This window comes from Flavobacterium sp. J27, from assembly GCF_004303025.1.
Taxonomy (GTDB): Bacteria; Bacteroidota; Bacteroidia; order Flavobacteriales; family Flavobacteriaceae; genus Flavobacterium.
Genome location: NZ_PJQW01000008.1, coordinates 112,910 through 170,580, shown reverse-complemented (window position 1 = coordinate 170,580; position 57,671 = coordinate 112,910). Strand labels below are relative to the sequence as shown.

Genomic DNA, 57,671 nt, shown 5'->3' with positions numbered 1-57,671 from the left:
GAATATTCTCATTTAAAATATAATTAGGGTGTACTCGAGTAACCAACACGTTTTCGTAATGGGTTCTATTAAAAACAGAAAATTTTCCTTTTTCTGGCAAAGCCAAATAATGTCTCCATAAATAATCATGTTCTAATTCAGTACTATTAGGTGTTTTAAAACTATGCACCACTACTCCACGCGCATTGAACTCTTTAAAAACTTCTCTTATCAAACTATCTTTTCCCGCTGTATCCATTCCTTGCAAACAAATCAAGACTCCATATTTATTGTGTGCATACATCTTATCTTGCAGTTTGCTAAGTTTTTCCCTCACTTTTTGAAGTTCCTTTTCTTTCTTTTTTTCAGAAGTGGCTACATCTATAAAGGTGGGTATTTTATGTAATTGTATGGTTTGTGTTACTTTTAATGATGACGTATCAATATGTTTCATTTTGTAAATTTTATTTATAAAGATAATTGTATTTTCGCAACCGCAAAAATTTGAAATCCAATTAAAGCAATTAAATTAAATATATGAATCCAATTTTATCCAAGAATGTATTTCTTGTTAAAGAGCATGTTGGCATGTTCAAAGCATCAAACAATTATGATATTTTCAATCCTGAAACAGGTACGTTGATGATGACTTGTAGAGAGCCTAATTTAGGTTTCTTTACTAAAATATTCCGTTTTACTGATTATAAACGAATGACTTCTTTCCATATTGTGATTAGTGACGATCAAGGTAAAAAAATGCTAAGCATTAAAAGAGGCGTTACTGTATTTAGATCAGATGTTGAAGTTTTTGATGAAAATGATAAGAGAATTGGTGTATTCAAACAAAAATTCTTTTCTTTTGGAGGGAAATTCGAATTACATGATAATCAAGATAAACATTTATGTACCTTACAAGGAAAATGGACAGGTTGGGACTTTAAATTTTTACAACATGGTAAAGAAGTAGCTACTGTTTCTAAAAAATGGGCAGGAATAGGTAAAGAACTTTTTACTAGTGCTGATAATTATGTTATCAATATAAATGAAACCGTAGCTCCTGAAGATAATTTAAGACCTTTGATTGTATCGGCAGTAATGTGCATTGATATGGTATTTAAAGAATAAGTTGAAAACAATAAAAATAAATAGGCATATGTAATTCAAATACGTATGCCTTTTTTTATTTTTAAAAAAAATTTCAAGGGTTCCCAACCTTTACTATCAATTTCTGCTCTATATAGGAAAACAAACCAATGGTGATGGATGAAAAAATAATACATGCCTGTAGGAAACAACATCGTGATGCACAACGAAAACTGTATGAATATATGGCTCCCAAGCTATATCATTTATGTAAACGTTACCTAAAAAAAGAGGAAGAAATAGAAGAAGTTTTAGCCGATGGATTCTTCATCATTTTTACTAAAATAGATCAACTAAAAGAAAATTACGCTTTTGAAGCCTGGGCACGTAAAATTGTAGTAAACCAGTGCTTATTACAACTGAAAAAGAATCTTAATTTCAATCTCTATTTAGAAGATGTGAATTACAAATCTCAACCCTTAGCCGAAGGCGTAACTCAATTAGAAGAAGCCGATTTATTGAATTTATTAAATTATATTCCAGAAGGTTGCAGAACTATTTTTACTCTTTTTGTAATTGAAGGTTTTTCGCACAAGGAAATTGCAACACAATTAGGTATTTCAGAAGGTACTTCAAAATCGCAATTGAATGCGTCGAAAACGAAGTTAAAAGAATTGGTAAACACTTTTTACTATCAAAAAGCAAAATAATCATGGGAACAGAAGATAAATTATATAAAAAAATACAACAAGCTGCTGAAAATACACCTTCAGACTCCTTTCCTAGTATGGAAAAAATATGGAGTCGTGTTGAAGAAAAGCTAGAAACCAATGTTCTTAAAAAAGAAAAAAATAATTGGAAGAAAATAAGTGTTGCTGCTTCCATCATAATTGTTCTTTCTATTCTCTATAATTTTAATAAAAATGAATCAAAAAATTCGATTGAACAAAATACATTCATTACTACAGCAGACTCTTTAAAAAACGAAGAATGGATACAAAAAGAGGAAGTTGTGGCCTTTTTTACGGATACTATTAATAAATCTAAAAAAGATACATTAGTAGCACTTGAAAAAGAGATAATTCCCCTGACTGCTTTACCACAAATAAGTTTACAAAATGAAAATGTATCTCTTCCTGAAAAGAATGTAGAAATTGCTACCAATAGTACTCCCTTAAATATCCATCCAATTGCTGATTCGGTTTTGGTAGTACCAAAAAAACAAAACAACTCTTTTTTTGCAACTCAAGGCAATAGGAAAATGGAATATTCCAGTTTTTTTGCCAATAGTACAACATCGCAAAACCCTGTTCAAACGAAAAACAAACCAAACCCTCTCGTAGTAATTAATGGAGAAGTAGATAGTCTAAATACGTTAAAAACATTAAACAGTGAAGAAATTGACTCTATTTACATTTTGTCTAATCCATTGTATATTATAAATGGTGTAGAATATACAGAAGAATCTTTATTTGGAAAAAATCCTACCAGTCCTTATTATCCATTGGATCAACAAAAAATTATTGCTACCACAATCTTATATAAAGAAGAAGGAGAAAAAGAATATGGCAAGAAAGGAAAAGAAGGTGTGGTAATTATTAAAACAAAAAATGGTAAACCTAATCAAAATTAATATGAAACATTTTATAACTATCCTAGTACTTTTACTAATGGGAAAATCTTGGGCACAAGATAGTATTGCCAAGCCAACAGTGGTAAAAATTAGAGATCAAAGAACAATCAATTCGATTCCTTCTCCTTTATATATCATAAATGGACATGTAGTTGATTCAACGCTATTAGAAAAAATTGAGCCAGAAAACATAAAAGAAATTAATATTTTAAAAGGAGATAAAGCCACTTCACTGTATGGAATTAGAGGTAAAAAAGGTGTAATTATCATTACCACAAAAAACATTTCTGATAAAGAATTGGAAAAACTCAATAAATTAAACACAGCTGAATATGCACAAAATAAAGGAAAAGAATTTATACTCTCTGGTAGCATTTTAGATTGTGAAAAACTAGCAATTTCAAAAGCAACTGTTACTAATTTAAATACTCAAGAGAACGTTTTTTCTGATTCTAATGGAAAGTTTAAAATAAAAGTTCGCAAAAAAGATGTTTTATTATTTGAAAGTGAGTCTTGTATTTCACAAGAGGTTCTTGTAGGAAAACAAAAAGACATAACGGTTTCATTGAAAGCAAAACAAAAAAATGAAGTTATTTTATTAAAAAAACCAATCCTTTATCTTTATCCTACTCAAAAGACTGAAGTAACCTTACAATTTCATTTTAATGGCAAACTAAAAACTACTTTTCCTAAATATGACGAAAACTGGAACGTAATAGCTTTTCCAGACGGAAAATTGTATGATACCAAAACCCAAAGAACGTATACCTCTTTGTTTTGGGATGGAGAAATAGAATTACCAAAAACACATTATCAATACAATAATGGATTTGTTGTTGCAAAAGAGAACTTGACTTCTTTTTTAATTGAAAAACTGGAGCATATCGGTTTAAACCATCAGGAAACCAACGATTTTATTCAATTTTGGTTACCTATATTGGAACAAAATAAATTTAATTTTATTCATTTTTTAGTAAATGAGGCGTGTAATGAAATTGCAGTAAATACAGTGCATCCAAAACCAGAAACCAGCATTAGAGTGTATATGGAATTTTTTGGTATAAACCAATTTCAATCTGTCTCAGAACAACAGCTACCTAAAACAAAACGCAAAGGATTTACCCTTGTTGAATGGGGCGGAACGGATGTTTCTCAAAAAATAAAGAAAAATGAATTGTAAAATTATAGTCTTTCTTCTTTTCTGTTGTTGGCAAACTTTTGCACAAGAAAAAAACGCAGAACGGGAAACAAAAACCATTTATATTTTAGGTGGTATTGTTTCTTCGATTACCAAAGAAGACATAGCCTTTTCTAAAAAATACAATATTCAATATTATGATTTTGGATGTGTTGCGCCTCTAGATTTTGACAAATATGAAAAAGCAAATGCACAGGTTTTTGAAAATCTTACAGCAAGCTTTGGGAAACAGTGGGAAAAAGAAATAAAAAATTCAGCTATGGGTTTTTTAGAATGGAAAAAAGTAAAAAAATAGCTACGAAACTTAAAAATTTGTATTTTTAAACTAAATTTTACAAAATGAAAAAAATACTTTTATTATTGCTTGTAGCATTTATTGTGATTCAGTTCTTTCAAATCGATAAAAACAATCCGCCTGTAGATCAAAATCAAGATTTTATAACGATGTACAAACCTACTGACGAAATAGCTTCTAAAATTAAGGCTTCTTGTTATGACTGTCACTCAAATGAAAGTAAATATCCTTGGTATTCCAATATTCAACCAGTGGGTTGGTTTTTAAAAAATCATATTGAAGATGGGAAAAGACATTTAAATTTTTCTGAATTTGAAACTTATTCTCCAAAAAAACAAGCACATAAACTTGAAGAATCGTATGAACTTATTGAAAAAGGAGAAATGCCACTTTCGAGTTATACCCTGATTCATAAAGACGCTGTTTTAACAGAAGCAGAACAGACAACGCTTATTGCGTATTTTAAAGAAATAGAAAAGAAGATACAAGCGCAAGAATAAGATAAGAAAACAAAAAATATTTTTCCAAATTAATTAAAAAAACATCAAGAATTCTTGATGTTTTTTTAATTAAAGTTATTTATAGTTCAAACATTGTCTATTTCCAAAAATAACTTTCACTAGTTTTAGATTTCATAAAATAAAACTAGTGAAAAAATAAACAGTGGTATAATTATTGAGCCTTTTTAAAAAACTATATTTATGAGAATTTTCCTGTATTTTGTTTTCATTTCAATTTTTCATTCATGTGAACATAAAGGACATCAATTCAATATCAAAAAAGAAAAAGAAGATTATTCAATTCCAGCAATAGATACATTAAAAATCAATAAAAAAACGCACGCATTACATGATGACTGGAACGATAGTATTTTAAAACTACCCTACGCATTACAAAAAGATGAAATATCTATTATTATTGGAATTTCCTATGGTTGGTTGGCTTATAATGAATTACAACATTTTGTATATTCAAATAATCGTTTAATAAAAGTCTTCAAAGAAAAAATACCAAAATCATATCTCAAAAAAAATAAAGAAAAATATCATTTAGAAGAAATTGAGAAAAACACTTTCACAAATAAAAACTGTAACTACAACAATTTAAACACTTTAGAAATTGATTCTTTTTTAAACTACCATCAAAATGACTTTCATATAAAATCAAATAGAGTTTATCCTCCATGTGTCATTGATGCCAATGCCTATTCTATCTATTTTATCCAAAATAAAAAATACGCTTCTTATTGGTTTTATGCTCCAAAATATACTCTTCAAAAGTGTCCTACTGAAAACATAAATGTAAAAATGCTACAAGATTTTGTTAAACTTTTGGAACACTGGGATATTGAAATATGATTTAATATAAAAAAGAAATAAGTAAATAACTAAACATTTATTCCTTAATTTTTTTAGTTCCTAAAACCTAATTCCTAATTACAAACAACTAAACTACTTCTCAATTTCCTTTAAAGAATCCATTTTCTTAATTTCTAAGAAACCTTTCAAGTCTTCAAAATGTTCTTTAACTCTTTTGTTTCCAAACTCAAATACTTTAGTCGCTAAACCATCTAAGAAATCACGATCGTGCGACACTAAAATTAAAGTTCCATCAAAATCACGTAACGCATCTTTGATAATATCTTTGGTTTTCATATCCAAATGGTTTGAAGGCTCATCCAAGATTAATAAGTTTACCGGTTCTAACAACAATTTAATCATAGCCAAACGTGTTTTTTCACCACCAGAAAGCACTTTTACTTTCTTTTGAATATCATCACCTTGGAACATAAAAGCACCTAAAATATTTTTAATTTGGGTACGAATGTCGCCCACTGCAATGCGATCAATAGTTTCAAAAATAGTAGCTTCTCCATCTAATAAAGCCGCCTGATTTTGAGCAAAATAACCAATTTGAGCATTATGACCAATTTCCACGCTACCACTATCAATCCCAATTTCTTTCATAATAGCCTTAATCATGGTCGATTTTCCTTCTCCATTTTTACCTACAAAAGCTACTTTTTCTCCTCTTTCGATAACTATATTGGCATCTTTAAAAATGACTTTATCGCCATAACTTTTATGCAAATCTTTCACTACTACAGGATATTGACCCGAGCGTACAGAAGGTGGAAACTTCAATTTTAAAGCCGAATTATCCACTTCGTCTACTTCTACTAAAACCAGTTTTTCTAACATACGCACCCGCGATTGTACTTGCTCAGTTTTAGAAAAAGTACCTCTAAAACGCTCAATAAAAGCCTGATTTTCAGCAATAAATTTTTGTTGTTCTTCATACGCTTTTTGTTGGTGCGCTCGTCGATCTTTTCGTAACTCTAAATAATGCGAATATTTAGCTTTATAATCGTAAATACGCCCCATAGTAACTTCAATAGTACGATTCGTAATATTATCTACAAAAGCTCTATCGTGTGAAATTACCATTACAGCTTTGGCTTGGTTTACCAAAAAATCTTCCAACCATTGAATACTATCCATGTCTAAATGGTTTGTAGGCTCATCCAATAAAATTAAATCGGGTTTTCTTAACAGTATTTTCGCTAATTCAATGCGCATTCTCCAACCTCCAGAAAATTCACTCGTAGGTCTGTCAAAATCTTCTCTAGCAAAACCTAACCCTTTTAAAACTTTTTCAACCTCAGCTTCATAATTCACTTCTTCAATAGCATAAAATTTCTCAGAAAGTTCCGAAACCTTTTCAATTAACTTCATATACGCATCACTTTCGTAATCCGTACGAATGGTTAACTGCTCATTGATGTCATCGATTTCTGCCTTCATTTTAAAAATTTCAGCAAAAGCTTTGGACGTTTCTTCTCTAACCGTACATTGATCATCTGTTAATAAATGCTGTGGCAAATATGCAATAACCGTTTCTTTGGGAGCAGAAATAGCTCCTCTAGTGGGTTTATTTTCACCTGCAACAATTTTTAACAAAGTGGATTTACCGGCTCCATTTTTACCCATTAAAGCTATTTTATCTGTTTCATTAATGGCAAAAGTTACTTCACTAAAAAGTGTGGTTCCTCCAAATTCTACGGCTATGTCATTTACTGTAATCATTATGATAAAGTTAAAAGTTAAAAAGTTAAAAGTGATACATTAGTAGGCAATTAACTTCTTTTTTTGAAGGTGCAAATATAGGGTATAAAACGAATAAGCCAATTTAGAAAAATAAAAAAACAGGATAAAAAACAACTTCTTAATTTGATTCTTAATTTTTTATCTATTATTCAATTTCAAACATAAAAATGCTTTGGTAAAAACCTTAGAACACAAAATAGTTTAATTTTGTATCGCAAAAATATAAGGTATGCCATTAATCGATTATAGTTTTCTATCAAAAATTTTACCAAAAGTAAAAATTAAAAAATCCTATACTAAGGCAAAAAAAGATTATTTGTTTCGTATTCGCATAGCCATGGCATTATTTTTCTTTGGTAAAGGCTTTTGTTTTGCGACTTGGGCGAGTAGAATTCCTGATTTAAAAAACACCTTACAACTCAATGAAGCTGAACTAGGAACTATTCTTTTCTTTCTTCCTATTGGACAATTAGTAGCGATGCCTTTTTCTGGTAAAATTGTGAGCAAATTTGGGAGTAATGCCGTTACCATTTACGGAACGCTTTTATATGCTTTTTTCTTAATCTTTTTGGGATTAGCACATACGAGTTGGCAACTTGCTATTGGTTTATTCTTATTTGGTGTTTCTGGTAATATATGTAATATTGCAAGTAATACACAAGGAGTGGTTACCCAGCAACTATTTGAGAAACCTGTGATGGGCTTTTTTCATGGTTCTTGGAGTTTGGCTGGTTTTTGTGGTGCATTGGTTTCTTTAGGTATTATTTATTTTAATATTTCCCCTTTTATACATTTCATTTTGGCCTTTGTTTTTGTTATAATATTGGTTTTACTAAATGCGAACTATTTGGTAAAAACCAAAATAAAGAAAACGAAAGTTACCGAGAAAAAGCGATTTATTCAATTTCCACAAAAGATATTGGTTTGGCTAGGAGTAATTAGTTTCTGTTGTATGGCAAGTGAAGGTATTATGTTTGATTGGAGTGGTGTCTATTTCAAAGATATTGTCAATGCTCCAGGCGCTTTGGTTACATTAGGCTATACCAGTTTTATGATTACAATGGCAACAGGTCGCTTTTTAAGTGATGTTTTAGTAAGTAAATACGGTCCGAGAAAAGTTATTCTTTCCAGTGGAATAGTTATTACAACAGGTTTATATCTTGCGGTTTTATTCCCCTATTTAATACCTTGTACCATAGCCTTTATGCTAGTAGGTTTTGGTGTATCCAATGTAGTTCCCATCGTTTTTAATGAAACTGGAAAAATTAAATCGGTAGCTACAGAAACAGCTTTAACCATTATTTCTAGCATTAGTTTCCTCGGTTTCTTAATTGGTCCACCGTTAATAGGGTATATTGCTGAAGCTACTTCGCTACAATATTCCTTTGCTACGGTAGGTATTTTAGGCATTTTCATTACTATTCTAACCTATAGACAAGAGCTCTTTAAATAAGTAACATTTTTAATGTAGGTTTAACAAGAGTAGCTTGCGGTAGGATAATTTTCTTCCTATCTTTGATATAGAATTTTAACAAAATCAATCTTATGAAAACGAAGATTTACAAAAACAATTTTACCATGATGAATAAAAAAATAGCTATCCTTACTCTTTCTTTAGCTTTGGCATTTACAAGTTGTAAAAAAGAAGAAAAACAAGAAGAAACTCCTACAGAAGAAGTAAAAACGGAAGAAGTAAGTGGTTTAAAAATCATTTCAGATTCTACAAAAGTGAGTTGGACTGCATACAAAACTACAGATAAAGTAGCAGTAGGCGGAAGTTTTAAACAAATTGAATTAAAAGGCACTCAAAATGGAACTACTCCTGAAACTGTTTTAGAAGGTGCTTTATTTTCTATTCCTGTAAGTAGTTTATTTACTAATAATGAAGACCGAGATAGCAAATTAAAAACGATTTTCTTTGCAGCTTTGAAAAATACAGAGATAATTGGTGGTGCATTTAATTTTAGAGATGGAAAATGCTTACTGACTTTAACATTAAATGATGTGACTAAGCAAATGGAAGTTCCTTATACTTTTGAAAATAATAAATTTGCTATTAATTCAACGATCAACTTAGATGATTTTGGTGGTCAAGCTGCTATTGAAGCCATCAACAAAGCCTGTTATGATTTACATAAAGGTGCTGATGGTGTGAGCAAAACTTGGAGTGAAGTAGCTATTACTGGTTCTGTTCAATTTGAATAATAAAAATATTTAATAAAAAAAGCCAAGCAATTGCTAATTGCTTGGCTTTTTTTATTAGTTATCATGATATACATCTATCTTATTAATAAAAGAACGTTATTCCATCTCCAAGAAAATAGGTTCACGTTCTTCATCGTTTAAAGCAACGGCTTCTACTCTTTCCGTAATTTGAGAACAAAAATACAAACGTTGTCCTTTTTCAATACTTCCAAGCAAACGTAAAATTTTATTTTCATAACGATTTCTAAGCAATACATCTACATCATCAAAAGCAATAACTTGTAATTTATTTACATTAAATCCAGCACCAGAGAACATTTCATTTAAACGATTGGGTGTCCCAATTAATACATCAATCCCCAATGAAATTTGATTTTTATCATCGTCAAAATCGGTCTTATCGTGTGTAAAATATAAGCGTAGCTTATTATATTTATTAAGCTGTTGAAACAATTCGTATAATGCTAACACTTGCGGTTTGTCTTCCACCATAATCAAAGCCCTTGGTGATTCTTCAAAAGGTTCTTTTAGTTTTTGAATTATATTTAAAATTAAAGCTGTAGTTTTTCCTGAATTCTTTTCACCTTGTATCACAACATCAGTTCCGCTTTTTATAAATGAAAAAGTTTCTTGTTGTAGTTCGGTAGCTTCTTCAAATCCATTTTCTACTAAGGCTTTTTGAAGGTTTGCATTTATTTTTTTTAAATTCATTGATTCTTTTATTTGGGTAAAAAGTTGTTGCTTTTAACCAAAATTATTTACTAGCAAATAGTTTGACATCTTGTTCCGAAATTTCGCTCCCACCCAAAATGATTAATCGCTCCACTACATTTCTTAATTCTCTAATGTTTCCAGTCCAATCATATTCTTGCAATAATTTTACCGCTGTTTTTGAAAATTTCTTTACACTATTTCCTTGTTCTTGCGCAATTTTATTAGCAAAATGCTCCAATAATTCTGGAATATCATCTCTTCTATCATTTAATGCTGGTACTTTAATTAAAATAACTGCCAAACGATGGTATAAATCTTCTCTAAAACGTCCTTCTTCAATTTCTTTTTTCAGATCTTTATTAGTTGCTGCCACAACGCGTACATCAACTTTAATATCTTTATCTGCACCTACTCTTTGAATTAAATTCTCTTGTAAAGCTCTTAAAACTTTAGCTTGAGCTGGCAAACTCATATCTCCTATTTCATCTAAAAAGATAGTTCCTCCATTAGCTGCTTCAAATTTACCCGCTCTATCTTTTACTGCTGATGTAAAAGCACCTTTAACGTGACCAAACAATTCACTTTCAATCAATTCTGCAGGTATTGCAGCACAATTAACTTCTATTATAGGTTGATTAGAGCGTTCACTCTTTTCATGAAGTTGATGCGCTACTAACTCTTTTCCCGTTCCATTTGGACCTGTAATTAAAACACGAGCATCAGTAGGTGCCACTTTATCAATCATGGTACGAATGTGGTTTATAGCCTCACTTTGTCCAATCATTTCGTAGTTCTTACTAACTTTTTTCTTTAGAATTTTATTCTCAACGACTAATTTCTTTTTGTCTAAAGCATTTCGAACTGTGTTTAACAATCTATTTAAATCAGGTGGTTTAGAAATATAATCGAAAGCTCCTAATCGCATGGTATTTACAGCAGTTTCTAAATCTCCATGACCCGAAATCATGACCATCGGAATTTCAGGTTTTATTTTTTTTACTGCTTCCAATACTTCTACACCATCCATTTTTGGCATTTTAATATCGCAAAGCACTAAATCATAATCGTCATTTTTTATTTTTTCAGTTCCTTGTACTCCATCTTCAGCTTCCTCAACCTGATAACTATCATTCTCTTCGGAAAGGATTTTCACCAATACTCTTCTGATAGCAGCTTCGTCTTCAATAACTAATATTTTTGGCATATTGTTCTTGTAATTTGTAACTTATTTACTTGTGTTGGCATCAAAGTTAATGAAAAATACATACATTTCTAGGAATGCAAATCTAGTTATTGTTTTATTATATGTATGTCTCTTTGTGGAAAAGGTATTGAAATATTATTTTGTCTAAAAATAGCATCAATTCTAAATCGCAAATCGCTTTTTATTTTAGGGCTTTGCATACCATCAGAAACATAAAAATAGAGCGAAAAATTTAAAGATGAATCCGCAAAATCTTCAAACAAAACAAGTGGTTCAGGGTCATTCAGAACGTTTTCTGCATTTCTGGCACATTGTAAAAGCAATTCGCGTACTAACTCCACATTGCTTCCATAGGCTACACCAACGTTAACTTGTTCTCTATTGGTAAAACTATTTTGTGTCCAATTAAACAGTGTATCCATCATAAATTTATGATTAGGAATTACCATTACCCTATCGTTTCTTGTGACTACTCTAGTAGTTCTTAGCTTGATTTCCAACACCTTACCCACTTTATCGTCTACTTCAACAATATCGCCTACATGTAACGATTGATCTAAAATTATCAATACTCCAGAAATAATATCTTGAAATAATTGTTGCAAAGCAAAACCTAAACCTACTAATAAGGCTGCTGAAGCGGTTAAAAGCACACTCATGTTTACCCCAGAAACATCTAAAGCAAAAATAATAGCGAAAATAAAAACAATATATCGAATGAATTGAAAAAAACTAATGAATCTATTTTTATCTTCTAAAGGTAATTTTCTGGTAACTACAATTCTAACAACCTTTAACAAAAAACTAGTTAAAATCAAAACAACTAACAATAAAGCTACTGTTCCTACTGTAATATCAATAGAATCTGTATCAATTAATTTAAAATTGATGATTTTTTTTAAGGTTTCAAAAATATTATTTTCGTCTAATACTGATTCCATAGTCAGAAATAGATTTAGCAACCACTTTTAATTCTTATATCTTAATATTTAATCCATTTGAACAACTCTTTCCAAGTAGGTTTTTTTCCATACATTAAAATACCTACTCTGTAAATTTTGGCTGCAAACCATACTACAAATGCAAAAGTACCAAAAAGTAGGAAGAGTGATAACACTAATTGCCACCAAGGCACACCAAAAGGAAGTCGCATTAACATAACTATAGGTGATGTAAATGGAATAAAAGAAAATAAGGTCGCAACTGTTCCGTGTGGATCGTTTACCACTGTAAAAAAGCCTATATAAACTCCTAAAATTAAAGGTAGAATAATTGGCAATAAAAATTGTTGAGAATCGGTTTCAGAATCTACTGCAGCACCAATTGCAGCATATAATGAACTGTATAAGAAATAGCCTCCGATAAAATAAAGAATAAAACTACAAATCATTAAAGCTATGGGTAAATTAGCTAATTCAGTAAGATAAGACTGAAATTTCATCATTCCGGCAGATTGTTCAGCTGCTTGCATCATTTCTGGAGAAAGCGTTGGGCTAGACCCTAGTTGTAATCCAAAAATAGTTTGTGCTACAAAAGCTAACAATAAGCCAACTACTATCCAAATTAAAAATTGTAAAATTCCTGCTAAGGAATTTCCAATAATTTTTCCCATCATCAATTGAAAAGGTTTCACTGATGAAATGATAATTTCAATAATACGATTGGTCTTTTCTTCAATAACGCTTCGCATGACAAAATTCCCGTAAATAATAATAAACATCATTATTAAATACCCCATTAAACCCCCAATGGCAATTTTAATTTCATTTAATCCTTTCAAACTTTCTTCTCCTGAAAACTTAGATAATTTTAAAGTAGAATTTACCTTAGCATTGTCAATTTTTTCTTGATCAAAACCTAGAATTCTCAATTGATCCGCTGTTAAAACAGAGTCGACTACTTTTTCTATATTTTGAATAAAATTGATACTTGCACTGCTTTCAGAAATGTATTCAACTTTATCTTTTATCAGTTGTAAAGAATCTACCTTAGGTACATAAATTAAGCCTTCATAATTAATAGAAGCTGAATCTTTTGCGATTTCAAAAGGCATGTCTGAAATATCAGAATAATGAAAGTTTTTATTATTTTTAAAGTTTGATTTTATAAAACCACTTTCATCATGAATGGCTATTTCAGTTGCTTTGTCTTTATTCATCGTGGATAAATACGCTACTAAAGAAGCAATCCCTCCAAATAACAAGGGACTTAAAAAAGTCATTACAATGAAAGATTTATTTCTAACTTTTGCAATGAATTCTCTTTTTATAATTAAGAATAATTTGTTCATTTTTTTAATAGTATTTGGTAACTTTAGTTAGCTAATTATTGCGAAACGGTTTGAATAAAAATATCGTTAACACTTGGAATTTTTTCAACGAAGTGAGTCACTTGTCCAAAACTTGTTAATACAGACAACAATTCATTTGATGAATGATTTCCAATTTTAATTTCTAATTTTATATCGTCATTTAGAGATTTAAAATGAGTTTGAGCGACTTCAAATTTTTGTGTTAATTGATACATTAAGCCTTCAATATTATTCGTTAAAATACCTATTTGAAATGTGTTGCTTCTATATTGTTGCTTTACATCATTTAATTTCCCTTCAATTAATTTATTAGATTTATGAATTAAAGCAATATGGTTACACATTTCTTCTACACTTTCCATTCGGTGTGTTGAAAAAATAATGGAAGTTCCTTTTTTATTTAATTCTATAATTTCGTCTTTAATTAAATTAGCATTTACAGGGTCGAAACCAGAAAAGGGTTCGTCTAAAATTAATAATTTAGGTTGGTGCAAAACGGTTACTACAAATTGGATTTTTTGAGCCATTCCTTTAGACAATTCTTGGATTTTTTTATTCCACCAATCTTCTATGCCAAATTTTTCAAACCAAAATTTTAATTGTTTTTTTGCTTCTTGATGCGATAATCCTTTCAATTGAGCTAGGTATAAGCATTGTTCTCCTACTTTCATAGTTTTATAAAGTCCACGTTCTTCAGGCAAATAACCTATGTATTGAATGTGCTTCGGTTGCAATATTTCGCCATCTAAAAGTACGCGACCTGCATCGGGCATGGTAATTTGATTGATAATTCGAATAAGGGTTGTTTTACCGGCACCGTTTGGACCTAATAATCCATAAATACTTCCAGAAGGAACGGCTAATGACACATTATTTAAAGCTGTATAATTGCCATATTGTTTTACGACATTAGTAACTTCAAGGATATTACTCATAATTAGTTTTGTGTTATGCTGCAGCCGCAGCTGCTCTATTTTTTAAAATAATGATACAGTGTATTGCAGAAAGGTATACTATTTCTTTATAATCGTGATGAAACGATACATTTTCTGTGAGTGTATAATTTGTTTTCCATGTTTTCCAATTATATTTTGATGAAATAGTAACTATCTCTTTCCCAGATTCATCTAATAAACCATACTTGGATTTCCAAAAATGAGTGAGCTTTAAAATTATGGTTTCAACAACATTATCACGATATACTTTTATTTCGATTTTTCCATTCCATTTGAAAAGAAATTCAAATAAAACTTGATTAGCAATACTAATTTTAAAATTAGATTTCCAAATACTTGGCTTTTCTACTTTAAAGGATTTTTCATTTTGTCTTGTAAAACTTGGACTTTGTGTATTTAGCCAGCCTTTGTAAGTCATTGTTCCTAAAATAGAATTGTTGCATACTAGATTGTATTTTTTAAAACTTTCAGCGATAACAAGATATTTCATTTTTTATAATTAACTCCTATTATTAGTCTATAAAAACAGGTTATGTTACAAAAAACCCATCCCTTTTTTACGAAGGATGGGAAAAATTGCTATGAAAAAGAAAAATTCACTTCCTATAAGAAAGTGAATTTCAAATGTATATATTTTTATTTAATTATGAAAACATATCTTTTACTTTTTCAAAAAAAGATTTATCTGTTTTTTGAGGGGATGGCTTGAAGTTATCATCGCTTAACATATTCTCAAAAAAGGTTTTTTGATCTTTATTTAGTGATTTTGGTGTCCAAACATTAACATGCACTAACAAGTCTCCATTTCCATATCCATTTAAACTTGGTATACCTTTTCCTTTTAGACGTAGAATTTTTCCCGATTGAATTCCGTCTTCTAGTTTTATTCTAACTTTTCCGCCTACAGCTTCTATCTCTTTTGAAACTCCTAAAGCTGCTTCTGGGAAACTAATGTATAAATCATAATGAAGGTTTTCTCCTTCTCTTTTTAGAAATTCATGCTCTAATTCTTCAATAGCAACAATTAAATCTCCTGGAATGCTATTATTTCCTGGTGCTTCATTTCCTTTATTAGAAACTTTTAGTTGCATCCCATCAACTACTCCGGCTGGTATTTTGATAGATACAGTATCGTCTTCCATAATCATTCCATACGCATCTGCACCAGCAGGCTTTGAATCTAGAATTTGTCCAGAACCGCCACATGTAGAACAAGTAGAAGCAGTTTGCATTCTTCCTAAAATAGTATTTGTAACACGCATAATTTGCCCACTTCCATTACAAGTAGAACATGTTTTATAGGTTACACCTTTAGCTTGAACTTTTCTTTTAACTTTAACTTTTTTCTCAACTCCATTAACAATATCTTCTAAAGTCAATTTAACTTTTATTCGCAAGTTACTACCTTTTACTCTTCTTTGACCTCCTCCACTGAAGCCACCTCCAAAACCACCTCCAAAAGCACTTCCGAAAATATCTCCAAATTGACTAAAAATATCATCCATATTCATGTGGCCACCACCGAAGCCTCCAGCTCCATCAAATGCAGCATGTCCATATTGATCGTAACGTGCTTTTTTGTCAGGATCACTTAAAATTTCATAAGCTTCTGCAGCCAATTTAAAATTCTCTTCTGCTGTTTTGTCACCTGGATTTTTATCCGGATGGTATTGTATTGCTTTTTTTCGGTACGCTTTTTTAATCTCTTCAGCCGAAGCTCCTTTACTGATACCTAATATTTCGTAAAAATCTTTTTTCATATATCTTCAAAATTCCAATTGATAAACCCTAAAATTCAATAAAAAATTACTATCCAAATAATGGTATTAATTTCCTATAACAACCTTTGGAAAACGTATAATTTTATCTCCTAGCTTATACCCTTTTTCTATAACATCTACAATTTTTCCTTTCAAATCTTCTGAAGGTGCAGGGATTTGTGTAATTGCTTCCGCAAAATCGGCATTAAATGTATCGCCTGCTTTTATTTCAACTAGCTCTAATCCTTTAGATACTAAAGTAGATTTCAATTTTTCATGAATTAATTCCACTCCTTTTACTAAGGCTTCGTCATCTGATTTAGAAATTTGTTCCCAAGCTCTATCAAAATCATCTAAAACAGGGAGCATTGATTGCAATACTTCTTGATTTGCTGTTTTAAATAAATCTATTCGTTCTTTTGAAGTTCTCTTTTTGTAATTTTCAAATTCGGCAAACAAACGTAAAAATTTATCTTTCTCTTTGGCTAATTCTTCTTGAAGTTGTTCTTCAACAGTTAACTCAACAGATTGATTTTCAGAAACCGTTCCTTCTTGAATATTTTCGTTTTCAATGTTTTCTTTTTCAATATTTTCAGTATTTTCCTGACTCATATTCTATTTTATTTTTAGATAAATTTTATTTTCAATAATTAGCAAATGTATTGCCAAAAAATTAAAAATGCCAAATTGTCATTGTTTTATTATTTTGTTACTTCATTTTGAGTCATTTTTTATTTTATTTTTTTATACCTATATTTGATTCGTTCATTAAAAATAAAAAGTTAATTATCATGAAAAAAAGCATTTTAAGTCTAGCTTTAATTGGAATTCTATCTTTAAATAGTTGCAAAAAAGAAGCTTCAACTGAAAATACTGAAAACAAAACAGAGGAAACCGTAACTGAAAACAAGTATTCTGGAAATTATGTTTTAGACACTACTTTTTCAATCATAGATTGGACAGGTTCTAAACCTGCTGGAACTCACACAGGAACTATTGCTTTAAAAGAAGGTAGTTTTGAATTAACTGAGGGAAAAATAACAAATGGTTCATTTGTTATTGACATGACTTCGATAACTGTTACTGATCTAAAAGAAGATGAAGGAAAAGGTAATTTAGAGAATCACTTGAAAGGTTTAGGGGAAAAAGAATCTGAGGACCATTTCTTTAATACGTCTAAATTTCCAACTAGTAATTTTAAAATTAATTCTGTTATAGAAAATGGTGATAAATATACAGTGAATGGTACTTTAACAATGAAAGATATTACTAAAGAAGTAAGTTTCCCTGCTACTATAGCTATAGCTGAACATGAAATATCTTTAATTTCTGATACATTTAAGATAGATAGAACATTATGGGGTGTTAATTACGCCTCTAAATCTATATTTGATGATTTAAAAGATAAATTTGTAAATGATGAAATTGAATTAACCGTTAAAGTTAAAGCAACTAAAAAATAATTCGATTTAAAACAATACCACATAAAAAAGTCTCTACCATTAAATAGAGACTTTTTTTATGTATTATAATAAATTCTGTAATGCTTTATCCAGAGAGGCATACTGAAATTGAAATCCTTTTCCTAAAATTTTCCTTGCACTCACATTTTGACTGGAAAGTAAAATTTCATGCATTTCTCCTAGCATCAACTTTAAGATAAACTTAGGTATGTTAGGCATAAAATAAGGCGCTTTTACTTTTTTTGCAATAGCTACAGTAAAATCATTATTGGTTACAGGATAAGGCGATACTGCATTGTAAATACCTTCTAATTTATGTAATAATATAAAATAATATAATGAAGCTAAATCATGATTATGAATCCAAGACTGATATTGTTTTCCTGTTCCAAAGGCTGCTCCTAATCCAAATTTAATTGGTTGTACCATTTTTTGAAGTGCTCCACCTTCCTTTGCTAAAACAATTCCAGTTCTTACTTTGGTAACTAATAATGAAAGTCTTTTAAATTGTGCTACTTCTTCTTCCCATTTCAACACCACATCACCTAAAAAAGAATCATCTACTTCTTTATTTTCTTCATTATAAACCTTGTCATAACTACTTGGATAAATTCCAATAGCAGAAGCGGCAATTATATGCCTTACTTGGTTTTGATTTTTAGATAACGTTTGAAACAATAAACGAGTAGACAATACTCTACTATTAATGATTTCTTCTTTGTAAGATTTAGTCCATCTTTCAGATACAGAAGCACCAGCTAAATGAATAATAACCTCAACTTCTTCAAAAGCATTTTTATCTATTTCACCAGTATTTGGATTCCAATAAAACCCCTTGTAATTTTTTTCTGTTCTTAATTTAGACTTTGATGTAGAAAGATAATTTATACCTACACCATTTTGTAATAATAGTTCCGATAATTCTCTTCCTATTAGACCCGTTGCTCCTGTAATTAAAACTTTCATACACAACACTTTTATACAAAAATACAAAGTATCTTATCGGATACCTATTTAATTAACTAACGTTAACATGTGTATAAAGTTTACTTTCTGGTCTTAATTGTCCACTCAAATGCCATTTCAGACACTTGCTCTCCCTTTTCATTCAGACCTATAGAAGTAAGCCAGATGGTTTGTCCTTCCTTCGTATCAATAGCTTTTTGAATGGTTTCTTTAACAAGATTTCCTTCAACGCATTTAAAAGTAATTTTCCCTGTAGCTTTCTTTGTAAAAGTTGCTTTATTGTTTGCTACTAACATAGAAATATTAGCTCCACTTTCTTTTATTTGATACATTACCAAAGCTCCAGTTGTAAATTCAGCTGCCATGGCTTGAACTGCAAAATACATCGATTTAAATGGATTTTGATTAAACCATTTGTGCTTTACTGTTACAGAACATTCTTCTTGGCTAATGTTTTTAACTCGCACTCCACTCCAATAAGCTGAAGGTAGTTTAAAAAACATAAAAGTATTTAATTTTGAAGGTGTAAATTGCATAATTCTTTATTTTTTGTAAAAATACAAAAAATACTATGCGTTCATACTATTTTTTTTGTAAATGTTAATTTTTTGTTAAAAATAAGTACTATGCGTAACATAATACTAGTTTTTAGACTTATCTTTGTATAAGAAATTAATAGCTATAAAATAGTTCTTTTACAATCATCAATCAAAAAACAAAAATAATTATGGAAACATCAAACGAAAAAAGTATAGGTTCATTAATACATCTTAGTACATTGAGCCAATATATTATACCTTTTGGAAATTATATTTTCCCTTTATTATTATGGTCCTCTAAAAAAGATAAATCAGCATTTGTAGATCATAATGGTAAACAAGCTTTAAATTTTCAATTAAGCATGTTATTGTATTCTTTAATTGCATTAGCAATTGCAATACCAACCTGTCTTTTTTGGATTATTAGTATAGCAGAAAAGCTAGACATTAATGAGCATCATGTTACTTTTAGAGAAGTTATTACCACACAGAATATAACAGGAATGGTTATACTTGGATTAGTAGCATTAATACTAACAGTATGTTTAAAATTAAGTGAATTTTTCTTAATTATCTATGCTTCTTTTAAAAGTGCGAATGGGGAATATTACAAATACCCCTTAACCATAAATTTTATAAAATAGTTTCAATCATCACATCAATCAATCAATCAATCAATTGAATTTTAAAAATTCGAAAAAATCAAAAAATGAACAGTTTAATTAAAAAACAAAAGAATTATGAATATTGAAAACACAAAAGCTCAAATGAGAAAAGGTGTTTTAGAGTTCTGCATCCTTTCAGTATTAAAAAAGAATGATGCCTACACTTCTGAAATTCTAGAGACTCTAAAAAATGCGAAATTACTAGTTGTGGAAGGTACTGTATATCCTTTATTAACTAGATTGAAAAACGATGGTTTATTAAGCTATCGCTGGGAAGAATCTACTTCAGGACCACCAAGAAAATATTATGGATTAACTGAGTTAGGTCAGGAATTTTTAAATGAATTAAACAACACTTGGACAGAACTGTCTGATGCCGTGAATATAATAACACAAACTAGCCAAAAATAATAGTCATGAACAAAACAATAAGTATAAATTTAGGAGGTTTCTTTTTTCATATAGATGAAGATGCGTATCAAAAATTAACTCGTTATTTTGATGCTGTGAAACGCTCTCTTTCTCCAGAGGGAAGAGATGAAATCATAAAAGATATTGAGAGTAGAATAGCCGAATTGTTTCAAGAAAGAATTAAAAGTGAAAAACAAGTTATCGGTTTAACAGAATTAGATGAAATTATTGCTATAATGGGGCAACCTGAAGATTATAAAATCGATGAGGAAACTTCTTATTCTAGCCAATCTTCTAGTTCTAGTACAATAAAAGGAAAATCAAAACGCTTATATCGAGACAAAGAGAACGCTATTTTAGGTGGTGTTGCTGCAGGATTTGGTCATTATTTCAATATTGATCCACTTTGGATTCGTTTAGGAATTGTATTAATTGTTGTTGCTGGTGTAGGTAGTCCTATTTTAATTTATCTATTATTATGGATTATTGTTCCTGAAGCCATTACTACTTCTCAAAAATTAGAAATGACGGGTGAACCTATAAACATTTCCAATATTGAAAAAAAAGTAAAGGAAGGAATTCATGAAATTAGTGATAAGATAAACAACATTGATCATCAGAAAATTGCTAATTCAGCAAGATCCGGAGCAAGCCAAATTGGTTCTACACTTAGTGATTTATTCCTAAGCTTTTTTAAAATCATCTCGAAGGTAGTAGGAATTTTCATTATTTTCTTCTCCGCTATGGCTTTATTAGGTGTATTAATAGGTTCTTTATTTATGATTTTTTCATCATCATTACCTAATTCATATGTTTTAAATAATTTGCATACGCCTTTAGATTTTGATGTTCCTATGTGGATTCAAGGCTTATTACTCCTATTTAGTGTAGGTATTCCATTGTTTTTCATTTTGGTTTTAGGATTAAAATTATTAGTTAGCAATATGAAATCTATTGGTACCAATTTTAAATATTCATTATTAGCTATTTGGATTGTAGCAATCATTGGGGTAACCTATTTAGGTGTTCAACAAGCTACTGCAGTAGGTTTTGAAGGTAAAACTGTAAAAAAAGAACAACTATTTGTACAGCCAAACGATACCATTTTTGTAAGAATGCAGTATAATAATTATTACGCAAAAAGTATACATCAAAGAGCAAACAACAAGTATACTCACGATGAAAATAACAAAGAAATCATTTACTCAACAAAGGTTCGTTTACATTTCTTAAAAACAGAGGAAAATCAACCATTTATCCAAGTAGAACGCTCTGCAACTGGAAAATCACACAAAGAAGCGACTAGTCGATCTGAAAAAATTAGATATAATTTTGATATTCAAGGTAATAGAATTAATTTAGACAATTATTTTACTACTGCATTTGGAAACAAGTTTAGAAATCAGGAAGTAAATATCTATATCTATTTACCAAATGGTATACATGTAAAAGCAGATGAAAGTATTCAGGACTATGACTGGACTGACAATGATTTTTTCAATTTACATTATAGTTCTGATGATTATATCTATAAAATGGAAGATCATAAAGTGATTTGTACTAATTGTCCTAAAGAAGAAAATGATGACGACGATACTGATGATGACAATCACGACGACGACTCAATAGAAAAAATGTCTATCCGAATCAATGATAAAGAAGTAAAAATAAACGTATCAAATGACGAAGTTCATTTTGAAACTAATAAATAAAAACAATAACTAATAAACAACATGTCATGACTAAATTAATTTTTCAAATAACAAAAATGATTGTGACCATCATAGCCATCTTGTTATTACAATCTTGTGTAAACTCAAACTGGAATAGAGAAACCGTTACAGGTAACGGAAAAATTGTAGAACTAAATAGAAGTGTTACCGAATCCTTTAATGCCATTTCAGCTAAAAACGGACTTGATGTTATAATCAATCAAAATGATACTCCAAGTATTAAAGTGGAAGCTGATGAAAATTTACAAGATCATATTTTTACAGAAATTAAAGAAGGTACACTAGTTATTTATTCTGATGTGAACATTTTTGATAGTAATGCTAAAAAAGTATATGTTTCAACACCAACATTAAATAAAGTTTCTTCTTCAAGTGGGGCTAATGTAACAGGAGGAAATGAATTGCATCTTGAAAATTTAGAACTAGAATCTAGCAGTGGAAGTTTAATTGATTTAGATCTGGTTACCAACACCTTACAATGCGAAAGCAGTAGCGGAAGTTCTATTACTGCTAAAGGAAGTGCAAAATCATTGAGCACAGAATCTTCAAGTGGAAGTTCTATAAATTTGGAAAAATTAACTGCCCAAAACGGACAATCTAATTCTTCAAGCGGAAGTACTACCCAAGTTAATGTTACTAACGAATTAAAAGCAGAAGCTTCTAGTGGGAGTAGCATTAAATATGTATCCAAACCAAATTCTTTAGTAAAAGAGGAAAGTTCGGGAGGAAGTATTTATTCAAAATAATAACTAAAAACATCGGTTAACAGCTGATGTTTTTTTTTATATTTGCCTGTAGTTGTTCCTTAAAATAAAAATGATTTGGAATGATTATTGAGGTATTACACACATCCAATTATAATTTAAAAAAATGAAGAAAATAGCTTTTTTACTTTTAGTATTTTTCGCATCTGTAACTAGTTTTTCACAAAAAAAAGATAAGATTAAAGGTTCGAAAATTATTACGCACACGATAAAAGAAGTTGAAAATTTTGAAAACATTGAAGTTGAAGATAATGTAGAAATTTATTTAGTAAAAGCAGACACACCATCCATCGAAGTAGAAGCAGATGACAATTTACATGATGTGGTAAACTTTGTCGTAACAGGCAATACACTTCGTATAAGCACTTTGAAAACGGTTAGTAGTGCCAAAAAATTTGATTTACGCATTAATTATGCTGCCGATTTAAAACTAATCACAGTTAAAAATGAAGCAAAATTACATGCCTTAAATGCCTTACAATTAGACAGTATTACCATTCAAAATTTTGATAATTCTAAATCTTTTTTAAATGTAAATTCCAATGCTTTCACGCTTATTCTAAATGACAAATCGGAAGCTGAACTAAATGTAAAAGCTCAAAATACAGTATTACAATTAAGTAAAAGTGCAGAACTAAAAGCTTTAGTAGCTTCTCCAGAAGTGAAGGTAGACTTATATGAAAAAGCAGAAGCAAAAATAGAAGGAGATGCAGCAAATGCCAAAATAAGATTAGACAATGGAGCTTATTTAGTAGCTAATAAATTTAGTGTAGGCACTATGGATTTAACTGTAGAAAACTATGCCAAATGTGAAGTTAATGCTGTAAATGAAATTGCGCTATCAGCATCAGGAAAAACACAAGTTGAACTATATGGTGAACCTAAAATAGAAATTAGAAAGTTTACCAATTCTACTACTTTATATAAGAAAGAAAAATAATGAAAGAAAAGCTAATAAGTAATTTGATATTGTGATATGCCTAAACAATATCACAACAAAGAACTTTTAGAAAAAATAATACTCAATATCAAAGAGTTGAGAAAGATAAACCATATCAGTCTGGAAACTTTTTATTTTGACACAGGGATTCACTTAGCAAGAATAGAACAAGGTAAAACAAATATTACTGTTTCCACTTTATCCAAAATTTGTAGCTATTTCAATATAACTCTTTCCGATTTCTTTAGGAAAATAGAATAAAAAAAGGTCATTCGTTTGAATGACCTTTTTTTTATTCTATTACTCTATTTTTTTAATGTTTTGCTGCCAAATAACGCTCTGCATCTAAAGCAGCCATACAACCTGTTCCCGCTGCTGTAATAGCTTGCCTATACACATGATCTGCTGCATCACCACCTACAAAAACACCCGCAACATTCGTTTTAGCTGTACCTGGAATGTTTTTAATATAACCCGTTTCATCTAAATCTAAATAGTCGGCAAAAATATCGGTGTTAGGTTTGTGACCAATGGCTACGAAGAAACCAGTAGCTGGAATATCGATAAGTTCTCCAGTAGTCCTGTTTTTAGCTTTCACACCAGTAACTACTTGCCCATCTCCTACAACCTCTTCAGTTTCAGTATGCATTAAAATTTCAATATTCGGTGTATTTCTTACACGGGCTTCCATAATTTTAGAAGCTCTAAATTGATCACTTCTAACTAACATGGTTACTTTTTTACAAATGTTAGACAAATAATGCGCCTCTTCACAAGCGCTATCTCCTGCTCCAACAATTACTACTTCTTGATTTCTGTAGAAAAACCCATCACAAACAGCACAAGCAGAAACACCACCACCTAATTGTAAATATTTTTGTTCTGAAGGCAATCCTAAATATTTTGCTGTAGCTCCTGTTGAAATAATAACCGTTTCTGCATGAATTTCAATCGTATCATTAATCCATACTTTATGAATAACTCCTGAAAAATCTACTTTAGTTGCCCAACCGTCTCTAATATCGGTTCCAAAACGTTTGGCTTGTTCCTGCAACTCTATCATCATTTCAGGACCCGTGATTCCATTTGGGTAACCTGGAAAATTTTCCACTTCATTTGTAGTAGTTAATTGCCCTCCTGGTTGCTGACCTTGGTACAAAACCGGAAACATATTGGCTCTAGCCGCATAAATTGCAGCCGTATAGCCTGCTGGACCAGAACCTATAATTAAACATTTTACTTTTTCTATTGTATCTGACATGATCTATTTTTTTATTGAAGCCTCAAAAGTAAACATTTTAAGACAAATGAAATGTAATATTACTTACAAAAAAACTATTTCACAATAAGGATTATTTATTCTCTTTCAATACATTTAGTAAAGCATCAAAAGACAATTTTTGTTGGTCTCCTGAAGCCAAATTTTTTATTCCGTATTGCTGATTTTTCATTTCTTCTTCTCCTACTAAGATTGCAAATGGAATGCCTCGTTTGTCTGCATGTTGAAACTGTTTTCCAATTTTTGTGGCATCTGGATACATTTCTACTTTAATTCCTTCTTGTCTTAATTTTGCAATGGCCTTCATGGCATATTTTGCTTCTTCCAATCCAAAGTTTAAAAACAAAGCTTTAGAAGTAGTGGTTACAGTTTCAGGAAATAAGTTTAATTCTTCTATTACTAAAGCGATTCGGTCTAAACCAAACGAAATCCCTACACCACTCATGTTTTTTAAACCAAAAATACCCGTTAAATCATCATAACGACCACCACCACCAATGGAACCCATAGCCACACCTTTGGGAGCAGTCACTTCAAAAATAGCTCCTGTGTAATAATTTAACCCACGTGCCAACGTAACATCTAAATCTAATTGAGCGGTTTGTAAACCAATTTCGTTTACATTATCACAAATAAACAATAATTCCTCCACTCCTTTCATGCCTTCTTCTGAAGCAGCTAATAAATCCGCTAACTTCGCGATTTTCTCAGCAATAGTCCCTGTAAAACTAAATAAGGGTTGCACTTTAGTAATAGCTTGTTCGGAAATTCCTTTTTCAAGCATTTCTTTTTTAACACCCTCTTCCCCTATTTTATCTAATTTATCTAAAGCAACTGTAAAATCGATTAATTTATCGGAAGCACCGATAACTTCAGCAATTCCAGATAAAATTTTACGATTATTGATTTTAATAGTTACACCGTTTAATCCTAATTGACTAAAAACGGAGTCGTATAATTGTACCAATTCTACTTCTTGCCAAAGCGAATTAGAACCCACTACATCCGCATCACATTGATAAAACTCTCTCAAACGACCTTTTTGAGGGCGATCTGCTCTCCAAACCGGTTGAATTTGATATCTTTTAAACGGAAATTCTATTTCATTTTGGTGTTGTACCACGTATCTTGCGAAAGGAACGGTTAAATCGTAACGCAAAGCTTTTTCTGAGATTTTACTTGTAAATTTATTTAATTGTATAAGTTCTTCTGTAGAAATATCTTCAGCCGATTTAATTTGAAGTTCAGTAATATTATTAGGTAATTCAATCTTGTTTTTACTAAAAAAATAATTTCCAGAATTTAATATCTTGAAAATCAATCGATCGCCTTCTTCTCCATATTTTCCCATTAAGGTTTCCGAATTTTCGAAAGAAGGGGTTTCAATAGGTTGAAAACCAAATTTTTCGAAATTGGTTTTTATCGTACTGAAAATATAATTGCGTTTTGCGACTTCAATAGGAGAAAAATCGCGAGTTCCTTTTGGTATACTTGGTTTTTGAGCCATTTTTTTAATATGTCAATTTGAAAATGTGTCCATGTTATGATATGCTTTTGTAAGCAAAAACATATTGAGTGCAAATATCGAATTTATTACTGATTCAGAAAAATTATACAACTAATTACTAGTAACTTTTTACTAATTACTAAAAAAATGTAACAAAATTTACTTTCTAAAGTCTAATAGTTGTTATGATAGGATTATTTAGAGAAAACACCCGAATAGCAATAGACTCCATTAGAGGTCAGGTATTGCGTACCGCTTTAACTGTTTTAATTATCATGATAGGAATTACCTTTTTAGTAGGTATTCTTACCTTGACAAAAGCGTTAGAAAATAATTTATTTGGTAATTTTGCATCTATGGGAGCCAATACGTTTTCCATAAATCGCTACGATTTTTCAGCTCAGATTAATCGAAATAATGTGGAACAAAAAGTAAATCCTATTATTAGCTATCCACAAGCCAAAGCATTCAAAGATAAATTTGATTTTCCATTTACCACAACTTCCTTGTCTTTTACCGCAGCAACAGGAATTGAAGTAAAGCATCAAGGTGATAAAACTGATCCAGAAATTAATATTGTAGGTGTTGACGAAAATTTCTGTCCAAATAAAGGATTAGAAGTAGTAAAAGGACGTAATTTCAATTCGTTTGACGTTTCAAATAACAACTATGTTTGCATTTTAGGTTCTGATTTTGAAAAAGGATTATTTAAAGACAAAAATCCGTTAGACAAAATTATTTCTATTCGTGGAGCCAAATTTAAAGTGATTGGTGTTTTAAAAGAAAAAGGATCTACTTTTGGAAATAGTCAGGATTTACGTGTCTTAATACCAAATCAAATTGCGCGCTCTATTTTTTCGGCACCAAATATTAATTATGATTTAAATGTAAAAGTAAATAACGAAGCTTTGTTAGACGAAGCGGTAGACGATGCTACTTTAACCATGCGTTTGATTCGTAAATTAAACCCAATTCAAAAGAACGATTTTGGTATAGAACGTAGCGACGATTTGATACAAACATTGGGTTCAAATTTAGCTGTAATTAATTTAGTAGCTGTAATTATTGGTGCGATTACCGTTTTTGGTTCAACCATTGCCTTAATGAATATTATGTTAGTTTCCGTAAGTGAACGTACTAGAGAAATTGGTATTCGTAAATCGCTTGGAGCCAAACGAAGCACTATTGCTTGGCAATTTTTTACAGAAACTTTTATTATTAGTCAGATGGGAGGTTTTCTAGGAATTATATTCGGTATCATACTCGGAACTATTATTGCAGTCTTTGCTGGTTTTTCGTTTGTAATTCCTTGGTTAGCCATGTTTGCTGCTTTTATTACAACACTAATTGTAACCATTATTTCTGGTTTATATCCAGCAATTAAAGCGTCCAAATTAGATCCAGTAGAAGCATTACGTTACGAATAAAAGTTTATAGTGTACAACGAATCATTCTATCGTTTCCATAAAAATCTTTTTTCAATTCAATATTTTGGAACCCTAATTGTTCTAACAAGGTAATCGTTTCTGGTCCAAGATATTGGTTAATTTCAAAAAACAATTGTCCATCAACTGACAGGCTATGTTTAGCCAATTGAGCAATTTTTCGATAAAATAGCAACGCATCATCATTGGATACAAATAATGCCAAATGAGGTTCGTATTCCAAGACATTCTTCTTTATGTCTTCTTTCTCAAGATGTCTTACATAAGGTGGATTAGACACGATAATATCATAAACTTCATCCAAGGCTTCAGTTTGGAGAATATCTTGGTGTATAAAATAAACTGCAGTTTGATTTAAAACAGCATTTCTTTCAGCCACTTGTAATGCTTCTTTTGAAACATCTATAGCCGCTACTTTTGCATTAGGAATGTTCTTTTGTAATGAAATAGGAATACAACCAGAACCCGTTCCTATATCTAAAATAGTAATTTTTTGAGACGAGTTGTTTTGTAATGACGTAATAATCCATTGTACCAATTCCTCTGTTTCAGGTCTAGGAATTAGCGTATTTTCATCTACATAAAAGTGTAATCCGTAAAACTCAGTTTCTCCTAAAATATATTGTATTGGTTTTTCTTGTTCTAATTGAGAAAGAATGTCGTTCCATTTTAAAAGTGCTATCGCTGTTAACTCAAAATGAGGTTCCAAAGCTAAATCTACCCTTTTCATTTGATGCAGATGTTCTAGAATAATGAAAAAAAAACTTTCTATCTCTAAAGCATCAAATTTTGTTTGAAGTGTAGCTGTAAAATGAAGTTTATATTCTTTTAAAAGCATTTCGATAAGTCTAAATTAGTGTAATTCTTTGGTCATCCATACTTCGCAACTGCTATGACCTGTACAGCCTAGAGGAGCATCAATGGTTTGAAAACCTAAATTAATATACAATTTTTGAGCCGCTTTCATGAAAGAGAGTGTTTCTAAATAACAAACTGTAAAATTATTCTCTTTGGCAAATATCAGGCATTTTTCTATAATTTCTTTTGCCAAACCAGTTCCTCTAATTTCAGGGGCAAAATACATTTTTTGCAATTCACAAATATGAGACGCTCCATTTTCTAGAGGTGCAATACCACAACCTCCTAAAACTACACCCTCTTTTTCAACCACTAAATATAATGTCCTATCATTTTGATATACTTCATATAAAGTATCTAAAATAGGATCTGCATAAGCGGTACCCACTTTTGGTGCATCCAATTCTTCAAAAACAGTACGAATAACTTTAGCTATTTGTGCATTATCTTTAGGTTCGATTTTTCTAAGAATCATATCTACGAATTTGTGTGGTAAAAGTACATAATTTGCTACAAATCCATTCTAAAATATATATTAAAAATACTACATTTGTAAGATGAATACACATGAGTTTTACATGAAGCGATGCGTCCAACTGGCCAAAAATGGTTTAGGAACAACTTATCCCAATCCATTAGTAGGCAGTGTTATTGTTTACAACAATAAAATTATTGGGGAAGGTTGGCATAGAAAATCAGGAGAACCTCACGCTGAAGTTCATGCTATTCATTCTGTAAAAGATAAAAGTGTATTATCAAAAGCTACCATCTATGTTAGTTTAGAACCTTGCAGTCATTTTGGAAAAACACCACCTTGTAGCGATTTAATCATTGCCCATAAAATTCCGAATGTAGTTATTGGCACCATCGATCCGTATGCTAAAGTTGCTGGTAATGGTATTAAAAAACTACGTGAAAACAATTGTCATGTTACGGTTGGAGTTTTAGAAAAAGAATGCAACGAATTAAATAAACGCTTTTTTACATTTCATCAAAAAAAAAGACCTTATATTATTTTAAAATGGGCTGCAAGTAAAGATGGCTTTTTGGCACCAGATAAATCCAAAAGAGCTATAACACATGAAGCATTACAACCTGTTTGGATTACCAATACTTATTCCAGACAATTAGTTCATAAGTGGCGCACTGAAGAAGCAGCTATTCTTGTAGGCACACAAACCGTTTTAGATGACAATCCGAAATTAAATGCTCGCGATTTCAGTGGTCAGCATCCCATTCGAATTGTACTTGATAAATCCAATAAAATATCCGAAGATTTTGCTGTAAAAAACAATGAATCAAAGACTTACTTTTTTACCGAAAGTAACATTTTAACAAAAAAAGAAAATATTATTTATGAAAATATTGTTTTTGATACCGATTTTTTACTAAATTTAACAAATCGTCTGTATAAAAACGAGATTCAATCTGTAATCATAGAAGGCGGTTTAAAAACCTTACAATCCTTTATAGATCTGAACTTGTGGGATGAAGCCCGTGTTTTTGAAGGAAATACAGTATTGAATTCTGGAATAAAAGCCCCTGTTCTAAATTCAATTCCTACAAAAACAACTTACATAATGGACGATACTTTAAAAATTTTCAGAAATTATGATTGATACAATTATTTTTGATTTCGGGGATGTTTTCATCAATTTGGATCATAATGCCACAGAAAAAGCATTACAAAATTTAGGTGTTCGCGAATGGAATTCAGAACTTGACGCTCTTAACAAAAGTTATGAAGTAGGAAAAATTGATGAATTAGCTTTTATTGAAGGAATTCAAAGACACACTAATGCCGCAGACTTATTAACTATTAGAGAAGCCTGGAATGCAATTTTACTTGATTTTCCATTATATCGTTTAGAGTTTCTACAAATGATAGGTTCAAAATATCGATTGTTTTTATTAAGTAATACCGATTCTACTCATATTGACAAATTTGAACACAAAGTAGGACAATCCTTTGCTAGAGATTTTTATTCTTGCTTTGAAAAAGTATATTTTTCTTTTGAAATTGGACAAAGAAAACCAGATGAAAATACGTACAAGTATATAATAAACAATCATAATTTGGTTCCCAAAAAAACCCTATTTGTAGATGATAAATTAGAAAACATTGAAGGCGCGCAAAAAGCAGGCTTACAAACTTGGCATCTGAATCCCAAAAAAGAAGATGTCACGTTATTATTTGAAAAATTAAAACACTTTTAATTTTAATGCTTCACTTATTTCTTGCTGTTGTATTTGCAGTTTTACTTTTCATTGTTTTTAAAACCTTTACAAAATTTAAAATTGACACACTTCAAGCTATTATTTTTAACTACCTCGTTGCCTTTTTCGTAGGATTACTTTTCGAAAAAAATCCTATATCCTTATCACATGTAATATATAAATCTTGGTTTCCACTTTGTTTTTATTTGGGAATTCTTTTTATCAGTATTTTTTTCACTATGGGGCAAACTTCACAGAAAAATGGGGTTACTGTAGCATCAGTAGCAAGTAAAATGTCGCTAATTATACCTGTTATATTTGGAATTTATTATTTAAAAGAATGGACAACTCCTTTGAAGACTATTGGCATTTTAATTGCATTATTGGCGGTTTATTACACGACTAAAAAAGAAAAAGAAAAAGAAAAAGAAAAAGAAAAAGAAAAAAATAATATCGCTACTACAAATTACAGTTACCCTATCTTACTCTTTTTAGGCTCAGGTATTATTGACACCAGTATTCATTACATTCAAAAAACATATGTTAATCCTAGTGATACAGGTTTATTTTCTACTTTCACTTTTCTAAGCGCTTTTATTATTGGATTTTTCGTAGTAACCTATCAATGGATGACAAAAAAATTACACTTCCAATTTAAAAACATATTAGGCGGTATTCTTTTAGGAGTTCCCAATTATTTTTCAATGTATTTTTTAATTCGCGCACTTCAAAATGACAAAATAAGCAGTGCTAATATCTTCACATTAATAAATATTAGTGTAATTTTGTGCACTACCATAATTGGTCTTCTTATCTACAAAGAAAAACTAAAAAAGTATAATTATCTAGGCATTCTATTAGCAATAATTGCTTTAATATTAGTATCGGCATAAATGAATAATCTTAATAGCGACATTTTCAAAACCATAGCATCACCATCTGAAGAAGTTCTTTACAAAGAAAAAAACAGCAAATTTTTTGGTTATGCCTATCCTGTTACCAATGAAAACGAAGTCAAAGAATTAATTTTAGAATTAAAAAAGCTACATCACAATGCTAGACATTGGTGTTATGCCTTTCAAATTGGAGCTGAACGACCTTACTATAGAGTTAATGATGACGGAGAACCAAATAATAGCGCAGGCACACCTATTTATGGACAAATTCAATCTTTTGAAGTTACCAATATTCTCATTGTGGTTGTTCGTTACTTTGGTGGTGTAAAACTAGGTGTTGGCGGCCTAATTTCTGCTTACAAAACAGCCGCACAAATGGCATTGGAAAACGCTAGTATTATAGAAAAAACAATCGACATCCATTTCCTGATAACTTTCGACTACAAAAACATGAACAAAGTTATGCGAGTTATCAAAGAACAACAATTACAAATCATTTCACAAAAAATGGAAATGAATTGCCAGATTGAGATAGCCACACGCAAACAAAATGAAGAAAAAGTATATGAAATTTTTGAATCACTTTATGAAATAGAAATAAAAAAACTTGACCTTTAAAACGCTACAAGGTTTTTAATCGTTCACTAACATATTCAGGAGGCAAAGTAGGTCTACCAGTTTTCATATTCACAAACACTAACATAGAATAACCTGTTGTTAATAACTCGTTCCTATCATTATAAATTTCATAGTCAAATTCTATCTTTACAGAGGTTTGATTTTTAAAGATAGTTTTTACTGTTAACAAATCGTCATATCGTGCTGGTTTTTTATAATTCATAGTAAGTGACACCACAGGAAGCATAATTCCATTTTCTTCCATCCATTTATAGGAAACCCCAAGGTTTCTGAGCCATTCCACTCTACCCATTTCAAAATACTGTGCATAATTACCGTGGTAAACTACTCCCATTTGATCCGTTTCGGCATAACGCACTCTTACTTTGAACTCATATTCTCTCATATTAAAAAAGGTGTTAATTTAACATTAAATAAAGGCTAACAGGCTTACAATATTTTTTTTAAAAAATCAATAGCCATTTTGTTTTTTTTTACCAAAAATTGTTCACATATTTGTTCTCCCGTTTACAAAGCTATTAACTCATTCATCTTTGTAAGACAACTACTATTAAAGCTAAAGATAATTTATAAAAGAGCAAATATATGGATAAAACTGCGCAATCAGTATGGAAAAATTGTCTGTTGTTTATAAAGGATAACATTCAGGAACAAGCCTACAAAACATGGTTTGAACCGATACAGGCAGTTGACCTAAATGAAAACGCGCTATCTATCCAAGTACCTAGTAAGTTTTTTTACGAATGGTTAGAAGAGCATTATGTAAAACTTCTCAAAGTTGCACTTACTAAAGAGTTAGGACAAAGCGCTAAATTATTGTACAAAATTAAAATGGAAAACACTTATGGCAATAAGCTTCCATTTACAGAACAAATACCAAGTAATAATAGACAAGCTGTTAAAACACAAGAAGTTGATGTTCCTATTGTTCAAAAAAATCCGGAATTAAAAAATCCTTTTATTATTCCTGGTATTAGAAACATTAACATTGATTCACAATTAAATTCGAATTATAGTTTCGATAATTTTTTAGAAGGAGATTCCAATCGTTTAGCAAGAAGTGCAGGTATGGCTGTTGCCAATAAACCTGGCGGAACTTCTTTCAACCCCTTATTAATTTTTGGAGGTGTAGGATTAGGAAAAACGCATTTGGCACATGCCATTGGAGTAGAAATCAAAGATAAATTTCCAGAAAAGACAGTTTTGTATATTTCTGCAGAAATTTTCACACAACAATATATAGACTCGGTTAAGAAAAACACAAGAAATGATTTTATTCATTTTTACCAATTAATTGATGTACTAATTATAGATGATGTTCAATTCCTTTCAGGAAAATCAGGAACACAAGATGTATTTTTCCATATTTTCAACCATTTACATCAAAATGGAAAACAAGTTATCTTAACTTCAGACAAAGCTCCTGTGGACATGCAGGATATAGAACAACGGTTACTTTCAAGATTTAAATGGGGCTTATCTGCTGAATTACACCAACCAGATTATGAAACCAGAATTTCTATTCTAAAAAACATTTTATATCGAGATGGTGTAGAAATGCCAGAAGAAATCATAGAATATGTTGCCAAAAATATAAAAAGTAACGTAAGAGAATTAGAAGGCGCTATTATTTCTTTAATTGCTCAATCTTCATTTAACAAACGTGAGGTAACTATTGAACTCGCCAAACAAGTTGTTGAGAAATTCGTTAAAAATGTTAAGAGAGAGATCTCTATCGATTATATCCAAAAAATTGTATCGGATTATTTCCAATTAGATATTGAAACATTACAATCGAAAACCAGAAAAAGACATGTGGTACAAGCAAGACAATTAGCTATGTTCTTTGCCAAAAAATACACCAAATCTTCTTTAGCAAATATTGGAAATCAAATAGGAGACAGAGATCACGCTACCGTATTACATGCATGTAAAACAGTAGACAATTTAGTCACTACAGATAAACAATTTAGAAAGTTTGTAGACGATATTAACAAAAAACTTTCTTTATAGAAAATGGTAGTAAAAATCTTAATGGTATGCTTAGGTAATATTTGTCGCTCACCACTAGCTGAGGGCATTTTACAAAGTAAGTTACCAAAAGATCATTTTCAAGTAGACTCAGCCGGAACTGGTGATTGGCATGTAGGTCAATTACCAGATAAACGATCTATAGCCACAGCGAAAAAACACGGCATTGATATAACGAATCAAAGAGCACAGCATTTCACGGCAAATCATTTTGAAAAATTTGATTACATTTATGTTATGGATATGTCAAATTATAAAAATGTGCTACATTTAGCCCCAAACGAAAAAGCAAAAGCAAAGGTAAAACTTATTTTGAATGAACTTTTTCCAAATGAAAATGTAGAAGTTCCTGACCCCTATTATGGTGGAGAAGAAGGTTTTGAAAATGTATACCAAATGCTCGACAAAGCTTGTGATGTTATTGCAAAAAAAATATCTTAAAAAAAATGAATACTTCTTACGGAAAATTATACTTAATTCCTTGCACTTTATCTAATCCAGGAGAAACAACCGTTGCACCAGAAGATGTTCTACCACAAACCATTAAGCGAAGTATCGATTTTATAGATTTTTTTATTGTTGAAAACGAAAAAACCGCACGTCGTTTTATTAAAAGCATTCATCCAGAAAAGAAACAATCTGACTTACAACTCGCTTTATTAAACAAACACACAGAAACAGCCGAGCATTTTACTATGATAAAGCCATTATTAGAAGGTAAAAACATAGGTTTATTAAGCGAATCTGGATGTCCTGGAATTGCAGATCCTGGTGCTGTTATTGTAAAAATTGCTCACGAAAAAGGAATACAAGTCGTTCCTTTGGTAGGACCAAGCTCTATATTATTAGCTTTAATGGCAAGTGGTATGAATGGACAAAGTTTTGCTTTTAACGGATACCTCCCTATTGATGCTAATGAAAAGAAAAATGAATTAAAATACTACGAGCGGTTATCTCAGGAAAAGAACCAATCTCAACTTTTTATTGAAACACCTTATAGAAACAATAAATTAGTTGATGATTTGCTTCAAATATTACAACCTAACACCTATTTATGTATTGCCTGTGATATTACTTTGCCTACAGAATTTATAAAAACGAAAACTATTGCAGAGTGGAAAAAAAACAAGGCCGACTTACATAAGCGACCTTGTATTTTCATTATACACAAAATGTAATTTTAACCGATTTTGACTTTGGCATTTTTGTTTGGAACGATATGAGAAATATCATACCCACCAAATTTTTTAATATAACTTCTCAAAGAAGTACCAAAACCATCTTTAAAGCCTCTAGCACCATTACTTCTTAAGTATTTTTTTACCGAACCAACTCCTCCAAGATGAGCCGCAGCAATTAAACCAGACTCGGTAATTTTTACTCCATTGATAACCCTTCCGTTATACTTTTCAATTTCTTTTCTTAATTCCCATTTGTTTTTTGCTATCAAAGCTCTAAAAGCTTTATCTTGCCATTCCGGATTTCTTAAAAATTCTTGAAAATCATAAATACCTACAGAGCGTAATGTACTTTTTCCGAATTGGTATTTACCCATGTAACCAAATGAGTTAACAGTGTTTAAAATACCTCTCGATTCTTTGAAAGCCAATGCTTGTTTAAAACCAACAAATGTCTTTCCAACATAAGGAACAGCTACCAAACTGTTCTCTAAATCAACTTCGATTTCATCTTCATCCTCACTTGGAACATAATAAGAAATTTTCTCATTGTTTTCTAAATGAAACCCTTCTACTTTTTCAATTTCAAAAGAATTAAATCCTGATGAAACTAAGGCAACTAGGATGGTCAATCCAAAAAAATACGAACCTTTTTTTATCATAAATTTAAATTTCTCAGGCTCTGTCACCGCTCTGAAATTTCCGGGGGCAAAGATACGACATTTTTTAGAATATTGATTATGAGCTTGTTAAAGTTTTCTAAAAATAGACTAAGTGCGTCTTAAATCCGTCAAAACCAACAATTTGAAGTGTTGGTGCGGGAATTTTTATCGTATTAAAAACAGAGAAAATAGTTTTAAAAAAAGGAGATTTTGTTTCAATTTTCGTCAGATTTACATCTAAACTTAGATACAATTGACGTGATGTAATTTGAGTATAGTTGTTCTTTATTGCTTCTAGATTTGTTCCATACAACATCCCTTCTCCTCCATATCCTATGGCTACATTTAACCAATTAGGAATACATTTTGTTTTCACAAAAGAGTTTATATTGAAAGACAACCAATACGTTTGTCCGTTGTAATCTTTTAAAATTTCTTCTTGCAAGCCATCTCCTAACGTTTTAGGTCGTAAACTGGCATAATGTGTTCGATGAAAAGAAAATTTCGGAGTAATTCGTTGTTCTTTCCATAACAATTGTTGAGAAACATATAAGGCAGTTCCTGAGAAATTAGCTAACATATCTCCAGAAGAGGCTCCCCATTCCTGAGAAAAACCATCAAACATCTCTACGACTGTTAAAAACCCTAATCCTAAGGTAGCTCCATAAAGTATTTGCTGTTTTTCTGAAGCACCACTCCAAGCTAATGCTTCCGCTCCTATTCTTCCTAAATGATATGACGAATACATATGGCCTACTTTGTCCATTTGTAACCATTCTTCATTATCATTAATAAAATGAAAATGACTCTTTGGATAATCTTTATACCAAAGTTGATTCAAACCAATTAATGTTCCTCCTAAAACTCCAACTTCGCTTGCAAAAACAGTTGTCCTTCTTTTTTTATGTAAGGTATCGGAAGGCTTTAAAAACTGATTGAGTGAAGATTGAGAAAAAACAGAACAACCTCCCAACAAAAAAAGGAAAAGCCTAATAGCCCTGATTGTAGTGAAAATCCTTTTCTTGTTTGCCTTGAAACAAGAAAAGATTGCAACAAAAAGCAGGTAAATGGACGACCAGTATGTACTATCGCTTCGCTCCAAAAACTATCGATTAATTCCTAACTTATTCACCCATTGACTGTATTCTCTTGCGTTAATTTGATGTTGAGTAAAATTAGCTGCAAAAGCATGATATCCTGGTTTAGACGGACTAGCACAAAAATAATAGTAGTCGTGTTTTTCTGCATTTAAGACTGCATCTATGGCAGAAATATCTGGCATTGTAATAGGCGCTGGTGGCAACCCCGAATTAATATAAGTATTATAGGGTGAATCGATTTTTAAATCATCATATAAAACTCTTTTAATGACTTGATTGAAATCTCCCGATTGCTTTTTTAAAGCGTAAATAATGGTTGGATCTGCTTGCAATGGCATTCCAGTTGCTAATCTATTTAAATAAACTCCTGCAACTCTAGGCCTTTCATCTATTTTTACCGTTTCTTTTTGAACAATTGAGGCTAAAGTAGACACTTCGAGTGGTGTTAACTTCTTGTTCATCGCTTTCATTTTTCTTTCGTTATTCCAAAAGCGACGGTAATTTTTAGCCATTTTATCTGCTATTTTAGTTGCTGATGTATTCCAGTAAAACTCATAAGTATCTGGAATAAAAAGAGCTAAAACAGTTTCTTTAGTAAATTCATTTTCGGTTAAAAATTGTGGGTCTGTAAATGCTTTTACAAAGGCTAAACTGTCTGGTTCGGTTTGAGATGCTAATCTTCCTGCTAAATTTCCGATACTTTCCTGATTATTAAAAGCAATTCGTATAGGAATATTATTACGTAAGGCACGTACGATATCAAAATTACTCATCCCTTTTTTAATTAAAAAGCGACCTGCTTTTATATTTTGAGGATATTTTCGGCTTGAAGCCATGAAATCAAAATTATCAATATTTGTAAGATATGGGTTTAAAATTTCTTTTACTTCATTGAAAGTAGCATTTGTAGGAATATTTACAAATACTTCGTTTTGAGAAAATTTTGTATTAGAAACAAAGGCTTTTTTATACACTACGTAACCTACAATTCCTGCTACAAAAATTCCTGCTACCGCTATAAAAGCTAGGATTCTTTTTAATTTCAATTTATTTATGTTTAGGATTAATTAACTGTACCAAATATTCGTCTTTATACACTCCGTTGACTTTGTTCCAATCTTTTTTAACTCCAATTTCTTGGAACCCAAATTTAGAAAAAAGTTGCAAACTAACTTTATTTTCAACACCTATATTTGCATATAACTGATGTAATTGTAATTGCTTAAAAGCATAATTTATTACTAATTCTAAGGCTTCTGTACCAATACCTTTTTCTCGATATTCTTCTTTTTGAATTAAAATACCGATTCCCGCTCTACTATTTTTGGGATCAAAATCAAACAAATCAATTAAACCTACAGCTACATCAGAACTTAAGAGACAAATCGCTAATCGGAGTTGTTTGGCTTCATAAATATCTTGGTGTGCATTTTCTAGATACTGACGAATTAAAAACTTACTGTAAGGGGTAATTGTATTACTAATTTCCCATATCCTTTCATCATTTTCAATAGTATATACAAATTCCAAATCTTCAGGCTCTAAAGCTCTTAAATAGATATGTTGTCCTTTTAATGTAATCAATTTGTTTTTTTTATAAATGATTTTGTAGCATCAATAACACTGTCATATTTTTTAAGAATATCTTTATAATTATCAGTTTTCGGAAGTCCATTTTCCTGATACTTTTCCATAATTTTTGAAGTTACTCTTATTTGTAACATAATATAATAATCTCTCATCAACTCAGACTTTATATTTAACAAGCTATCATTTTTTATGTTGTCTTTATTTATAGTCGTAAATTTCTCATGCATTTTTACTAAATCTTGTTGCATTTTAGACCTAAAAACAGAATCTTTAATGCTGTTTAGTTTTTGTTCTACACTATTCCAATACCTTTCATTATTAGCAACATAGTTTTTGTATAAATCTAAACTATCATTACCCAACTTTCTTAGCTTGTTAATTTCTGCATCAAGTTGTTTTAATTCCGAATTATTTTCTAAAGCCTCTTTATATAAGCCATCTAAAACATCTCCTCTACCCTTTCTTATAAAGGAATCATAAGACAAATTATTTCCATTTGAAAGTGCTTTTGGTGTGTTATGTTCATTACTTTTTCTGTTTGAGCAAGAAACAAAAAGTAACATGACAAACACTAATCTAATTATTGTTAACATAAAATTATATTTCAATGATTCCTTCAAAAACAAATTTGGCTGGACCAGTTAAAAAAACATGTTTAAACTTTCCATTTTCTTCTTCAAAATTCACTTCTAAATTCCCTCCTTTTACTTGCAATTTAACATGATTTGATGGTGTTACTTTATTATGATACATCGCAATAGCTACTGCGGTAACACCCGTTCCACAAGATAATGTTTCATCTTCAACACCTCTTTCATAGGTTCGTACTGCAAATTTGTCATTATCTATTTGTTTTACAAAGTTGATATTACTTCCAGCTTTTCCATATAAATCAGAATATCTAATTTGACTCCCAACAGTCTTAACATCAAAATGAGTTAAATCGGAAACCATTTCAACATGATGTGGAGAACCTGTATTCAAGAAAGTATGATTTGGAAATACTTCAATTTTAGTAACATCTTTCATTTGTAGAGAAATTAAATTTTCTTTTGAAATAGTCGCAAAGTGATAGCCATCTATGGCTTCAAACTGTGCTTCATTTTGAACAATTTCTAATTGTTTGGCAAAAGCGACCAAGCATCTTCCTCCATTACCACACATACTACTCTCATTTCCATCTGAATTATAGTACACCATTTTAAAATCATATTGTTCATGATTTTCGAGTAAAATTAATCCATCTGCTCCTATTCCAAATCTTCTATCACATAAAAATGCAACAAGTTTGGTATCATTTTTGGGAAAAGTATTATGACGATTATCAATCATAACAAAATCATTACCTGTTCCTTGATATTTATAAAATGTAAGCTTCATTTTTCTTTTTTAGAATACACAAAGATAAAAACAAAGAAGTAACGAATACAAATAAATATTAGTATCTAAAAAATGTTTATTTCTTTGATGATCTTATTGTTTTAAGTTCTATTAAAAAGATGTTAAACATTGTTAAGTGAGCGTTAAACTGATTTTTTGTTAAATTTTTGTGTTTAATTTTACAATGAAAACAAATGATTGAATTATTATAAAATTACTTTTTAGATTATTTGAATCAAAAATTTAAGAAAAGCATCATATTTATAACTCTAAAAAATTGAATTTATATGAAAAGATTAGGAAGTATTTTTTTAGTAGCATTACTAAGTGGCGCCATAACTTTAGGTGCTTATAAATTATTTTTGGAACCTAAAAATACATCTTTAATTTCTGTAGCTCCAAACTACGCAAAAAATGTATCCTTAGGCCCTGAAAACATTGATTTCACTGTTGCAGCCGAGACAGCAGTTCATAGTGTAGTACACGTTAAGAACATGACGTTACAAAGAGTATATAGTAACCCAATGGAGTATATATTTGGTTACGGAAGAGGTGGCGGACAACAACAAATGCAAGTTGGAACGGGTTCTGGTGTAATTATTTCAGAAGATGGTTATATCGTTACCAATAATCACGTGATTGACAACGCTAGTCAGTTAGAGGTTACCTTAAATAACAATAAAAGTTACCCTGCCAAGTTAATTGGTACTGATTCAAACATGGATATTGCTTTGATAAAAATTGATACCGATGAAAAGTTACCTTATATTGTTTTTGGAGATTCAGAAAATATTAAAGTAGGAGAATGGGTTTTAGCAGTTGGTAATCCATACAATTTAACTTCTACTGTAACAGCAGGCATTGTTTCTGCTAAAGCAAGAGATTTAAGCAACCAAGGATTACAATCTTTTATTCAGACAGATGCAGCGGTAAATCCAGGAAACAGTGGTGGTGCTTTGGTTAACACACGTGGAGAATTAGTTGGAATTAACACAATGATTTCATCACCTACAGGAAGTTATACGGGCTATTCATTTGCAGTACCTTCAAACATTACCCGAAAAATAATTGAAGATTTAATGGAATTTGGAAATGTTCAAAGAGGTGTACTAGGAATTGAAGGTAGAGAGTTGAATAGCGTTTTCTCAAAAGAGTTAGGTGTTCAACAAACAGAAGGTTTTTATGTAGGAGGAGTAACCAAAAAGTCGGGTGCTGAAAAAGCAGGTATTAAAGAAGGAGATATCATTATAAAAATTGATCATAAAAAAATAAATAAGTTCAATGATTTAACTACCTACATTAATTCCAAACGTCCAGAAGAAATAGTTAATGTTACTGTTTTAAGAGAAGGAGATGAAAAAATTATTCCTGTTAAATTAACAAAAAGAGAATTATTAATTTTAGAAGCAAATGGTGTAGAGTTTGAAGATATTTCTATCAATGAGAAAAAAGAAAACAATATTGATTATGGTGTACGTATTAAAACCATAAAAAATCCTGAGATAATGGAATATTCAGACGCTCTAGAAGGAAGCATTGTATTAACTGTAGATGGAAGAAAAGTTGATAATGCAGAAAAAATAACATCTTATTTAAAAAGCAAAAAGAATCCACGATCGCAATATAAATTAATTACAAAAGACGGTCAACTGTTACAAGTAATATTTTAATTTTCATCTTAATTTTCATAATTAAACAGCATTCGTTTTGATAATGAATGCTGTTTTTATTTTAATTAAATTCATAATAGGTACCCAATTCAAAACCAACCGCATTATAACCAAAATTAGGCTTCTGAATATTTGCATTAGACACATGTCTAAACAAACATTTCGCATCTAAAGAAATCCGACCTAATTTATAATTAGTGCCTAAACCAAAAATATCACTAAAAGCAAATCCTTTTTGCAAACGTTCCGTTTCTGTATCGATATACATAGGGCCTACATTTGCCAAACCATAAACAGACATTCTAGGATTAAAATAATAACGATAAATAACTCCTAAATTTAAAACATATTCATTCATAGATTTAAGAGGCATAAATTTAGCTCGCAATTCATCGCCATTAGGAACTGTATGACTAATGAACCAATAATTTACTAATTGATGTTTAGATCTGTAATAACTTGGTTCTACCAGTAATTCCCAAGTATGATTTTCATTTTTAGACAAATTAAAATGACTCGATATTTTATAAAAATTGTTTTCATAAAAATAGTCGCTATCTTGCTTTACAAAGGTATCTTGAGAAGAATAACCATATAAAAAACCAATTCGCAACCACTTTTTAGGTTTTGTTTGCTCTTGAGCATGAGAAATTAAAAAAAAGAACAAAAAAATAGCAGTACAATTAAATTTCATTTTGGGTATAGATTAATTGTTCCAAAAATACTTTAATTTACATTGAGACAAAATATTTTTATACGGATTTTTATTTGAAAAAATATTTTACGAAAACGATTGAAATGAGTACTTTTGCAAAAAAATTACACAACACCATTTTATTTTTTACTTCATGAACAACAACACTTTATACGAAAAAGAGCTTACATTTCAAGCCGATAGAAGAAAAGCGTGCGTCGAATTTATTAAAATCGTTAGTGATTTATGGTATGATAAATCAATAGAATTGATTCTTTTCAGAAACCAACTGATAGACCGAAGCGTGAGCGACATTATCAACCTTCATGAATATGCAGTACAATTTGTTGGAAAACCAATCAACATTTTTGATTCAGTTGAAATTGCAAGTGCTATTCAAAGTTTAGACTTACCTCCTTCAAGAATTGACATTGGTAAACTTACTTACGAATATCATTTAGAAGACAATAAATATAATGATTCTAAAGCTTTTGTAATTGACAAATTGAAGAATGCTAGAGATTACAAAGAAATTAAACCAAAAGATGTCGTTTTATATGGTTTTGGAAGAATTGGTCGTCTTTTAGCTCGTGAAATGATGAGTAAAATAGGGAAAGGACAACAATTACGTTTAAGAGCAATTGTGACTAGAGATAAAACAGATGCCGTTTTATTAGAAAAAAGAGCATCCTTATTACGTTATGATTCTGTACATGGAGATTTTGAAGGATCAGTTCAGGCAGATATTGAAAACAATGCTTTAATTATAAACGGAACAACAGTTCATATTATTACAGCTTCAAGTCCAGAAGAAATTGATTATACCACTTATGGAATAGAAGACGCTTTAGTAATTGACAACACAGGAGCCTTTACTACAGAAGAAGCTTTAAAGAGACATTTAACTTCAAAAGGTGTAGATAAAGTATTACTAACAGCACCTGGAAAAGGAGTTCCAAATATTGTTTATGGTGTAAATCATGAAGATTTTAACCCTGATGAAGTAACTATTTATTCTGCTGCTTCTTGTACTACTAATGCTATTACCCCAATTTTAAAAGTAGTAGAAGATACATTAGGAGTTGTTAAAGGTCATATTGAAACGATTCATGCGTATACCAATGATCAAAACTTGGTTGACAATATGCATAAAAAATACCGTAGAGGACGTTCTGCTGCTTTAAATATGGTAATTACAGAAACTGGTGCAGGAAGTGCAGTTGCGAAAGCGTTACCAAGTTTAGCTGGAAAACTAACTTCTAATGCCATTCGTGTACCTGTTCCAAATGGATCTTTAGTAGTTTTAAATTTAGAAGTAAATAAAGAAACCACAGTAGCCGAATTGAATAATATCATGAAGAAATATGCTTTAGAAGGAAAACTAGTAGAGCAAATTAAATATTCATTAAATAATGAATTAGTATCCTCAGATATTGTAGGCACTTCTGCACCATCTATATATGATAGTAACGCTACTATTGTATCTGCAGACGGTAAAAATATTGTAATGTATGTTTGGTATGACAATGAATATGGTTATAGTCACCAAGTAATTCGATTAGCAAAATACATTTCTAAAGTAAGACGATACACTTACTATTAATAGTTGCTTATAATTCAATAAAAAGAGCGATTCAAATTGAATCGCTCTTTTTGTTATCCTTTCAGTTTACAATTTAAGAAAGCACTACTTTAGTTATAATTTCTTTTCCCATTTCTTCATTAATCATTTTCACAATCTTTTCTTTTCCATAAGAAAGTTCTTCTCTTAAAACAGCTGATGTAAGACGCACATATAATGTTTTATTTTTCAAATCTATAGCTTCTGTATAATTAGCCACTCCATTACCCATAATTTGCACCCAAGCTTCTTTTATTTTCACTTTATCCATTCCTGTTTCTAATTTATTTTGGATTACAAAACTTTGTAATACCTCTTTTATAGAAACCTCCTCACTAAATCGCTTTGCCATCTTTGCCTAATTTTATGTCTGTTCGTTTTTTATAATAATATTCTATTCCTTGTTCGTTTTTTAAAACTAACCTTGTATCACTTAAGTCTTGTATCACTTCTTTCCAATCTGAAAACTCAGTATGATTTAACAAGATAACATTACCTTCTTTTTGTTCTATCGTAAATTCTTGAATTACATTATTCAGTACAAAATTACCATTATAAAGCATCACAACCTTCCTTCTAGTACCTTTATTTTTATCTAAATTTATCTGTTCTACTGATTCATTTATTTTATACTCTTTAACCCTCTGATCTGCTAAAATAACTTTTTCAATTTCCCAAATTCCGCCTAAAGCTTGTATATCTATTGTAGCCTTTTTTTCTGAGCATGATAACACTACAAGAAAAAGAAAACTGAATACTATTTTTTTCATTCTCTAAATTTTAAATAAAATTACATATTTCGAAGAGATAAATTAAACTATTTTTTATTTTTATTGTCTAAACTAGAAATAATCCTTTATGAAACGAATTTACATTCTTTTTTCATTCCTTTCAATATTATATAGTTGTAGTAATTCAGAAGACACAATTATTTCTACAACAGAAGAAAATATGTATTTCCCTCCAAATGACGTCACAACTTGGGAAACTAAAACGCCCGCAAGCTTGTCATGGAACCAAAATAACATTCCAGATTTATTAAATTATTTAGAAACAAAAAACAGTAAAAGTTTTATTATATTACATAATGGCAAAATTGTAATGGAATATTATTTTAACGGTCATACCAATACTTCTGCTTGGTACTGGGCAAGCGCTGGCAAAACACTTACTTCCACCGTAACAGGAATAGCTGAACAAGAAGGATTGCTTAATATTAATAATAAAGTTTCTGATTATTTAGGTACTGGATGGACGAGTGCTCCTCTGACTAAAGAAAACCTGATAACTTGCAAAAACTTGCTAAGCATGAATTCTGGATTAGACGACAGCTTAGGAGATGATGTATCTCCCGCAAACCTTCAATATATAGCTGACGCTGGAACAAGATGGGCTTATCATAATGTATATGTAAAATTACAAGATGTAGTTGCAACTGCTTCAGGACAAACTTGGGATTCCTATTTTAATAGCAAATTAAAAAGCCCAATTGGAATGACAGGTGCTTGGATTCCAAATGGCGATTTAAGCGTTTATTGGAGCACCACAAGAAGCATGGCTCGTTTTGGTTTATTAGCATTAAACAATGGGAAATGGAACGAAACTCAAATTATCAATACTAATTTCTTCACCAATGCCATTACCACTTCGCAAAACATAAACGAAGCCTACGGATACTTATGGTGGTTAAATGGAAAATCCACATACCATTTACCTCAAACACAAATTCAATTTCCAGGAGAATTAATTCCAAATGGACCGGATGATATGTATATGGCATTAGGAAAAAATGATCAAAAAATCTATGTGGTTCCTAGTCGAAAATTAGTTGTTATCAGAATGGGAGATGCAGCCGATGGTTCTAATTTTGCACTTTCAGATTTTGATAATGTATTATGGGGAAAAATCAGTTCTGTAATCAATTAAGAATTATTGATGAGACGTAACAACTTTAATTTCCTTTTTATTAATCCATTTTTCAAGGAGACTTTCATTGGTACTTAAAGGTGTAATATAAAAAGTTGAAAAATAATGAAAGACTTTTGATGTCTCAATTCCTTCTTTTTGTACTTCTCCTGAAAAAAAATTAGAATCAATAATATATAATTGATTATCTTTTTTAAAAATAAAACCTACGTGACTTTTGTCAAATCCAATAAAATATATACCTTCTTTTAAAACCCTATAAAGTTCCTCTTGACAATCTACACTAGTTTTATGTTTAATGACACGAACAGAATCTAAAACAGCTAAACTATAAGCTTCATTTACAGGCAATTGCTGTGCCAACTTATACCTATTAACAGCAAGACCAATATCTCTTAAAGTGGTAGAAACAAAATAACCACAGGCAACTTCTCCATTTTTAGGAATACTAGTATGTCCTTCAAAAGACCATTTTGTTCCATACCAATATGGGAACACATAATCGACTAAGTTTCTGGTAAATATTTCAGAAATAGAATCTTTAGAAATAGTTTTATTTTTCAACGTACTTCTTTCTAATTCAATTTTCGCTTTGATTTCTGCATACGATTCCACATAAACATTTTCTTTAGAAAATTCCTGAAAAGTGTCCTTATTAAAACTAAAAATAGTACTAATTGAAATTAAAAAAAATGAATAAATAGAATTATAACGCATTATTATTTTCTCTTAACTGTAAAAAATAGAATAATAGAAAAATAGAATAGTACAAAACTAATTAACCTACTAATAACAAATGTTTCGTTGTGTGTTTCTTCTAAAGGATACACAATAACTGCCAAAATAACCGAGGTAATAAAATACCAAATAAAAGATATATTTATTAAAAAACTAAAAAATCGCTTTAACATTTATTATTTGAAGAAAGAATCCACAAACTCAAACTTATTAAACACCTGCAAATCTTCAATACCTTCTCCTACTCCAATATATTTTACTGGAATCTTAAATTGATCAGAAATTCCTATAACAACACCTCCTTTTGCTGTCCCGTCTAATTTTGTAACAGCCAAACTAGTAACTTCTGTAGCAGCTGTGAATTGCTTTGCTTGTTCAAATGCGTTTTGGCCAGTTGAGCCATCTAAAACCAACATAACATCATGAGGGGCATTTTCTACCACTTTTTGCATGACACGCTTTACTTTTGTTAACTCATTCATTAAGTTTACCTTATTATGCAAACGTCCAGCTGTATCAATAATGACTACATCAGCGTTTTGAGCTACAGCAGATTGCAAGGTATCAAAAGCTACAGAAGCAGGATCACTACCCATTTGTTGACGTACAATAGGAATATTTACGCGATCAGCCCAAATCTGCAACTGGTCAATAGCTGCTGCTCTAAAAGTATCTGCAGCGCCTAACACAACACTGTATCCTGCTTTTTTAAACTGGTTCGCTAGTTTACCAATAGTTGTTGTTTTACCTACACCATTTACTCCAACCACCATAATAACATAAGGCTTCTTTCCTTCTGGAACAATAAAATCGGTTTCATTACCTGTATTATTTTCAGCTAATAAACCTGCTATTTCTTCCCTTAAAATTTTATTTAGCTCATCTGTACCTAAATACTTATCTGCTGCCACCCTATCCTCTATTCTTCTGATAATTTTCAAGGTAGTATCTACACCTACATCAGAAGAAACTAAAATTTCTTCGAGATTATCTAAAACCTCATCATCTACATTTGATTTACCAGCTACTGCTTTGGTTAATTTGGAGAAGAAAGATGTTTTTGTCTTTTCTAAACCTTTATCTAAAGTTTCCTTTTTTTCTGAAGAAAAAATTCTTTTAAAAAAACTCATATGTATTTACTATTTATTGGCAAATGTAAAAATAAAAAAGCTACTTTCAAATGAAAGTAGCTTTTCTATATAAATTGAAAAAAAGAATTATTTCTTTTTTAAATAATCATCAACTAATTCAGGAGCCATAACTGATTCAACGAATGTGTAAGCACCTGTTTTTGGAGATTTAACCATTTTTATAGCTTTGGTTAATCTCTTTGAAGAAGTTTGTAAAGTTGCTACGGTTTTCTTTGCCATGACTTAATATTATTTAATTTCTTTATGAACTGTTACTTTTTTCAAGATTGGATTAAATTTTTTAATCTCTAATCTATCTGGAGTATTTTTTTTGTTTTTAGTAGTAATGTAACGAGATGTTCCTGCTACACCAGATGCTTTATGCTCTGTACACTCTAAAATAACCTGAATTCTATTACCTTTCTTTGCCATCTTGATATATTATTAAGGATTCTAGGAATTATTTAATCATTCCGTCTGCTTTTGCTTTTTTAAGAACAGCAGCAATACCATTTTTATTAATTGTCTTTAATGCAGATGCAGAAACCTTTAAGGTTACCCATCTATCTTCTTCAGCAATATAAAAACGCTTTTTAAATAAATTAACAGAGAATTTTCTCTTAGTTTTATTCATAGCGTGAGAAACATTGTTCCCTACCATTGCTCTTTTACCTGTAAGTTCACAAACTCTTGACATTATTTATACTCTTTATTTCGTTATTCAAAATCAGGGTGCAAAGAAACAAAATTGAATCCAATTACACAACTATCTTTTATTAATTTTTTAAAATTTCTTTATAAAGTATTTCAAAGGCCTTATTTACCGCCCTATCAACCACTTTTACACGAGGCTGTCCAAAATTAAATTCCTCACAATAAACTGTTTCTGGAGTGGCTAAAGCAATATAAACTGTTCCTACATTTGCTTCTGAATCTCCTTTTTCTGGACCTGCATTGCCCGTGGTTGCGATAGCATAATCTGTTTTAAAAAGTTGCTGCGCTTGAAGTGCCATATTTTTTGCAACTTGCTCGCTTACCACTGAAAAATCATTGATTAAAGTCTTATCAACCCCCAAAACATTTATTTTCGATTCAGTAGCATAACTTACCACGCTTCCCTTAAAATAAGAGGAAGCTCCTGGCACAGAGGTAATCATTTCAGCAATTTTTCCTCCTGTACAGCTTTCTGCCAAAGCTAATGTTGCTTTTTTTTCTTTTAATAAATTGCCAACTACAACTTCAATGACTTCTTCTTCGCCAATTCCAACAATAACCTCACCTATTAATTGGTACAAAGCTTTTATTTGTGCTTCTAAAGCTGTTTTTAAAACTTCTTCTTCTTCTCCTCTAGCCGTTAATCGTAACCTTACTCTTCCTGGAGCTGGCAAATACGCTAATTTTATATTTTTTGGTAGGTTATCTTCCCAAGTTTCTATTTGTTCTGCTAATAAACTTTCTCCTCTGCCATAAGTCATTACCGTTTTATGAATAATATAGGGACGCTTAAATTTTTGAACTAATCTTGGAATCACCTCATTATTTACAAGATATTGCATCTCATAAGGCACTCCAGGCAAAGAAATATACACTGTTTTTTCTTTTTCCATCCACATTCCAGGAGCTGTTCCTATTTTATTAAATAGAATTTCTGCTCGAGAAGGAACTAAAGCTTGTTCCTTGTTAATTTGTGTGATTGGTCTTTTATAAAACCCTTCTATTAAAGCAGTAACATGAGCTAGTACAACCGCATCCTCAACTAAATTATCATTAAAATACTCGCAGAATGTTTTTTTGGTAATATCATCTTTTGTTGGTCCTAATCCTCCAGTAACAATCACTAGATCTACTTTATTTTGAAAATAATGTAGTGTTTGCAAAATATGATCTTTCTCGTCGGATATAGAAAACATTTCGTAAGTTGCTATTCCAATTTTATCTAAAGCTTTCGCTATGTATGAGGAATTTGTATCTATAATTTGCCCAATAAGAATCTCATCACCAATGGTAACAATTGCAGCTTTCATAAATGAATTGGAATTATAATTTGAAATCTTTCTTTAACTCTTTAATAGCTAAATCTACTCTATCTTTAAGAGATTTATAAACTTCTTTGATATCTTTTTTTTTCCCTTCAGACTTAGCCCATGTCATGATTTGAATATTTTCATCATAAGCCAAATCCATGCCTAATAAGTCTAGTGAAGGTTTAATTTTGTGTGCAGCAGCATACGTCCTAGAATAATCTTTTTCTTCAATACCTACTTTTATTGATTTTATCTCATCTGGTACCTCTTGTAAAAAAAGATTCACAATTTGAAGTGCAAACTCTACATCGTTCTCAGAAATCTCATACACTTTTGATAAATTGTACTGTAATGCCATATATAATTATTTAACTTGAATCTTGAAAGTTTGGTTATTTTCAATAAACCCTTCTAAAACATCTCCTGCTTTTACAGAAGCAACACCTTTTGGCGTCCCAGTGAATATTACATCACCTTTTTTTAAAGTGAAAAACTGTGAAACATAAGCTATTATTTCATCTATTTTCCAGAGCATTAATGAAGTGTTTCCAGTTTGTACAACAGCTCCATTACTTCTTAACTCAAAGTTAATATTTTCTACCGATGTAAACGATTTTTTCGATAAAAAGCTACCAATAATCGCTGAATGGTCAAACGCTTTGGCTTTTTCCCAAGGTAAACCTTTTGCTTTTAATTGGCTTTGTAGGTCTCTAGCCGTAAAATCTATCCCTAAACCAATCTCTTCATAATAGTTGGAAGCAAATTTAGGACTAATATATTTTCCTACTTTACAAATTTTTACCAAAACTTCCACTTCATGATGCACATCTTGACTAAAATCTGGAATATAGAAAGGCGTTTTTTTAGGTAAAACTGCCGTTTCTGGCTTTAAAAAAATAACTGGTTCTGATGGTTTTTCATTATTCAACTCCGAAATATGATCTACATAATTTCTACCGATGCAAATTATCTTCATTCTTTCAATGATTAGTCTTAAGGTTAGTGACAATACTAACACAATTATTCTTTTTTATTTTGTATTTAATTTTCTTAATTTAATTCCAGTTAACACTTTTTTAGTATACAAAGGGAAATCTGCATTTTGCAACCAACTGAAGTAGCCAGGTTCTTTTTCTAAAACATCTTCAACAAGCACTCCTTTATGTTTACCAAAAGAAAAAACTTCTTTATCCTCTTTATTTAAAACGATAAAGCCTGCAAAATCAACTGTTTTTTTTCTTGTGGTAAATTCTGATAATGATTTAATATCATTTTCCAAATCTTCATATCGATCTAATTGGGCTTTTAAAATTTCATAAGTTGCCATGGTATCAGCTTCCGCGCTATGTGCATTTTCTAAACTTTCATTACAATAAAATTTGTAGGCCGCACTTAAGGTTCGCTCCTCTTTTTTATGAAAAATAGTTTGAATATCTATAGAAACCCTATTCTTCATATCAAAATCTACTCCTGCTCGTAACATTTCTTCTGCCAATAAGGGAATATCAAAACGGTCTGAATTAAAACCTGCTAAATCTGAATCTTTTATCATATTATAAACATGAGGTGCTAATTCACTAAAAGGAGGCTCATTAGCAACTTTCTCATTGGTTATCCCATGAACAGCTGTTGTTTGTGGAGGAATGGGTATCGTTGGATTAACTAACCATGTTTTACTTTCTTTATTTCCGTTTGGATATACTTTAAATACAGAAATTTCTACAATTCTATCTTTAGCTACATCTATACCTGTAGTTTCTAGATCAAAAAAGCATATTGGCCTATTAAGTTTTAATTCCATTATTTTTTAAGTTTTTTTTGCAAAGATAAAATTAAAAATAAAAACCCGACAAACTGACGAGTTTGTCGGGTAATCATATTATTTGATTATAAATTAAATATCTCTATTACTATCCCATGCTTCTAAATATTCTGCTACTCTTTTCACAAAACTACCTCCCAAAGCACCATCGACAACTCTATGATCATAAGAGTGAGATAAGAACATTTTTTGACGAATACCAATAAAATCACCTTCAGAAGTTTCGATTACAGCCGGAACTTTTCGAATAGCTCCTAATGCTAAGATACCTACTTGTGGCTGATTGATGATTGGTGTTCCAAAAACAGAACCGAAAGTACCCACATTAGTAACCGTATAAGTCCCTCCTTGCGTATCGTCTGGTTTTAATTTACCTATTCTAGCTCTGTTAGCCAAATCATTTACTGTTTTAGCCATTCCAACTAAATTTAACTGATCCGCATTTTTAATAACAGGCACTATTAAATTACCATTTGGTAAAGCAGCAGCCATTCCTAAATTAATATTTTTCTTTTTGATAATATAGTCTCCATCAACTGAAATATTCATTCCTGGGAAATCTTTTAACGCTTTCGCAACTACTTCCATAAAAATAGGCGTAAAGGTTAATTTTTCCCCTTCTCTTTTTTCGAAAGCGCCTTTTACTTTATCTCTCCATTTAACAATATTAGTTACGTCAACTTCAATAAAAGACTGTACATGAGCAGATGTTTGAACAGATTCTACCATGTATTTCGATATCAGTTTACGCATTCTATCCATTTCTACAATTTCGTCTGCACCATTAACTGACGTAGGCACTACTGTTGAAACAGGCTGCGGTTGCTCTGAAACTGTTGTTGATTTCGTTTCAGAAACTGCTGATTGCGGTTGTGGAATTGTTTCTTTTTTAGAAACAGCGAATTTTGTATTTCTCTCCTTAATATAATTTAAAATATCTTCTTTATTTACACGACCACCTTTTCCGGTACCTTCCATTACTTCTAGTTCTTCTAAGGTAACGCCTTCTTCTTTAGCTATATTTCTTACCAATGGCGAATAGAATTTATTGGCATCAGAAAAATCTATTGTACTTACCGTTTCTTGTACTGTTTCAATAGTGTTAGTAAGCTCTTCAGCAACATGCTCCTCAACTGGAGTTTCATTTACGACTTCTGGCTGACTTGCAACAGCTCCTCCATCTGTTTCAATAATAGCAATTGTTTGACCCACTTGTACTACATCATCTACATTAAATAGAATCTCTACTAATGTACCAGCAACTTCAGAAGGTACTTCACTATCGACTTTATCTGTCGCTATTTCCAAGACCGCTTCATCCATTTCAATTTTATCTCCAACTTGCTTTAGCCAGTTAGTCACTGTTGCTTCTGCAACACTTTCACCCATTTTAGGTAATTTCAATTCAAACTTTGCCATATTTCTAAACTAAAGTTGTTTTTTTTAATCTGTTTTGCAAAAATAATAAAAAAAAGATGTTTTTATAAGGAATTTAATATTATTTTACAGTAATCTCACTTCACCTCTATCATTTGAATTATTGCTTCCAATTAGAAACTTAGAATGAGGAAAATAGTTCTTATATGTAATATTTTTATTCTTATTTAACTGCATAAAATTAATAATTTCTACATAACTAAAATCATCTGTATTAAATATAATTTCAATATTTTCACCCGAAACCTTTTTAAACATTTCAAACGAAGAAAGATAACATATTGGTTCTCCTACATTTAAATCAAATTTATTTTTTGTAAATATTATGTAACTATCAATTTTTCTTTTTGCTGTATTTTGTTGATTCTTCTTTAAAATAACAAACAAGAAACTACCAAAACGCATCATTGTATCAAATAAGAAAGATTTTTTAAAGTGTTTTTTATAAAAATACTGCATGGCATTACGAAATCTTTCCATATAAGCACCATCTCTTACTGTGCTTTCTCCTTTATAATGTATGATTGTCGTTTTAGGGTAATAATAATTTTCATACCCATGTTTAATTGCTGTATAACTTAAATCAATATCATCAGAATACATAAAACAATCTTCATCAAAACCACCTATTTCTAAATATAAATTGCGTTTCATAAACATAAAAGCCCCTACTAATATAGCTACTTTACCAGAAGTATTCTCGGAAATATGCTGTGCATAATATTGATTAAACCAATGCCATTTTGGAAAAAGTTTATATAACCCAAAAATTTTAGTAATCGAAACCCATGGTGTAGGTAGTCCTCGCTTACTTTCTGGTAAAAAGCTCCCAGAGCCATCAATCAGTTTACAACCTACAATACCTGTGTTTTGTTGTCCATAATCTGCTTGAAACAACTTCGTAAAAGTATCTTCTGCAAGCACAGTATCTGGATTTAAGATACAAATATACTCTCCCTTAGCAACAGCAACACCAATATTGTTTCCTTTTGGAAATCCTAAATTTTCCTTGTTTTCAATTAATTGAATATTTGGAAATAATCTTTTCACCATTTCGCAACTCCCATCAGATGAATTATTATCTACAATAATAATTTCTCCAGAATCGTCGGGATTCAAATTTGCGAGTGCTTTTTGAACACTATAAATACATTGCTCTAAAAAATAGCGCACATTATAGTTTAGAATAATAACTGAGAGTTGCATGACGCGAATATAAATATTCTTATAAAATTTTAAAAAAGTATTATTTATTTGTTTTTGACATATTTAAAAATCTCAATATCTTCGAAGAAAATAAATATTGTACCAAAATGAAAACATTTGCTCAAATTATACTTTTATTATTTTCAATTGTTTCATTCTCTCAGGAGGATATAGCAGCAAATTATGATAAAAAAGAAGTATACATTCCTATGCGAGATGGTGTAAAATTATTTACAGCAATTTATACTCCGAAAGACATTTCAAGAAATAACAAATATCCTCTTTTAATGCAACGTACTTGCTATAGTATTGCTCCATATGGGGAAGAAAATTTTAAAAAATCATTAGGACCAAATACATTCCTTTTACAAGACAAATACATTTTTGTTTACCAAGATGTGAGAGGACGATATATGAGTGAAGGTACTTTTACAAACATGACTCCACAGGTAGAACACACTTCGAAAAACAATATTGATGAAAGCACAGATACTTATGACACCATTGATTGGCTTGTTAAAAACATTAAAAACAATAATGGAAAAGTAGGTCAATATGGTACGTCTTATCCTGGTTTTTATACTGCTGCAGGCACACTAGCAAATCATCCTGCTTTAGTAGCTTCTTCACCTCAAGCCCCTATTTCAGATTTCTTTTTTGATGATTTTCATCATAATGGTGCTTTTTTAATGGGATATTTTAAAACATTTTCTGTTTTTGGAGTACAAAAAACAAAACCAGAAGAAAAAGCTTGGTATATGGACCAATATATTAAACCTATTTCTAAAGATGGTTCTGTTTTTTATAATGAGCTTGGTACTTTAAAAGAAGCAGTTGACACCTATTATTCCGATAATTTTTTCATGAATGAAGTAATGACGCATCCCAATTATGATGCTTTTTGGCAAAAAAGAAATTTATTACCTCATTTAAAGAACATTAACCATGCTGTAATGGTTGTAGGTGGTTGGTTTGATGCAGAAGATTTAGCTGGCCCTTTAAACATTTATAAAACGATTGAAAAAACAAGTCCAAATGCAAAAAATACTATTGTAATGGGACCTTTTTCTCATGGTGCTTGGGCAAGAGAAACAGGCAAACATTATCATAACCAAATTTATTTTGGGGATAGCATTGCTACTTTTTACCAAAAAAATATGGAATACAAATTTTTTAATCATTACCTAAAAGGAGACGCCAAAAATGCTGTTGATTTGCCAGAAGCCTATATGTATGACACCGGTAAAAAAGAATGGAATGAGTTTACAAATTGGCCCCCAAAAGAAGCTAGTAAATTAAATTTCTATTTTCGTTCTAACGGTGAATTACTACAACAGAAACCTCAGAAAATATATTTTAGTGAATATTTTAGTGACCCAAACAAACCGGTTCCAAGTAGTGAAAATTATGCCGATTTTAATGGTTTTACACCAAGAAATTACATGAGTGAAGACCAACGTTTTGCTACAAGTCGCCCTGATGTATTGACTTTTACTACAGATTATTTAACTGAAGACATGACACTGGCAGGAGAAATTATGGCTAACCTAAACATTGCTACGGATGCCACAGATGCCGATTTTATAGTAAAATTAATTGATATTTATCCATTAGACGAATCAGAGAACCATGACAAACCCGATGTAGTTTATGCTAATTACCACCAAATGGTCCGTAGTGAAATAATGCCTGCGCGTTTTAGAAATAGCTTTGAAAAGCCTGAACCTTTGAAACCAAATACAAAGACTGAAATCAATTTTAGATTGCAAGATGTATTACACACGTTTAAAAAAGGTCATAAAATTCAAATCCAAATTCAAAGTACTTGGTATCCTTTAATGATGGTAAACCCTCAAAGTTTCTTAGAAAATCCGTATTTAGCTACTAAAGACGATTATACTAAAGCCTTTATGAAAGTATATAGTGATAGTCATATTGAAGTAGATGTTTTGAAATAAGTTAAAATAAAAAGCTGTCTTTTAGACAGCTTTTTTTATTCCTAAAATTGACAAATTACGACATATCTTAAAATTCAAAACTTTTAGATTTTAAACTTTATAGCTTCAACAAAAAAATTACTTTTGCAAAACAAATGGCAAATTGCCTTATTGAAAATTGACACCTTACATTTATGAATTACCTTTCAGTCGAAAATATATCCAAAGCATACGGAGAACGTGTTTTATTTGACAACGTTTCTTTTGGAATTAATAAAGATCAAAAAATTGCATTCATTGCTAAAAATGGTTCCGGAAAAACTACCATCATGAATATGATTAACGGTTTAGACGAACCCGATTCGGGACAAGTAGTACTTCGAAAAGGAATTAATATGGCTTTTTTATCTCAAAACAATAATTTGCAAGACGAACTAACTATTGAGGAAAGTATTTTTGCTTCAGATAACGATACCTTAAAAATTATAGAAGCTTACGAAAAAGCTTTGGAAAATCCTGAAGAAGAAGAACAATACCAAAGAGCTTTTGATGACATGGATCGCTACAATGCTTGGGATTTTGAAACACAATACAAGCAAATTTTATCTAAATTAAAATTAGATGATTTAAAATTAAAAGTTAAAAATCTTTCTGGTGGTCAAAAAAAACGCTTATCATTAGCTATCATATTAATTAATAGACCTGATTTATTAATTTTAGATGAACCAACCAATCACTTGGATTTAGAAATGATTGAA

66 protein-coding genes (2 of these 66 running past the window's edge) are annotated in these 57,671 nt (G+C 30.7%); 29 read left to right on the top strand and 37 right to left on the bottom strand.

All coding sequences use genetic code 11. The features are described from left to right. Positions 1-433 carry the 5' end (the start) of a PPK2 family polyphosphate kinase gene (locus CX675_RS12750; RefSeq protein ID WP_130735626.1) on the bottom strand. It extends 449 nt beyond the left edge of the window, so the window shows 433 of its 882 coding nt (coding positions 1-433); the start codon lies at positions 431-433; its stop codon lies beyond the left edge, outside the window. 83 nt (positions 434-516) lie between these two features. Here CX675_RS12750 and CX675_RS12745 point away from each other — a divergent pair, with 83 nt between their 5' ends. The 7 genes from CX675_RS12745 (at position 517) to CX675_RS12715 (ending at position 5,546) form a co-directional block, all read left to right on the top strand. Beyond that, positions 517-1,104 (top strand): phospholipid scramblase-related protein, encoded by a 588-nt coding sequence (locus tag CX675_RS12745; RefSeq protein ID WP_130735625.1) that lies wholly within the window; start codon positions 517-519, stop codon positions 1,102-1,104. 134 nt (positions 1,105-1,238) lie between these two features. Next, entirely contained in the window at positions 1,239-1,772 is a 534-nt protein-coding gene (locus CX675_RS12740) for an RNA polymerase sigma factor (RefSeq protein WP_165396043.1), read from the top strand. Positions 1,773-1,774: 2 nt separating this feature from the next. After that, on the top strand, positions 1,775-2,695 hold the full coding sequence (locus tag CX675_RS12735; RefSeq protein ID WP_130735623.1) for a hypothetical protein: 921 nt from the start codon (positions 1,775-1,777) through the stop codon (positions 2,693-2,695). Between the two features lies 1 nt (position 2,696). Beyond that, positions 2,697-3,875, top strand: a complete 1,179-nt coding sequence (locus CX675_RS12730; RefSeq protein ID WP_165396042.1) for a hypothetical protein — start codon at positions 2,697-2,699, stop codon at positions 3,873-3,875. Next, positions 3,865-4,188 carry a hypothetical protein gene (locus CX675_RS12725; protein ID WP_130735621.1) on the top strand — a complete coding sequence of 108 codons (324 nt, stop codon included), beginning with the start codon at positions 3,865-3,867 and terminating at the stop codon, positions 4,186-4,188. The genes CX675_RS12730 and CX675_RS12725 overlap by 11 nt, the downstream gene beginning before the upstream one ends. Before the next feature lie 44 nt (positions 4,189-4,232). Beyond that, positions 4,233-4,688, top strand: coding sequence for a heme-binding domain-containing protein (locus CX675_RS12720; protein WP_130735620.1), 456 nt, complete (start codon positions 4,233-4,235; stop codon positions 4,686-4,688). A 201-nt stretch (positions 4,689-4,889) separates the two neighbouring features. Beyond that, positions 4,890-5,546, top strand: a complete 657-nt coding sequence (locus CX675_RS12715; RefSeq protein WP_130735619.1) for a hypothetical protein — start codon at positions 4,890-4,892, stop codon at positions 5,544-5,546. A gap of 93 nt (positions 5,547-5,639) precedes the next feature. Here CX675_RS12715 and CX675_RS12710 read toward each other — a convergent pair whose 3' ends face one another. Next, the gene (locus tag CX675_RS12710; protein ID WP_130735618.1) at positions 5,640-7,274 is read right to left on the bottom strand and encodes an ABC-F family ATP-binding cassette domain-containing protein; all 1,635 of its coding nucleotides are present in this window, start codon (positions 7,272-7,274) and stop codon (positions 5,640-5,642) included. 250 nt (positions 7,275-7,524) lie between these two features. On the opposite strand from CX675_RS12710, the gene CX675_RS12705 reads away from it, so the two are divergent. Beyond that, positions 7,525-8,748 carry an MFS transporter gene (locus CX675_RS12705; RefSeq protein WP_130735617.1) on the top strand — a complete coding sequence of 408 codons (1,224 nt, stop codon included), beginning with the start codon at positions 7,525-7,527 and terminating at the stop codon, positions 8,746-8,748. Positions 8,749-8,840: 92 nt separating this feature from the next. Further along, positions 8,841-9,500 (top strand): YceI family protein, encoded by a 660-nt coding sequence (locus CX675_RS12700; RefSeq protein WP_130735616.1) that lies wholly within the window; start codon positions 8,841-8,843, stop codon positions 9,498-9,500. Positions 9,501-9,596: 96 nt separating this feature from the next. Here CX675_RS12700 and CX675_RS12695 read toward each other — a convergent pair whose 3' ends face one another. The 8 genes from CX675_RS12695 to CX675_RS12660 form a co-directional block, all read right to left on the bottom strand. Next, on the bottom strand, positions 9,597-10,211 hold the full coding sequence (locus CX675_RS12695; protein WP_130735615.1) for a DEAD/DEAH box helicase: 615 nt from the start codon (positions 10,209-10,211) through the stop codon (positions 9,597-9,599). Positions 10,212-10,254: 43 nt separating this feature from the next. Beyond that, a complete protein-coding gene (locus CX675_RS12690) occupies positions 10,255-11,418 on the bottom strand; it encodes a sigma-54 dependent transcriptional regulator (protein WP_130735614.1) in 1,164 nt (387 codons plus the stop codon). An 86-nt stretch (positions 11,419-11,504) separates the two neighbouring features. Further along, positions 11,505-12,359 carry a mechanosensitive ion channel family protein gene (locus CX675_RS12685; RefSeq protein ID WP_165396041.1) on the bottom strand — a complete coding sequence of 285 codons (855 nt, stop codon included), beginning with the start codon at positions 12,357-12,359 and terminating at the stop codon, positions 11,505-11,507. 41 nt (positions 12,360-12,400) lie between these two features. Then, positions 12,401-13,708, bottom strand: coding sequence for an ABC transporter permease (locus CX675_RS12680; RefSeq protein WP_130735613.1), 1,308 nt, complete (start codon positions 13,706-13,708; stop codon positions 12,401-12,403). Positions 13,709-13,743: 35 nt separating this feature from the next. Further along, a complete protein-coding gene (locus tag CX675_RS12675) occupies positions 13,744-14,664 on the bottom strand; it encodes an ABC transporter ATP-binding protein (protein ID WP_130735612.1) in 921 nt (306 codons plus the stop codon). Between the two features lie 13 nt (positions 14,665-14,677). Next, positions 14,678-15,175: a hypothetical protein gene (locus CX675_RS12670; protein WP_130735611.1), complete on the bottom strand. Its 498-nt coding sequence runs from the start codon at positions 15,173-15,175 to the stop codon at positions 14,678-14,680. Positions 15,176-15,329: 154 nt separating this feature from the next. Further along, positions 15,330-16,445, bottom strand: a complete 1,116-nt coding sequence (gene dnaJ, locus CX675_RS12665; RefSeq protein WP_130735610.1) for a molecular chaperone DnaJ — start codon at positions 16,443-16,445, stop codon at positions 15,330-15,332. Between the two features lie 66 nt (positions 16,446-16,511). Next, positions 16,512-17,057, bottom strand: a complete 546-nt coding sequence (locus CX675_RS12660) for a nucleotide exchange factor GrpE (protein WP_130735609.1) — start codon at positions 17,055-17,057, stop codon at positions 16,512-16,514. Positions 17,058-17,236: 179 nt separating this feature from the next. Between CX675_RS12660 and CX675_RS12655 the strand changes: the two genes are divergently transcribed. After that, positions 17,237-17,908, top strand: a complete 672-nt coding sequence (locus CX675_RS12655) for a YceI family protein (protein WP_130735608.1) — start codon at positions 17,237-17,239, stop codon at positions 17,906-17,908. A gap of 63 nt (positions 17,909-17,971) precedes the next feature. Here CX675_RS12655 and CX675_RS12650 read toward each other — a convergent pair whose 3' ends face one another. Together CX675_RS12650 and CX675_RS12645 are read right to left on the bottom strand one after the other, a co-directional pair. Further along, on the bottom strand, positions 17,972-18,874 hold the full coding sequence (locus tag CX675_RS12650; protein WP_130735607.1) for a TIGR01777 family oxidoreductase: 903 nt from the start codon (positions 18,872-18,874) through the stop codon (positions 17,972-17,974). 80 nt (positions 18,875-18,954) lie between these two features. After that, on the bottom strand, positions 18,955-19,410 hold the full coding sequence (locus CX675_RS12645; protein WP_130735606.1) for a DUF4442 domain-containing protein: 456 nt from the start codon (positions 19,408-19,410) through the stop codon (positions 18,955-18,957). Between the two features lie 191 nt (positions 19,411-19,601). Here CX675_RS12645 and CX675_RS12640 point away from each other — a divergent pair, with 191 nt between their 5' ends. The 6 genes from CX675_RS12640 to CX675_RS20340 all read left to right on the top strand — a co-directional run bounded on the left by CX675_RS12640 (position 19,602) and on the right by CX675_RS20340 (position 24,187). Then, entirely contained in the window at positions 19,602-20,057 is a 456-nt protein-coding gene (locus CX675_RS12640) for a DUF4870 domain-containing protein (RefSeq protein ID WP_130735605.1), read from the top strand. A 96-nt stretch (positions 20,058-20,153) separates the two neighbouring features. After that, entirely contained in the window at positions 20,154-20,489 is a 336-nt protein-coding gene (locus tag CX675_RS12635) for a PadR family transcriptional regulator (RefSeq protein ID WP_130735604.1), read from the top strand. Between the two features lie 5 nt (positions 20,490-20,494). Then, a complete protein-coding gene (locus CX675_RS12630) occupies positions 20,495-22,201 on the top strand; it encodes a PspC domain-containing protein (RefSeq protein WP_130735603.1) in 1,707 nt (568 codons plus the stop codon). 26 nt (positions 22,202-22,227) lie between these two features. Beyond that, positions 22,228-22,968, top strand: coding sequence for a head GIN domain-containing protein (locus CX675_RS12625; protein ID WP_130735602.1), 741 nt, complete (start codon positions 22,228-22,230; stop codon positions 22,966-22,968). A 124-nt stretch (positions 22,969-23,092) separates the two neighbouring features. Next, positions 23,093-23,926, top strand: a complete 834-nt coding sequence (locus CX675_RS12620; RefSeq protein ID WP_130735601.1) for a GIN domain-containing protein — start codon at positions 23,093-23,095, stop codon at positions 23,924-23,926. A 36-nt stretch (positions 23,927-23,962) separates the two neighbouring features. After that, positions 23,963-24,187: a helix-turn-helix transcriptional regulator gene (locus CX675_RS20340; RefSeq protein ID WP_130735600.1), complete on the top strand. Its 225-nt coding sequence runs from the start codon at positions 23,963-23,965 to the stop codon at positions 24,185-24,187. Positions 24,188-24,239: 52 nt separating this feature from the next. On the opposite strand, the gene trxB is transcribed toward CX675_RS20340, so the two are convergent. Together trxB and hisS are read right to left on the bottom strand one after the other, a co-directional pair. Further along, positions 24,240-25,187, bottom strand: a complete 948-nt coding sequence (trxB, locus tag CX675_RS12610) for a thioredoxin-disulfide reductase (protein ID WP_130735599.1) — start codon at positions 25,185-25,187, stop codon at positions 24,240-24,242. Between the two features lie 91 nt (positions 25,188-25,278). Next, positions 25,279-26,712 (bottom strand): histidine--tRNA ligase, encoded by a 1,434-nt coding sequence (gene hisS, locus CX675_RS12605; protein WP_130735598.1) that lies wholly within the window; start codon positions 26,710-26,712, stop codon positions 25,279-25,281. Positions 26,713-26,897: 185 nt separating this feature from the next. On the opposite strand from hisS, the gene CX675_RS12600 reads away from it, so the two are divergent. After that, a complete protein-coding gene (locus CX675_RS12600) occupies positions 26,898-28,139 on the top strand; it encodes an ABC transporter permease (RefSeq protein ID WP_130735597.1) in 1,242 nt (413 codons plus the stop codon). Between the two features lie 4 nt (positions 28,140-28,143). Here the strand turns inward: CX675_RS12600 and prmC are convergent, their stop codons facing one another. Continuing rightward, positions 28,144-28,995, bottom strand: coding sequence for a peptide chain release factor N(5)-glutamine methyltransferase (gene prmC, locus CX675_RS12595; RefSeq protein ID WP_130735596.1), 852 nt, complete (start codon positions 28,993-28,995; stop codon positions 28,144-28,146). Between the two features lie 15 nt (positions 28,996-29,010). Next, positions 29,011-29,490: a GNAT family N-acetyltransferase gene (locus CX675_RS12590; protein WP_130735595.1), complete on the bottom strand. Its 480-nt coding sequence runs from the start codon at positions 29,488-29,490 to the stop codon at positions 29,011-29,013. 82 nt (positions 29,491-29,572) lie between these two features. Between CX675_RS12590 and ribD the strand changes: the two genes are divergently transcribed. The 4 genes from ribD to CX675_RS12570 all read left to right on the top strand — a co-directional run bounded on the left by ribD (position 29,573) and on the right by CX675_RS12570 (position 32,746). Continuing rightward, positions 29,573-30,634 (top strand): bifunctional diaminohydroxyphosphoribosylaminopyrimidine deaminase/5-amino-6-(5-phosphoribosylamino)uracil reductase RibD, encoded by a 1,062-nt coding sequence (gene ribD / locus CX675_RS12585; protein ID WP_130735594.1) that lies wholly within the window; start codon positions 29,573-29,575, stop codon positions 30,632-30,634. Continuing rightward, the gene (locus CX675_RS12580; protein ID WP_130735593.1) at positions 30,627-31,232 is read left to right on the top strand and encodes an HAD family phosphatase; all 606 of its coding nucleotides are present in this window, start codon (positions 30,627-30,629) and stop codon (positions 31,230-31,232) included. Before ribD ends, CX675_RS12580 begins: the two co-directional genes overlap by 8 nt. Before the next feature lie 239 nt (positions 31,233-31,471). Next, the gene (locus CX675_RS12575) at positions 31,472-32,125 is read left to right on the top strand and encodes a GRP family sugar transporter (protein ID WP_165396040.1); all 654 of its coding nucleotides are present in this window, start codon (positions 31,472-31,474) and stop codon (positions 32,123-32,125) included. Continuing rightward, positions 32,126-32,746, top strand: coding sequence for a YigZ family protein (locus tag CX675_RS12570; protein ID WP_130735591.1), 621 nt, complete (start codon positions 32,126-32,128; stop codon positions 32,744-32,746). 4 nt (positions 32,747-32,750) lie between these two features. Here CX675_RS12570 and CX675_RS12565 read toward each other — a convergent pair whose 3' ends face one another. Next, positions 32,751-33,152, bottom strand: coding sequence for a thioesterase family protein (locus CX675_RS12565; protein WP_130735590.1), 402 nt, complete (start codon positions 33,150-33,152; stop codon positions 32,751-32,753). Positions 33,153-33,352: 200 nt separating this feature from the next. Here CX675_RS12565 and dnaA point away from each other — a divergent pair, with 200 nt between their 5' ends. From dnaA to CX675_RS12550, 3 genes are read left to right on the top strand one after another with little or no spacing between them, the layout of a single operon-like run. Next, positions 33,353-34,780 (top strand): chromosomal replication initiator protein DnaA, encoded by a 1,428-nt coding sequence (gene dnaA, locus CX675_RS12560; RefSeq protein ID WP_130735589.1) that lies wholly within the window; start codon positions 33,353-33,355, stop codon positions 34,778-34,780. 3 nt (positions 34,781-34,783) lie between these two features. Beyond that, a complete protein-coding gene (locus CX675_RS12555) occupies positions 34,784-35,239 on the top strand; it encodes a low molecular weight protein-tyrosine-phosphatase (RefSeq protein WP_130735588.1) in 456 nt (151 codons plus the stop codon). Between the two features lie 5 nt (positions 35,240-35,244). After that, a complete protein-coding gene (locus CX675_RS12550) occupies positions 35,245-35,976 on the top strand; it encodes an SAM-dependent methyltransferase (RefSeq protein ID WP_130735587.1) in 732 nt (243 codons plus the stop codon). A gap of 2 nt (positions 35,977-35,978) precedes the next feature. Here CX675_RS12550 and CX675_RS12545 read toward each other — a convergent pair whose 3' ends face one another. From CX675_RS12545 to dapF, 6 genes are all read right to left on the bottom strand, one after another. Then, positions 35,979-36,638 carry a peptidoglycan-binding protein LysM gene (locus CX675_RS12545; protein WP_130735586.1) on the bottom strand — a complete coding sequence of 220 codons (660 nt, stop codon included), beginning with the start codon at positions 36,636-36,638 and terminating at the stop codon, positions 35,979-35,981. 97 nt (positions 36,639-36,735) lie between these two features. Next, positions 36,736-37,614, bottom strand: coding sequence for a DUF2279 domain-containing protein (locus CX675_RS12540; RefSeq protein ID WP_370277742.1), 879 nt, complete (start codon positions 37,612-37,614; stop codon positions 36,736-36,738). A gap of 129 nt (positions 37,615-37,743) precedes the next feature. Then, positions 37,744-38,784 carry an endolytic transglycosylase MltG gene (gene mltG, locus CX675_RS12535; RefSeq protein ID WP_130735585.1) on the bottom strand — a complete coding sequence of 347 codons (1,041 nt, stop codon included), beginning with the start codon at positions 38,782-38,784 and terminating at the stop codon, positions 37,744-37,746. Between the two features lies 1 nt (position 38,785). Further along, a complete protein-coding gene (locus tag CX675_RS12530; protein ID WP_130735584.1) occupies positions 38,786-39,322 on the bottom strand; it encodes a GNAT family N-acetyltransferase in 537 nt (178 codons plus the stop codon). After that, positions 39,319-39,921, bottom strand: coding sequence for a hypothetical protein (locus tag CX675_RS12525; RefSeq protein WP_130735583.1), 603 nt, complete (start codon positions 39,919-39,921; stop codon positions 39,319-39,321). The genes CX675_RS12530 and CX675_RS12525 overlap by 4 nt, the downstream gene beginning before the upstream one ends. Before the next feature lie 4 nt (positions 39,922-39,925). Continuing rightward, a complete protein-coding gene (gene dapF, locus CX675_RS12520) occupies positions 39,926-40,708 on the bottom strand; it encodes a diaminopimelate epimerase (RefSeq protein WP_130735582.1) in 783 nt (260 codons plus the stop codon). A 287-nt stretch (positions 40,709-40,995) separates the two neighbouring features. On the opposite strand from dapF, the gene CX675_RS12515 reads away from it, so the two are divergent. Beyond that, positions 40,996-42,378, top strand: a complete 1,383-nt coding sequence (locus CX675_RS12515; RefSeq protein ID WP_130735581.1) for a S1C family serine protease — start codon at positions 40,996-40,998, stop codon at positions 42,376-42,378. A 61-nt stretch (positions 42,379-42,439) separates the two neighbouring features. Here CX675_RS12515 and CX675_RS12510 read toward each other — a convergent pair whose 3' ends face one another. Then, positions 42,440-43,072: an acyloxyacyl hydrolase gene (locus tag CX675_RS12510; RefSeq protein WP_130735580.1), complete on the bottom strand. Its 633-nt coding sequence runs from the start codon at positions 43,070-43,072 to the stop codon at positions 42,440-42,442. A gap of 154 nt (positions 43,073-43,226) precedes the next feature. On the opposite strand from CX675_RS12510, the gene CX675_RS12505 reads away from it, so the two are divergent. Continuing rightward, the gene (locus CX675_RS12505; protein WP_130735579.1) at positions 43,227-44,675 is read left to right on the top strand and encodes a glyceraldehyde-3-phosphate dehydrogenase; all 1,449 of its coding nucleotides are present in this window, start codon (positions 43,227-43,229) and stop codon (positions 44,673-44,675) included. A gap of 73 nt (positions 44,676-44,748) precedes the next feature. On the opposite strand, the gene CX675_RS12500 is transcribed toward CX675_RS12505, so the two are convergent. Beyond that, positions 44,749-45,045: a DUF721 domain-containing protein gene (locus CX675_RS12500; protein ID WP_130735578.1), complete on the bottom strand. Its 297-nt coding sequence runs from the start codon at positions 45,043-45,045 to the stop codon at positions 44,749-44,751. Further along, a complete protein-coding gene (locus CX675_RS12495) occupies positions 45,029-45,463 on the bottom strand; it encodes a hypothetical protein (RefSeq protein WP_130735577.1) in 435 nt (144 codons plus the stop codon). The genes CX675_RS12500 and CX675_RS12495 overlap by 17 nt, the downstream gene beginning before the upstream one ends. Before the next feature lie 88 nt (positions 45,464-45,551). Between CX675_RS12495 and CX675_RS12490 the strand changes: the two genes are divergently transcribed. Beyond that, the gene (locus CX675_RS12490) at positions 45,552-46,619 is read left to right on the top strand and encodes a serine hydrolase (RefSeq protein WP_130735576.1); all 1,068 of its coding nucleotides are present in this window, start codon (positions 45,552-45,554) and stop codon (positions 46,617-46,619) included. 3 nt (positions 46,620-46,622) lie between these two features. Here the strand turns inward: CX675_RS12490 and CX675_RS12485 are convergent, their stop codons facing one another. The 11 genes from CX675_RS12485 to CX675_RS12435 form a co-directional block, all read right to left on the bottom strand. After that, a complete protein-coding gene (locus CX675_RS12485; RefSeq protein WP_130735575.1) occupies positions 46,623-47,336 on the bottom strand; it encodes a hypothetical protein in 714 nt (237 codons plus the stop codon). Between the two features lie 197 nt (positions 47,337-47,533). After that, positions 47,534-48,487, bottom strand: coding sequence for a signal recognition particle-docking protein FtsY (gene ftsY, locus CX675_RS12480; RefSeq protein ID WP_130735574.1), 954 nt, complete (start codon positions 48,485-48,487; stop codon positions 47,534-47,536). 87 nt (positions 48,488-48,574) lie between these two features. Beyond that, on the bottom strand, positions 48,575-48,727 hold the full coding sequence (locus CX675_RS12475) for a DUF4295 domain-containing protein (protein WP_130735573.1): 153 nt from the start codon (positions 48,725-48,727) through the stop codon (positions 48,575-48,577). Positions 48,728-48,736: 9 nt separating this feature from the next. Next, positions 48,737-48,919 carry a 50S ribosomal protein L33 gene (gene rpmG / locus CX675_RS12470; protein WP_026714106.1) on the bottom strand — a complete coding sequence of 61 codons (183 nt, stop codon included), beginning with the start codon at positions 48,917-48,919 and terminating at the stop codon, positions 48,737-48,739. A 28-nt stretch (positions 48,920-48,947) separates the two neighbouring features. Further along, positions 48,948-49,184 (bottom strand): 50S ribosomal protein L28, encoded by a 237-nt coding sequence (gene rpmB / locus CX675_RS12465; RefSeq protein ID WP_130735572.1) that lies wholly within the window; start codon positions 49,182-49,184, stop codon positions 48,948-48,950. Between the two features lie 79 nt (positions 49,185-49,263). Continuing rightward, a complete protein-coding gene (locus CX675_RS12460) occupies positions 49,264-50,511 on the bottom strand; it encodes a competence/damage-inducible protein A (protein WP_130735571.1) in 1,248 nt (415 codons plus the stop codon). A 13-nt stretch (positions 50,512-50,524) separates the two neighbouring features. Continuing rightward, the gene (locus CX675_RS12455) at positions 50,525-50,869 is read right to left on the bottom strand and encodes an Hpt domain-containing protein (protein ID WP_130735570.1); all 345 of its coding nucleotides are present in this window, start codon (positions 50,867-50,869) and stop codon (positions 50,525-50,527) included. A 6-nt stretch (positions 50,870-50,875) separates the two neighbouring features. After that, entirely contained in the window at positions 50,876-51,487 is a 612-nt protein-coding gene (locus tag CX675_RS12450) for a fumarylacetoacetate hydrolase family protein (protein ID WP_130735569.1), read from the bottom strand. Positions 51,488-51,541: 54 nt separating this feature from the next. Further along, the gene (locus tag CX675_RS12445) at positions 51,542-52,312 is read right to left on the bottom strand and encodes a 3'-5' exonuclease (RefSeq protein ID WP_130735568.1); all 771 of its coding nucleotides are present in this window, start codon (positions 52,310-52,312) and stop codon (positions 51,542-51,544) included. A gap of 93 nt (positions 52,313-52,405) precedes the next feature. Then, entirely contained in the window at positions 52,406-53,752 is a 1,347-nt protein-coding gene (locus CX675_RS12440; RefSeq protein ID WP_130735567.1) for a dihydrolipoamide acetyltransferase family protein, read from the bottom strand. Positions 53,753-53,836: 84 nt separating this feature from the next. After that, positions 53,837-54,976 (bottom strand): glycosyltransferase family 2 protein, encoded by a 1,140-nt coding sequence (locus tag CX675_RS12435; protein ID WP_130735566.1) that lies wholly within the window; start codon positions 54,974-54,976, stop codon positions 53,837-53,839. A 107-nt stretch (positions 54,977-55,083) separates the two neighbouring features. On the opposite strand from CX675_RS12435, the gene CX675_RS12430 reads away from it, so the two are divergent. Continuing rightward, positions 55,084-56,934, top strand: coding sequence for a CocE/NonD family hydrolase (locus CX675_RS12430; RefSeq protein WP_130735565.1), 1,851 nt, complete (start codon positions 55,084-55,086; stop codon positions 56,932-56,934). Positions 56,935-57,107: 173 nt separating this feature from the next. Continuing rightward, positions 57,108-57,671, top strand: the 5' end (the start) of a protein-coding gene (locus tag CX675_RS12425) for an ABC-F family ATP-binding cassette domain-containing protein (RefSeq protein ID WP_130735564.1). Its footprint extends 1,299 nt past the window's final position; the window shows 564 of its 1,863 coding nt (coding positions 1-564); its start codon is at positions 57,108-57,110; its stop codon lies beyond the right edge, outside the window.

Coding starts and splice junctions, on each gene's coding strand:
- CX675_RS12745 (WP_130735625.1), top strand. CDS start 517: ATGAATCCAATTTTATCCAAGAATGTATTTCTTGTTAAAGAGCATGTT.
- CX675_RS12740 (WP_165396043.1), top strand. CDS start 1,239: ATGGATGAAAAAATAATACATGCCTGTAGGAAACAACATCGTGATGCA.
- CX675_RS12735 (WP_130735623.1), top strand. CDS start 1,775: ATGGGAACAGAAGATAAATTATATAAAAAAATACAACAAGCTGCTGAA.
- CX675_RS12730 (WP_165396042.1), top strand. CDS start 2,697: ATGAAACATTTTATAACTATCCTAGTACTTTTACTAATGGGAAAATCT.
- CX675_RS12725 (WP_130735621.1), top strand. CDS start 3,865: ATGAATTGTAAAATTATAGTCTTTCTTCTTTTCTGTTGTTGGCAAACT.
- CX675_RS12720 (WP_130735620.1), top strand. CDS start 4,233: ATGAAAAAAATACTTTTATTATTGCTTGTAGCATTTATTGTGATTCAG.
- CX675_RS12715 (WP_130735619.1), top strand. CDS start 4,890: ATGAGAATTTTCCTGTATTTTGTTTTCATTTCAATTTTTCATTCATGT.
- CX675_RS12710 (WP_130735618.1), bottom strand. CDS start 7,274: ATGATTACAGTAAATGACATAGCCGTAGAATTTGGAGGAACCACACTT.
- CX675_RS12705 (WP_130735617.1), top strand. CDS start 7,525: ATGCCATTAATCGATTATAGTTTTCTATCAAAAATTTTACCAAAAGTA.
- CX675_RS12700 (WP_130735616.1), top strand. CDS start 8,841: ATGAAAACGAAGATTTACAAAAACAATTTTACCATGATGAATAAAAAA.
- CX675_RS12695 (WP_130735615.1), bottom strand. CDS start 10,211: ATGAATTTAAAAAAAATAAATGCAAACCTTCAAAAAGCCTTAGTAGAA.
- CX675_RS12690 (WP_130735614.1), bottom strand. CDS start 11,418: ATGCCAAAAATATTAGTTATTGAAGACGAAGCTGCTATCAGAAGAGTA.
- CX675_RS12685 (WP_165396041.1), bottom strand. CDS start 12,359: ATGGAATCAGTATTAGACGAAAATAATATTTTTGAAACCTTAAAAAAA.
- CX675_RS12680 (WP_130735613.1), bottom strand. CDS start 13,708: ATGAACAAATTATTCTTAATTATAAAAAGAGAATTCATTGCAAAAGTT.
- CX675_RS12675 (WP_130735612.1), bottom strand. CDS start 14,664: ATGAGTAATATCCTTGAAGTTACTAATGTCGTAAAACAATATGGCAAT.
- CX675_RS12670 (WP_130735611.1), bottom strand. CDS start 15,175: ATGAAATATCTTGTTATCGCTGAAAGTTTTAAAAAATACAATCTAGTA.
- dnaJ (WP_130735610.1), bottom strand. CDS start 16,445: ATGAAAAAAGATTTTTACGAAATATTAGGTATCAGTAAAGGAGCTTCG.
- CX675_RS12660 (WP_130735609.1), bottom strand. CDS start 17,057: ATGAGTCAGGAAAATACTGAAAATATTGAAAAAGAAAACATTGAAAAC.
- CX675_RS12655 (WP_130735608.1), top strand. CDS start 17,237: ATGAAAAAAAGCATTTTAAGTCTAGCTTTAATTGGAATTCTATCTTTA.
- CX675_RS12650 (WP_130735607.1), bottom strand. CDS start 18,874: ATGAAAGTTTTAATTACAGGAGCAACGGGTCTAATAGGAAGAGAATTA.
- CX675_RS12645 (WP_130735606.1), bottom strand. CDS start 19,410: ATGCAATTTACACCTTCAAAATTAAATACTTTTATGTTTTTTAAACTA.
- CX675_RS12640 (WP_130735605.1), top strand. CDS start 19,602: ATGGAAACATCAAACGAAAAAAGTATAGGTTCATTAATACATCTTAGT.
- CX675_RS12635 (WP_130735604.1), top strand. CDS start 20,154: ATGAATATTGAAAACACAAAAGCTCAAATGAGAAAAGGTGTTTTAGAG.
- CX675_RS12630 (WP_130735603.1), top strand. CDS start 20,495: ATGAACAAAACAATAAGTATAAATTTAGGAGGTTTCTTTTTTCATATA.
- CX675_RS12625 (WP_130735602.1), top strand. CDS start 22,228: ATGACTAAATTAATTTTTCAAATAACAAAAATGATTGTGACCATCATA.
- CX675_RS12620 (WP_130735601.1), top strand. CDS start 23,093: ATGAAGAAAATAGCTTTTTTACTTTTAGTATTTTTCGCATCTGTAACT.
- CX675_RS20340 (WP_130735600.1), top strand. CDS start 23,963: ATGCCTAAACAATATCACAACAAAGAACTTTTAGAAAAAATAATACTC.
- trxB (WP_130735599.1), bottom strand. CDS start 25,187: ATGTCAGATACAATAGAAAAAGTAAAATGTTTAATTATAGGTTCTGGT.
- hisS (WP_130735598.1), bottom strand. CDS start 26,712: ATGGCTCAAAAACCAAGTATACCAAAAGGAACTCGCGATTTTTCTCCT.
- CX675_RS12600 (WP_130735597.1), top strand. CDS start 26,898: ATGATAGGATTATTTAGAGAAAACACCCGAATAGCAATAGACTCCATT.
- prmC (WP_130735596.1), bottom strand. CDS start 28,995: ATGCTTTTAAAAGAATATAAACTTCATTTTACAGCTACACTTCAAACA.
- CX675_RS12590 (WP_130735595.1), bottom strand. CDS start 29,490: ATGATTCTTAGAAAAATCGAACCTAAAGATAATGCACAAATAGCTAAA.
- ribD (WP_130735594.1), top strand. CDS start 29,573: ATGAATACACATGAGTTTTACATGAAGCGATGCGTCCAACTGGCCAAA.
- CX675_RS12580 (WP_130735593.1), top strand. CDS start 30,627: ATGATTGATACAATTATTTTTGATTTCGGGGATGTTTTCATCAATTTG.
- CX675_RS12575 (WP_165396040.1), top strand. CDS start 31,472: ATGGGGCAAACTTCACAGAAAAATGGGGTTACTGTAGCATCAGTAGCA.
- CX675_RS12570 (WP_130735591.1), top strand. CDS start 32,126: ATGAATAATCTTAATAGCGACATTTTCAAAACCATAGCATCACCATCT.
- CX675_RS12565 (WP_130735590.1), bottom strand. CDS start 33,152: ATGAGAGAATATGAGTTCAAAGTAAGAGTGCGTTATGCCGAAACGGAT.
- dnaA (WP_130735589.1), top strand. CDS start 33,353: ATGGATAAAACTGCGCAATCAGTATGGAAAAATTGTCTGTTGTTTATA.
- CX675_RS12555 (WP_130735588.1), top strand. CDS start 34,784: ATGGTAGTAAAAATCTTAATGGTATGCTTAGGTAATATTTGTCGCTCA.
- CX675_RS12550 (WP_130735587.1), top strand. CDS start 35,245: ATGAATACTTCTTACGGAAAATTATACTTAATTCCTTGCACTTTATCT.
- CX675_RS12545 (WP_130735586.1), bottom strand. CDS start 36,638: ATGATAAAAAAAGGTTCGTATTTTTTTGGATTGACCATCCTAGTTGCC.
- CX675_RS12525 (WP_130735583.1), bottom strand. CDS start 39,921: ATGTTAACAATAATTAGATTAGTGTTTGTCATGTTACTTTTTGTTTCT.
- dapF (WP_130735582.1), bottom strand. CDS start 40,708: ATGAAGCTTACATTTTATAAATATCAAGGAACAGGTAATGATTTTGTT.
- CX675_RS12515 (WP_130735581.1), top strand. CDS start 40,996: ATGAAAAGATTAGGAAGTATTTTTTTAGTAGCATTACTAAGTGGCGCC.
- CX675_RS12510 (WP_130735580.1), bottom strand. CDS start 43,072: ATGAAATTTAATTGTACTGCTATTTTTTTGTTCTTTTTTTTAATTTCT.
- CX675_RS12505 (WP_130735579.1), top strand. CDS start 43,227: ATGAACAACAACACTTTATACGAAAAAGAGCTTACATTTCAAGCCGAT.
- CX675_RS12500 (WP_130735578.1), bottom strand. CDS start 45,045: ATGGCAAAGCGATTTAGTGAGGAGGTTTCTATAAAAGAGGTATTACAA.
- CX675_RS12495 (WP_130735577.1), bottom strand. CDS start 45,463: ATGAAAAAAATAGTATTCAGTTTTCTTTTTCTTGTAGTGTTATCATGC.
- CX675_RS12490 (WP_130735576.1), top strand. CDS start 45,552: ATGAAACGAATTTACATTCTTTTTTCATTCCTTTCAATATTATATAGT.
- CX675_RS12485 (WP_130735575.1), bottom strand. CDS start 47,336: ATGCGTTATAATTCTATTTATTCATTTTTTTTAATTTCAATTAGTACT.
- ftsY (WP_130735574.1), bottom strand. CDS start 48,487: ATGAGTTTTTTTAAAAGAATTTTTTCTTCAGAAAAAAAGGAAACTTTA.
- CX675_RS12475 (WP_130735573.1), bottom strand. CDS start 48,727: ATGGCAAAGAAAACCGTAGCAACTTTACAAACTTCTTCAAAGAGATTA.
- rpmG (WP_026714106.1), bottom strand. CDS start 48,919: ATGGCAAAGAAAGGTAATAGAATTCAGGTTATTTTAGAGTGTACAGAG.
- rpmB (WP_130735572.1), bottom strand. CDS start 49,184: ATGTCAAGAGTTTGTGAACTTACAGGTAAAAGAGCAATGGTAGGGAAC.
- CX675_RS12460 (WP_130735571.1), bottom strand. CDS start 50,511: ATGAAAGCTGCAATTGTTACCATTGGTGATGAGATTCTTATTGGGCAA.
- CX675_RS12455 (WP_130735570.1), bottom strand. CDS start 50,869: ATGGCATTACAGTACAATTTATCAAAAGTGTATGAGATTTCTGAGAAC.
- CX675_RS12450 (WP_130735569.1), bottom strand. CDS start 51,487: ATGAAGATAATTTGCATCGGTAGAAATTATGTAGATCATATTTCGGAG.
- CX675_RS12445 (WP_130735568.1), bottom strand. CDS start 52,312: ATGGAATTAAAACTTAATAGGCCAATATGCTTTTTTGATCTAGAAACT.
- CX675_RS12440 (WP_130735567.1), bottom strand. CDS start 53,752: ATGGCAAAGTTTGAATTGAAATTACCTAAAATGGGTGAAAGTGTTGCA.
- CX675_RS12435 (WP_130735566.1), bottom strand. CDS start 54,976: ATGCAACTCTCAGTTATTATTCTAAACTATAATGTGCGCTATTTTTTA.
- CX675_RS12430 (WP_130735565.1), top strand. CDS start 55,084: ATGAAAACATTTGCTCAAATTATACTTTTATTATTTTCAATTGTTTCA.